Here is a 56,590-nt window from a genome sequence, read left to right on the forward strand (position 1 = left end):
AGTAGACCGACCCACCCTCGAAGTGCTGGAAACACCCACCATCACGCAACCCGCACGTGGTGTCCCCCACCGGATAACCCAACGCACCCCGCTCCCACCCCGCCGCAGCCCACCGGTCACGGATCGGCCCGCGGATCACGTGCGCCGCGGTGCGGTACGAGGCGTAGATCGAGCCGCGGTCGTAGTGCGCGTAGGCCCCTACCCCGTCCGGTGTCCGCGTGGGCGTGGTCGTCATCGGCCCGAGGAGGTCGCGGGCCCCGGAATCGAACTGGTAGCGCTGCTGGATCAGCGGGACGACGGTCCCGAGCGTCGTGCTCACCTTGTCGCGGATCTCGCCCATCCGGGCGTAGCCGTACCGGCCGGGGCAGGCGGTGCTGCCGACGTCCCGGTGACCGAAGATCGTCGGCAGCGTGACCGAGGTGCCCTTGGCGTACCGTGACGTGCCCCCACCTCCGGAGACCAGCGTGGTGCTGGCCCGCGGATCCACCCCGTAGAGGGCGAACTTCCAGGCGATGATCGCGGAGACCGAGTCCACCATCGGCTGGGTGGTCTCGGCGGTGTCGTAGTTCCCGAGCATGGAGACACCGAAAGTGCCGGTGTTGAAACCACCGGCGTGCGCACCGACGACGGTGCTCGCCAGGCCGCCGGACCGGCCCTCCCAGAGGCGGCCGAACTTGTCGACGACGACGTTGTAACCGATGTCGCCCCATCCCAGGCTCACCGCGTGGTAGCGATAGATCGACCGCATGATCGCCGGCACCTGGTCGATGGTGTAGCTGTTCGAGTCGGCGGTGTGGTGCACCGTGGCCGCCTTGATGGTGGAGGCGTACTCGGGCCCCCACGTGCGGATGCCCTCGTCTGCACCCCACTGCGCCCGCGAGTAGACGTGCGGCATGGCGGTGGCCGCATCCGCGGTGTCCTGGATGTCCGCCGGTCCCAGCGCCGCGTCCGCCGGGCTCGTCCCAGGGTCGACGAGATCCAGCCGGACGTCGGTGGGAGCCGCCCCGCTGCGGGTCACCAGCTCCGCCTGGATCCCGGTACTCGGGCCGGTCCACAGCGGCGCCGTCCCACCGCGGGGCATGTCCGCCCCGTCGGCCGGGGTGCGCTGGTCGACGCTCTCCGTCTCGATCACCGTCCAGGCGCCCCACTCACCGCGGTCATCACGAGCACGGATCTGGACGACGGTGTCGGTGACGGCCGGGTCATGGGACCAGGTGACCCCGACCAGCGAGAAGTTGCGGGTATCGCTGCCGCTCAGGGTCAGCACCGGGCTGCCCTCCGGCACGCCGGCCACCGGCACGGTGGTCGCATCGCGCAGCTCGACCCCGGGCGCAGGGGTCGAGAGCGATCCCATGGCGAGCTCGTGGGTGAAGGTCTCGACCGGCACCGGTTCCGGGCCGGAGGAACCGAAGACGGGCAGGACGATGATCACTCCGGTCAGTCCTGCGGAGACGGCCAGGGCTGCGAGGAGTCGGCGCACGGGAAGAGGTTCCTTTCACGGTCGGCGGCACTCACCCGCCCGCCGGGGAGCACGTCTCCCGTCTGCATCGTCAGGAACCGTCGACCTCTTGAGTCGGCCGAAAGATTCCACGCGGCCGGACCGGTGCGGCCGGTGACACGCCCGCTGGGAAGCATGGGGTCGTTGCGGTTGCTGGCCATGTTTGTGACGGAATGGCCCTCGGAGCGCTCGGCAGATGGCACTTCCTCCGTGTCGAACGCCTTCCGGAGCCCCGCCGCGTAGCTACCCTTGCCAAGGTCGATGCACAGAGCGTCACAACCGTCCGACCGGGCAGGCCGCCGCTGGCGCCCCGCCGTCGGGCCGGCGCACAACACCGATATGAGGACGACGTGAGCCGAGACGGGAACGAGCAGGACCGCCCGGCCGGACGTCCGCTGCCCCCACGCCTCGACCCCCGGGCCGGCCGCCCGGCCCGCGCGCACTCCACCGCACCTGGACGGCGTGCGCAGGCGCCGGAGGACCGGTCACCCGGTGGCCGGTCCCGTCGCGCGGCGGGCGCGGTCCGGATCGTCGCCGGCGTCCTCTCGGCGGCGCTCCTCGCCGGCTCGGGCTGGGGCTGGTACCTCGGCCGGGTCGCCGAGGCGACCGTCAACCGCACGGACGCCATCCCGACCGCGGGGAACGAGGGCACCGGGAACGGCCCCGAGGCCATGAACCTGCTCCTGGTCGGCAACGACAGCCGCAGCGCGCTCACCGAGGCCCAGCTGGCCGAGCTCAACGCCGGCACCGACTCCGGCGTGAACACCGACACGATGATCCTCGTGCACGTCCCGGCCGACGGGTCGCGGGCGTCGTTCGTCTCCTTCCCCCGCGACTCCTACGTGGAGATCCCCGGCTACGGGAAGGACAAGCTCAACGCCGCCTACGCCTACGGCTACCAGGAGGCCGGCGCGACGGCGTCGGAGCCGGAGCGCCAGGCTGCGGGGGCGCAGCTGCTGGTCCAGACCATCAGCCGGCTGACCGGGTTGCAGATCGACCACTACGCCGAGGTCGACCTGCTGGGCTTCTTCAACCTCAGCTCCGTCGTGGGCGGTGTCGAGGTGAACCTGTGCGAGGCCGTCGACGACTCCCGGTGGTCCGGCGCGGTGTTCTCCGCCGGTCCGCAGACGATCAGCGGCGCCGACGCGCTCAGGTTCGTCCGCCAGCGCCACGGGCTCCCCCGCGGCGACTTCGACCGCATCGTCCGCCAGCAGGTGTTCATCGCCGGCGTGCTGCGCAAGATGCTCTCCGAGGAGGTCCTGCTCGACCTCGGCAAGCAGCGCGAACTGGTCCAGGCCGCCTCGGAGTCGCTCACCATCGACAAGGATCTGGTGCTCCTGGACCTGGCCCAGCAGATGCAGTCGGTCACCGCCGGGTCCATCGAGTTCCAGACCATCCCCTACACCGGAACCGACCGCGACGCCCAGAACCGGTCGATCATCCGGCTCGCGGAGGAGGAGGCGCTGCACGCCTTCTTCGCCGACCTGTCTGCGGAGCCGGCCGAGGAGGCCCCGGCCGACGCTGAGGCCCCGGGGACCGTCGACCCGGCCACGGTGCCGGTGGACGTCTACAACGGCTCGGGCACCTCGGGCCTGGCGGCGAAGGCCGCCAGCGCGCTGGCGGCCGCCGGCTTCCCCGTCGGCGCGACGGGCAACGCCGCGTCGATGGACCACGAACGGACCGAGATCCGCTACGCGAGCGGGGACGAGGCGCTCGCCAACACCGTCGCCGCAGCCATTCCCGGAGCGGTGCTGAAGGAGAGCGACGACCCCACCAGCGGCACCGTGCAACTGGTGCTCGGCAGCGACTTCAACGGCGTCGGGCAGGCCGTCACCCCCGCTCCGCCGGCCGAGCCGGTCGAAGGCGCGGACGCCCGCACCGCGGCCGACACGACCTGCATCAACTGAGCCGCACCGCCCGGCCCACGGGGATCCCCCGCACCACGGTCCTGCGCCCGGGATGGCGACACGAGCGTGACCGAGCGGACGTCCGCGGTGGCGTGGCGCCTCCCCTCGCGCGTGGTCGCCGCGCACGTCGCCCCCTCTCCGGGACGACGGCGTAGCAGTCCTTCAGCGTCGACATCCTTCCGGCACATCGCACTGACCGCCGAGGAGCTCGACCGACCACCGGCGGTGTACCCCTGGATTCCGGACGTCCCCATCGGGTTCTCCTGGCTGTCTTCGGGAGCCTGACCCTCCTCGGCAACCTCACCGGGCCGCCGGCGCAGCCGACGCCCTGGACCGTCGGGCCGGCCGTGGCCGTGGCCGCGGTGGCCGCGCTCCTCACGCGCCAGGGCGGCGCCTGGACCACCGGCGCCGGCGGGTGCCCGCCGCGATCGTCGCGCTGCACCCCTGAGCGCTACCTGAGATCGTCCACGGCGCGGTCGTCGCCGACCCCGCGGAGAGCACCGCGACCAGAAGCGACGGGTAGCTGCGCCTGCTTCCCCCGCCGGCGGCGGCGCGGGACACCTGCCGGTATGGCAGGCCGCCCCGCCCTGACCGGGCGGCTGGTGGGCGCGAGACCGGGATGAGGCGGCGCGGACGAACCCCCGGGTCGGCCGGCCAGGCAACACGTGGGCAGCCGCGCACCTGCCGCGCGGGGTCCGGCTGCCCGGTCCGTCAGGCCCGGGCGTTCCGGTGGCGCGGCCGGCCCACGACGACCGCCACCAGGAGCAGGACCGCACCGACGGCCACGGTGACCGGCAGCAGCCGGGCCCCGATCGGCTCGAAGAACACCTCGAGCTCACCCGAGGACACGCCTGCCGGCAGCTCGATCCGGAGGACCGAGTCCGCGAACGCCGACACCGGCACCGGACGCCCGTCCAGCGTGGCGCGGAAGCCGTTCCAGTAGGGGGTGCGGAAGACGAGCTCGCCGCCCTCGTCCCCGGTCGAGACGGTATAGCTCTCCAGGGGGTCACCGAGGCGGGCCACGCCGTCGTTCGCCGCGGCATCGGTGACGACGACGTCGTTCCCCGAGATCGCGCTGATCCGGCCGGGCAGCGGTTCGTGACGCACGTACTCGCGCCAGCCGTCGCGTCCGCCGACGAAGTCCCAGTTCTGCCGGAAGTAGAGCGCGATCTCCTGCGGCACCTCGCCGGTCCGCCCGAGCAGCACGCGGTTGCCGGACAGCACGTCGACCCACGGCACAGTGGCCCCCTCGGGGACGGCCATCAACCCCGGCTGGTCGAAGCGCAGCCCGCTCTGGTAGTCGAGCTTCGCGTGCTCCTGCACACCGCGCTGCCAGACGGCGAGCGACCCGTACCCGACCCGGAGGTCGGCGGGCAGGTTGGCGTTGCCGCCGAGAACACCGCTGGCCCAGCCCCGGTCGTCCTGGCCCCCCAGGACGCCGAAGGAGTAGACGGTCACCGAGGTGTCCGTGGCCCACGCGTTGTCGCGGAAGTCGCCGACCGTCGTGCCGACGTCGTACCCGGTGGTGTTCGGGCGGTAGACCGGCGCGCCGGTCGCGGCCCCGGTGAAGGCCTCGTGGCGCTCCTGGATGGCAGCCCCCATGCCGAGCTGGACCAGCAGCGGAGCGGCGCAGGCCAGTACCGTCGCCACCGCCGCCACCGGCCGGATCCGGCGCTGGAGCGCCGGCCGGACCGCCCACCCACGCCGCGCGGCCGCGGTGGTCGCCGCCTTCGGTCGCACGAGCAGGACCACGGCGACCAGCGCGCCCGCGGCCAGCACGGCGGCCAGCGCGTGCCACTTCCAGAGCAGCGGTGCGCGCATCATGGCCACCAGGAACTGCAGCAGCAGCAGGCCCCCCGCCAGGGCGACCCGACGCCGCTCCACCCGCATCGCGGCGGTGAAGGCCAGCACCGCGAGGAGCGCGAAGGCGACCTGCACCACGGCGAGCAGCCGCCAGGGCATGCGGAAGCCGAGCATGAAGGTCGGCAGCTGCACCATGAGCAGGGAGAGGATCCAGAGTGCGCCTGCCGTCGGCACCCCGCGGCCCCGTACGGCGCGTCGCCAGTCGACCATGGCCAGCAGCGGCAGCGCGATGACCGCCGTGCTGAGAGTCGGCACGCTGCCACCGCTCAGAGTGGTGGTGCCGCCCACGACGGCGTCGAGCATGTTGACGCCGCCACCGGCGGAGCCGATGACGTCGCCGCCGCTGGGTCGCCACATCCACTGGGCGACGTCGAGGGCGTTGACGAGAGTCGGCAGGCTCAGCGCCGCGCCGGCCGCGAGCGCGGCGACCGTCGCCGCCGTCCACCGGTCCCGGAGCACGGCGCGCCCGGCGGCCCGCCACCGCTCGCATCCTTGGCACGCCACCAGGAGCGGGACGAGGGGCAGGATGTAGGGGTTCCCCGAGCAGACCACGGCCGCCGTGGCCAGCCCGACTCCGACCAGCCCGTACCAGCGCCGGGACGACAACGCCGCCCACAACCACACCAGGGCCGCGACGCTCCACATCAGGGGCGACCAGGCGCTCCCCCACCACAGGAAGAAGCCGCTCGTCGCCGCCCCCAGCGCGGTGGCCACCGCGAGGGCCGGCCGCACCCGGTGCGCCAGCAGCACGGCCGCGGTGGAGCAACCGAGTGCGAGCACCGCCAACCAGGCGTGGACGGTGGCGACGTGCTGCAGGTCCTCCTGGGTGCCGGCCCACAGCAGGAAGGGCCACCGGATGACGTCGAGCACGCCGTACTGCATGTCGGCGGTCAGGTTGCCGGCCATCCCCTGGTCGGGGTCGAGCAGGGGCAGCGACCCCTCGGCCATCCGCCGCCCCAGCCACCAGGACATGGGCGTGAACTGGATCTGCGCGTCGTCGATCCAGAAGAAGCGGGGCACGGCGGCTCGCAGGACGGCCAGGAGCACCAGCTGGACGCCGAGGTAGGCACCGAACGCCCACAGCGCGGGCCGGCGCTGCCACGCCCGCCGCCGCGCCGGGCGGATCGACTCGATCCGGCGCGGGGACGCCGTGCGCCCGTCCCGGCCCCGGGGATGCGGGACGACCGGCGTGGGGGGCGTCGACGTCGGCGGGGCGTCGCCGGTGTCCGTGACGGTATCGGTGGTCAGGCTCATCAGCACTCCGCATCGGCGCGACGGGGCCCCGTGCCCCCGGAAGCGCAGCCCCCCTGTGGCCGCGCACCTGCGGACGCGCGCGAAACAGCCTCCGCACGTCCGGGCACGACGGTAACGGCGGAAAGCCACGCTCCGCTATCGAGACATCACGCGAGGTGCGGATGTGGCCACGGAGGCCCAGCGGTCGCGGATGTCACACCGCCGGCTCCGGTACCGCGCGCGTCCCGCGCCGTCCCTGCGTCGACCTGAGCGGTCCGCGGACGGAGGTCGCCGAGCCGCCGCCGGCCTGGAGCGGCAACCACCGGTGTCAGACGGGTGCGCCGGTCGCCTCGAAGGCGGCGAGCTCCTCCGGAGTCCCGAAGCAGTAGAAGTCCCCTCGCACCAGGCCTACCCGGCGGCCGGCGTCGATGAGCTCGTTGAACACCAGGGAGACGTAGTACTCCGGCATGGCGGCGCCGATCTGCCGCTCCATCAGCCGGTCGGCGGCCTCCAGGAAGATCCTCGCGGCGGTGAAGGAGTAGACACCCATGAGGGCGTCGGAGGAGATGGCCTGCTTCTCCGCCGTGCGCACCACGGTCCCGTCCTCACCCACCTCGGCAAAGCTGTAGCGCGGCTCGGTCGAGTGGAACGACAGCAGCAGCCCGTCAAAGTTCCGGCTGTCCACCGCGGCCTGCAGCACCCGGAAGTACTCCGGGCTGTCGAACGCGATGTCGCAGTCCATGATCACCAGGGGCTCGTCCGGGTCGAGACGGTCCCGGGCCTCCAGGCAGGTCTCCACCGCGCCACGGGTGTCGTGGTCCAGGAGCACGATGCGGGCGGACGGCTCGGCCTCGACCACCCGACCGGCCAGCCCGTGCTCCCGGTCGTTGTCCTCGCGGACGACGACGGTGACGGTCTTGTCCCCCTGCCAGGGATCGAACGACCCCAGCGCCCGCTGGAACATCGGGATGCCCCCGACCTCGATGAGCGGCTTGGGCGTGCTGATGCCGACCTTCCGGAACCGGGTTCCCAGCCCACCCATCGGCATGAGCACCTGCAGGGTCGCCATCACTGCACCTCGTCCCACTCGTAGTCGCGGTCGGCGGCCGGCGCGGAGGTCTGCCGGCCCAGCCGCCACAGCGCCAGGTTCCGCAGCGCCGTCCGGAAGATGTTCCAGTTCCGGGCGTTGGACACCTGGTCCTCCTCGCGCCAGGTGATCGGCACGAACGCGAACCGCACCTTGCGCCGCACCAGGTCGAGGATCAGCTCGTAGTTGAACGTCAGCTGGTTGGCGAACCGCAGGTAGGTGGCCGGGTCCAGGTCGCGCAGCGCGAACAGGTTGAGACCCGAGCCGAGGTCCTGCAGCGGCCGCAGCGCGACCGCGCTGTAGATGGCGTTGAGGACGCGGTTACCCCACACCCGCTTGGCGTCGTACCCGTGCAGCCGCGAACGCCGGCTGAAGCGCGAGCCCAGCACCGTCTGCGTCTCCGGATGCGCCTGCGCGTGGTCGAGCAGCAGCCCGACCTCGTCGCTCCTGGCCTGGTTGTCGCCGTGCAGGATGACCACGTGGGTGTGGCCGGCGGCCCGTGCGTGCTCGAACGCCACCTTGTGAGTGCCGCCCAGACTGTTGTTCTGACGGTTGCGGAAGACCCGCAGGTTGGGCAGCCGACCCGAGCGCTTGTAGGCCACGGCGCGCTCGAGGGTGTCGTCGGTGCTGCGGTTGTCGATCACCCAGATCTCGGTGACCCGCGCAGCCACCTCGTCGGTGATCTCGTCCAGCACCCGGCCGATCTGGGGTGCGCAGTTGTAGGCCGGGATGGCGATGACCGCGTTCACCGGATGAGAACCTCCTCGTTGCTCGGCTGGGCGCCGAGCGCGTCGTCGTCCTGTGCGTGCACCGGGAGGTCGTACTGCTCCAGGAAGCGGTTGAGCGCCTGGATGCACACCCCGTAGTACTTCAGCACCGTGCCGGGGTTGATGGCCACCCGGTGGGTCAGCATCCGGCCGTAGAAGAGCCCGACGTGGAACAGCACGGCGCGCTGCTCGGCCGGCGCCAGCCGACGCGGCATGACCTCCGTCACGACGAAGTCGGCGAGCTCCGCGTACCGGGCCGACCGCGCGTCGCGGTAGGTGATCTCCGGAACACCTTCGGCGGAGGCTCCCAGCAGGACCGGGTCGTCGTCGTCGTTGAGGAACTCGTAGCCGTACAGCAACGACTGCAGGTGCCGGGCGAAGTCGATGATCGGCCCGCGGATCTGGTTGTCGTCGGAGGGGTCGATGACCAGCACCCGGTCGGTGGGCAGGTCCACCAGGATGTTGTCGACCGTGAGGTCACCGTGGATGTGCGACGACGAGCGGAACGTCGCCAGGTCCTCCCACGCGGCGGGGGTGGTCTGGATGCGGGCGAGGATCCGGTCGAAGTTGTCGAGCTCGGTCCCGTTGATCAGGATCCGGTCGCCCTTGAGCGCCTGGGCCAGCGCCGGATGCGACTCGGCGGCGGCGCGCACGCGCAGGACGAACCGCTCGGTCACGTAGTCGTCGCGCAGGTCCGGCCGCTGCTCCAGCGCGCCGAGCCGGTAGACGCGCGAGTACATGTACTCCCAGACCTCGGCCAGCTTGGCCCGGCCCTCCGCCAGCGGGCTCTCGTGCACGTACTCGAACAAGGGCACGCTGCTGGGGCGGTACTCCAGGTCGATGGAGTAGTGGTCCTCGGCGTGCTCCTCGCGCAGCACGGTGACCAGCTGGGCGTGGTCGGCGCGCTCGGCCAGCCAGTCGTGCTGGTTCTTCAGCCGGTGCGCGTACTCCGTCGGCACCATCTTCTTCACGAACAGCTCCCCCGAGCCGTTCGTCGCCAGCAGCGTCACCGCGTTCGAGCCGCCCTTGAAGAACCGGACCAGGCTGACGTTGCCGTTGACCTCGAGCCGGTGCATGACCGTGCTCAGGTGCTGGCGCTGGAAGTAGGCGTCGAGGAAGTGCGTCATCGAGCTCGAGATGTCCTGGTCGCGGCCCAGCTTGTTCACGTACCGGTCGCCGGGGGCCGGCGCCGCGCCCGCCCCCGGGTCGCTGGTGCGCCGCGCCCAGTTCACGAACAGCGCGACGACGGCGACGGCGATCACCGGCACGTTCACGACCACCCATGCCGCAGCGGCGAACAGCAGCACCGTCGGGCCGGACAGGCCGGTGCTGCCCTCGATGAAGCCGCGGACGCCGTCGGCGAACGCACCGGGGGCACCGTTGCCGATGCTCGGGCTGACGACGCCGGCCGGCGCAGCGGTCGCCATCACGGCGTCGCGACCGGACAGCACCGGGAAGACCAGCGCCACGGCCAGCGCCGCGGCGGCCACGTAGCAGGCCCACGAGGCCAGCGTCAGCACTCCGTAGCGGACCAGCTGGCGGCGCTGGCGGAGGAAGCGCTGGAAGCCGAAGATGACCGACCAGAGCTTGAACCGGGCTCGGTTCTCCAGGTCGGTGTTGAGCCACGCCGTCATCCGCCAGGCCAGGCGCATGAGGGTGGCGTTCTCCCGGACCAGCGCCGCGAACGAGGCGATGAGCACCAGGGAGACGAGGAGGGCGATCACCGCGGCGGCGGGCACGATGCCGGTGACGGGGCCGCCGACGACCGCGATGAGGACCAGGAAGGCCACCGACACCAGCACGACGTCGATCAGCCGCTCCAGGACCACGGCCAGCAGCGTGTACAGGAAGCTGATCCGCAGCGTCTTGGCGATCAACCAGGCTCGGACGATCTCGCCGACCCGCAGCGGCCAGACCAGGTTGAACAGGTAGCCGATGGACAGGTGCCGGAACTGGCCGGCCAGGCTGCCCCGGCGCACGTTGTCGATGGGCACCTTGGTCCGCGCCGCGCGCAGCACGTGCCCGCCCAGCTGGATCAGGCCGGCGACGCCCAGGAGCGCCCAGGCGGTGCCCGACAGCCCCGCCGACAGCTGGGACCACAGGTCGGTGAGGGTCGGCCAGGTGGCGACGACGAAGCCGGCCAGGGAGAGCAGCGCGACGGCGATGAGCGCCAGCCGGCCGCGCGAGTAGCGACGAGGAGTCATCAGAAGTGCGGCACCTCGAGCACCATGAGGCCGGCCGCGAGCGCGGCCTGTCGCCCGGTCTCGGAGTCCTCGAACGCCAGGCTCGCGCCGGCGTCGGCACCCAGCAGCTCCAGCGCACGCAGGTAGCCCTCCGGGTCGGGCTTGCTGCGGACGACCTCGTCGCCCCAGACGACGACGTCGAACAGCTCCGTCAGCCCGTGGGTCGCCAGGATCTGCCGGCCGTTGCCGGACTTGGCGGTGCTGACCAGCGCGGTCCGGTGCGTGGGCGCCACCAACCGCAGGAAGGCGATGAGCGCCTCGTTGGCCGCTGTCCGGTGCAGCTGTTCGGCGTACAGCCGGCTCTTGGCCGTCCGGATGACGTCGATGCCCGACGGGTCGATGCCCGGCAGCAGGTCGGGGATGAAGTCGCGGGAGTCGCGGCCCCAGGTGGTGGCGAACTGCTCCGTGGTGAGCTCGTGCCCGGACTCGGCGAACGCGTCGCGGTAGGCCAGGTAGTTGGCCTCACGGGTATCGACCAGGGTGCCGTCGAGGTCGAAGAGCAGGGCCTGCACCGACCCGCCTGGTGCTGCCATCGAGAACTGCTCCCCTACTGCGTCGGTGGTCCCGCGCCACTCGGCCGGAACGCTGCGCTGCTGCTCCATTCAGGCCCCTGCGCCGTCCCGTGCGGGAGCCGCCTGCCCGGCCGGGACCGCACCGGCCCCGGCCGCGCGACCGAACAGCAGCTTGCTGGCTGCGAAGTTGGCCGCGAAGGACGGTGGCAGCGACATCAACTTACAGACGAACGGCGCCCAGCCGGTCTGCGCGTGGAGGACGTCGATGAGCACGGAGAAGGTCACGATCGACGTGACGTACCACCCGACGAACAGCAGGAAGGACGAGCGCGACCGGCCACCGGCGAATGCGTACTTGGTCACGAACAGGTACACGACGACGACGGCGCAGCCGGCGCTGATCACGTTGGCCAGCCACGGTGGCGCGCCGAGGCGCACACCGAGGTAGAAGAGGCCGAGGTCCACCGCCAACCCCAGCCCCGACCCCAGGAGGAAGTGACCGAGTTGGCGCAGGAGCTGGCTCGGGCGCGGGGTCACCGCTCCTCCGTCCCGGCGCCCGCGGGCGTCCCCGTGCGTCGGCGACCGGCGACTGCCGCCCACACCCAGCCCGTCAGGACGAGCAGCGCCCCGGCGCCGGTCGCCGGGAGCAGCAGCCGCTCGCCGATGGGCGCGTAGGAGATCTCCAGCGTCCCCGCCGTCACGCCGGGGGGCAGCTCGATCCGCAGCGCGGCGTCCTCCACGGCACCCACGGCCACCGGCTCGCCGTCCAACGTCGCCTGCAGCCCTGGCCAGTACGGGATCCGGAAGGCCAGCCATCCGCCGTCGTCCCCGGTCGAGACCGTGTAGGTTCCCATGCTCTCGCCGCCGTAGGCCAACTCGGACTCGCTGGCCTGCGCCACGTCGACAGCGGAGGCGGCTGTGACGCGACCGGGCAGGTCGTCCTCGCGGCGGTACTCGATGTACTCGTCGCCCTCCTCGACCAGGGTCCACTCGCGGTCGAGGTAGTCGGCCAGGGCGTCGGGGGCGTCCCGGTCCAGCAGGACGGTGTCCTCGCTCATGAGCTCCAACCAGGACGTACCCGTGTCGCCGGCCGGGCTCAGGAGCTCGCCCGGGGCCTCGCACGTGGCGCCCTCGTAGGTCCGGCACCAGCGCTCGTTGAGGGAGGCGTGCCAGACCGCGTAGGAACCGGTGCCGGTCAGGAAGTCGGCCACCAGGTTGCCGTTGCTGCGCAGCACCCCGGCCGACCAGCCCATGTCACCCTCGAACCCGTAGGTGATCACGGTCGCCGAGGTGTCGGTCGCGAGGGAGCGTTCCCGGTAGTCCGCCACGGTCGTGCCCAGCTCCCGCCCGGCCGGCAACGACCGGAAGGGGACGTCCGCGTCGGCGGCGGCCCCGTCCAGCGCGTTCCTCCGCTCCTGGAGGGAGACCATCATCTGCTCCCCGAGGAAGACCGCGCCCCAGCTGATCGCGATCACAACGGCGGCGGCGGCCCACGTGCGCCGGCGGTCGCCGGCCGCCGGCCGCCGCAGGGCCACCACCAGTCCGGCCACGGCGACGGCGGTGAGCACCCCCGCGAGCACGTGCCAGCTGAGGAACACCGGGGCCCGGAAGACGGCCAGCAGCGTCTGCGCGAGGACCAGCGCCCCCGCCACCGCGATCCGGCCTCTGCTGAACCGCGGCGCCGCGCGCAGGCCGAGCAGGACCAGCAGCGGCAGCATGACCTGCACGACGACCAGGTAGCGGAACGGGTAGCGGAACATCGCCACCACGGTCGGCAGCTGGGTGAAGACCACTGCGAGCAGGTACACCACGCCCGCCGTCACGACGCCCGGCGCCCTGAGGGCCTGGCGCCACTCCACGAAAGCGACCGCCGCCACGGCGACGACCAGCGTGTACATCGCCGGCACCAGCGGCACCGTCCCGCCGAAGGAGTTGGTCTGCCCCAGCAGGGTCGGTCCGCCCAGCAGCACGTCGGCCAGGTTCGTCACGCCGAATGCCGCGTTCCCCACGACGGGGTCGGGGCTCAGCCGGGACATGTAGCCGGACATCTCGACCGTCGTCAGGAGCGTGGGCAGCGCGATCAGCAGCCCGCCCACGGCCGCGACGATCCGGCCGACCCCCAGGGGCTGGAGGAGCACCCGCCAGCCGCCGCCGTCGCGGATCTGCTCGAACGCCTGACCACCGACGAGAGCCAGCGCGAAGAAGAGGACGTAGGGGTTGCCGGACGCGAGCAGTGCCCAGGTCGCCACACCGAGCACCAGGGGCGCGACCCGGCGCCGGGCCGTGAGACCCCACCAGAACCAGAGCAGCCAGGCCACGCTCCACATGAGCGGCCACCACGAACCGCCGTACCAGAGGAAGAAGCCGCTGGAGGCCACACCCAGCGCTCCGGCCACGGCGAGCCAGTCGGTCACTCCGTAATGGCGGAGCACGGTGAGGACGCCGGTGCCCAGCAGGACCACGCAGAGCGCGGCGAACCCCCACGACATCACGAGGAGGTCGTCGGTGAGCCGGGTGAGCGCCTGCAGCCCCCAGTGCAGCGGGTCGAGGACGCCGTACTGCATGTCCGCCGCGAGGTTGCCCGCCATCCCCAGCTCGGGGGCCATCAGCGGGGGCCGGCCCCCCTCCAAGTGCTGCCCCATCCACCACAGCATCGGGCCGAACTGGCCCTGGGAGTCGTCGAGCCAGAAGAAGCGGGGGGCCAGCCGGCTCAGCACGAACAGCTGGAGGAGTTGCAGCAGGAGGTAGGCCGCGTACGTGACGAGGGCGGGTCGCGTCCGGGAGCGCCGTCGGGCGGCGACCACTCCGGATGGGTGGGCACCCGGGGCCGGTGCGGGGGCCGGACGGCCCAGCTGCTGGGTGTGTGCGGTCACGTCCCGACCTTCTTCTCCGACGCGGAGCGCCGGATGCGACGACTCCGGCAGCGCGTCCGCGGGCCTGTCCGCCCGCACCACTGCCTGTACCGAGACCCGACTGTAACTGCGCGCCGGTGCTGACCTGCGAGCCGAGCAGCCCAGGTGCCACCCTCTTCCCGTGCACCACACGACTCCCTCGGTCCCCGCCGACCTGCTCGCCGCCGCACTGCGCACGGCGCCCGCCGCCCCGCTGGTGACGTACTACGACGACGCCACCGGCGAACGGATCGAACTGTCCGCCACCACGCTGGCCAACTGGGTGGCCAAGACGGCCAACCTGCTCCAGGACGAGTTCGACGTCGGGCCGGGCAGCACGGTGGCCCTGGCCCTGCCGGTGCACTGGCAGACCGCTGCGGTGCTGCTGGCGGTCTGGAGCTGCGGGGCGGCGGTCGTGGACACCGCCGCGGAGGACGACGGCCGGCTGGACGACGCCGACGTCGTGCTCGCCGCCCAGGACCGGCTGGCCGCGCTCGAGGAGCAGGGGATCGCCGAGCTCCTCGGGCTGTCGCTCCACCCGCTGGGGATGGGCATGACCGGCTACGTGGGCTCGGCCCGCGACTTCGCCCTGGAGGTGCGGGCGCACGGGGACGTCTTCACCCCCTGGTCGCCGCCCCGGCCGGATGCGCCGGGCATGGTGCTCGGCGGGCTGGAGCTGTCCCTGGGCGGCCTGGTCGCGACCGCGCAGGAGCTGGCCGGGCGGCTGGGCATCGTCGCGGGCGACCGGGTCCTCGTCGATGCGCGCATCGCCGCGGAGGCCGGCCCGGCGGCCTGGCTGCTGGCCCCGCTCGCGGCCGGGGCCAGCATCGTGCTGGTCAGCTCGGTCGACGTCTCGGGCCTGGCGCGCCGGGCCGCGTCCGAGCGCGTGACGGCTACGTTCGGACAACGCGTCGACGGCATCCGGGAGCTGGGGCGTGGCGCCTGAGCCGTCCGGTCGCCGCCCGTCGTCGCGGTGACCTTCCCGATCCTCGTCACAGCGTGTCGGGCCGCAGCCTCCTCAGCACGTCCGGGTCGATCGCCCGATCGTGCAGCGGCAGGACCAGCTCGGTGACGAGGTCTGCGATCTCCGCCACGCGCAGGTGCAGACGGCGTTCCTGCAGCAAGGCGCGGTTCAGCTCGGCGACCTCCGCGGCCAGGCCCCCCGGGGCGCCCTCCGCTCCCCGTACGTGCTCCTCGACGGCCGCGAGCCTCCGCTGCGCGTCCGCCAGCCCAGCCTGCAGCTCCTCGTTCTGGCGTCGCAGGTGGTCGGCTTCCGCGCGGACGCGCTCGAGCTCCCCCCGCTGGGCGCGCAGTTCGTGCAGCTCACCCTCCAGTTCCAGGGCCGCCGGCGCCAGCACCCGCCGCACCATGCGGACCGGTCCGGCGATGGGCGAGCGGCGGCCGGGATGGTGTGCGTCGGTCATGGTGTCCTCCGTCGGAACGTCATCCGCCACATCTGGGTGCTCCGCTCCTCGGGTGCGCCGAACCACGCGACCCGTTCCACAGCTCCGAGGGCCTCGTCGAGCACCAGGCCGTACCGGGCGGCTTCGTCGACGACCTGGTCGAGGGAGAGGTGGCGGTGCAGGGCGATACCGGGGTGCGCGGTGTCGGCGACGAGATCGAAGTACGCGGCCCCGCCCCGGCGCAGCAGCATGCCGCAGAGCCGGAAGACGTTGTCCCGCCCCCGGTCCTCCAGCGCGTTGAGCAACCGGCGGCCGAACACCGTCCACGGCCCGGGGGTGGCGGCCACCTGGGCGCCCAGCCGGACCACCGCGCGGATGTCGAGCAGGTTGAGGACCTCGACGGTGGCGTCGACCTGCCGGTCGGCGAGGGCGGCTCGCGCGATGTCGACGGCGTACCGGGAGAAGTCCACGGCGCGGACGGTGCGTCCGGCCGCGCCCAGCGCCAGGGCGTCGGCGCCCAGGCCGCAGCCCAGCTCCAGCAGCGGCTCTCCCGCCGGGGTGCGGGCGTCCACCCAGCGACCGAACGCACTGGCGGCCGCGCCCGGGCGGGGCTCCACCGGGGCGAGGAGAACCTCGTCCTCCCACTGCTCCCGCTCGACGTTGTAGTCGGCGAACCAACCGTAGAAGCGGTCGGCGGTCGCCGGCGGGATCTCGAAGGTGAACGACGGGTCAGGGCTCCGCCAGCCGGGGCCGTAGAGCGCGGCCAGCACCATCTCGGGGTTCTTCGGCGCCGGCTCGGTCCGGTCCTCGATGTGCACCGGCACGGGCGGGAGCAGGTCTTCCGCGCCGACGGCCGGCACCCGGAGGGGGATGTGCTGGTACCAGTGGTCATCGAGGAGGAAGCCGGTGAAGACGTCCACGTAGTGGTCGGGCACCCCCTCGTGGCTCACCACCACCTGCAGGTGGGCCACGGACAGCCGGAGCACCTCGTACCCGGCGCTCCTCAGCAGCCGCCCCAGCTCGAAGCTCTCCAGCGTGACGTCGGCGGGGTGCGAGAGGCGGCTGAGATAGGCCAGATCCGCGTCGTCGTCGTGCGGCAGGACGTGCCCGTCCTCCCGCACCGGCCCCAACAGCGAACCGCCGGTCACGTACACCCGGTCCCCGAGCCTGGTCTGCAGCAGTTCCCGCACAGCCGTCAGCGAGTCGAGCAGCCGGCCGACCATGCCGTTGTCGGCATCGGCGAGCGCACGTCCCAGCCGGCCCCACTTGTTGACCACGAGCGGCCGGCCGTGCCGGTCTGCGAGGGTGAGCGGGGCGGCATCACCGTCGAAGCTGAACTCGACCTCCGGACTGAGCCGACCGCTGGCCACGTCCCGCAGGGCCACCGCGAACGTCCCGCTCAGGTGCGGGGCCAGCGCGGTCGGCCAGGGCTCGAAGCCCTGCCAGCCCTCCACCCCCGCCGCGGGATCGGGCCCCGCGGCCCGGAACGACCAGACCCGCCGTCCGTCGAGCAGGACGTCGACCACCCGCTCACCGACGGCCTGCACCTCGTAGGTGAGGCCGTCTGCGGACGGACGGACCGAGCGGATGGGGGTCATGGCTCCGTAGGTGGTGACGAGGTCGGACGGGACGCGCGCGCGGGTCACCGTCACGAGGACGTGGGAGCCGGCCGCGCCGAAGGTTCCCAGGACCGTAGCGCCGCCGCGGTGGGGTGCGCGACGCGCGTCCGGGCCGTCAGCGCAGCAGACTCCGGGCGATCACCATGCGCTGGATCTGGTTGGTGCCCTCGTAGATCTGGGTGATCTTGGCGTCGCGCATCATGCGCTCGACCGGGAAGTCCTGGGTGTAGCCGGCGCCGCCGAACAGCTGGACGGCGTCGGTGGTCACCTGCATGGCGACGTCGGAGGCGAACGCCTTCGCGGAGGCCGAGACGCGGGTGACGTCGGGGCGCCCCTGCTCCCCCGCCGCCGCGGCGACGTAGACCAGGTGGCGGGCCGCCTCGATCCGCATCTCCATGTCGGCGAGCACGAACTGCACCCCCTGGAACGAGCCGACGCTCGTTCCGAACTGCTTCCGCTCCTTGACGTAGGCGACCGCGGCGTCGAGCGCGCCCTGGGCGACGCCGACGGCCTGGGCGCCGATGGTCGGGCGGGTGAAGTCCAGCGTCCGCAGCGCGGTCTTGAAGCCCGTGCCGGGTGCGCCGATGATCCGGTCGGCCGGGACGGTGCAGTCGGTGAAGTACAGCTCGCAGGTGGGCGAGCCCTTGATGCCCATCTTGCGTTCCTTCGGCCCCACGGCGAAGCCGGGGTCGTCCCGGTGCACGGCGAACGCCGAGATGCCGTTGGCACCGGCCTCCGGGTCGGTGACGGCCATGACCGTGTACCACTCGGAGACGCCGGCGTTGGTGATCCAGGCCTTGGTGCCGTTGAGCACCCAGTTCTCGCCGTCGAGCCGGGCACGAGTCTTCATCGCGGCGGCGTCGGAGCCGGCTTCGCGCTCGGAGAGCCCGTAGCTGATCATCGCGTCGCCCGACGCGATCGACGGCAGGACCTCCTGCTTCACGTCCTCGGACGCCGACAGGATGATCGGCATCGACCCGAGCTTGTTGACCGCCGGGATGAGCGAGGCGCTCATGTCGACCCGGGCGACCTCCTCGATGACGATGCAGGTGGCGATCGCGTCGGCGCCCTCGCCGCCGTACTGCTCGGGGATGTGGGTGGCGTGGAAGCCGGCCGCGGTGAGCGCCTTCTGCGCCTCGATCGGGTAGCGCGACTCGGCGTCGACCTCGGCGGCGTAGGGGGCGATCTCCCGCTCGGCGATGTCGCGCACCGCCGCCCGGATGGCTTCGTGCTCCTCGGTCAAGGCGTACAGCCCGCTGTTCGTACCCACGCCGTCGATCCTAGGAGGTCCGACTACCCGTCGGTAGCGAGGCGCTCCTGGAGGGTGAGATCACGGGCGACGACGCTCTCGGCGAGCTCGGCCTGGAACCGCTCGACCCGCGCCCGCAGCTGCGGATCGGCGGCGGCGAGGATGCGGACGGCGAGCAGGCCGGCGTTCCGCCCACCGCCGATGCCGACGGTCGCCACCGGTACCCCGGCCGGCATCTGCACGATCGACAGCAGGCTGTCGATCCCGTCGAGCCGGTCCAGCGGGCGCGGCACGCCGATGACCGGCAGCGGCGTGGCCGCGGCGACCATGCCGGGCAGGTGCGCCGCTCCCCCGGCGCCGGCGACGATCACCCGCAGACCCCGGGCGGCCGCACCCTCGGCGTAGTCGAGCATCCGGCGCGGGGTGCGGTGGGCGGAGATGACGTGCGCCTCCCAGCCGACGCCGAACTCCACCAGCGCCTCGGCGGCCGGCGCCATCATCGGCCAGTCCGAGTCGCTGCCCATGACGATCCCGACGACCGGGTCGTCGGCAGGGACCAGCCGGCTCACGGGGGCCTCCTCGGCGCTCAGTGGTCGTGCTCGAAGGCGAAAGCGGGGTCGACGACCCCGTCGGCCAGGTAGCGCGCGGCGGCGACCGCGCGGGCCCGCACCTCCGCGACGTCGTCGCCCAGGGCGGTCACGTGCCCCAGCTTGCGGCCCCGGCGCTGGGTCTTGCCGTACCAGTGCAGCTTCACGTCGGGCCAGTGCGCCATGAAGTGGTGGATGCGCTCGTCGAGCGCGGGCCCCGACCAGTCCTCGGCGGCCGCGGCGCCACCGAGGACGTTGGCCATCACCGCGACCGGCGCGGTCATCGCCGTCGACCCCAGCGGGTAGTCGAGGACGGCGCGCAGGTGCTGCTCGAACTGGCTGGTCCGCGCGCCCTCGATCGTCCAGTGGCCCGAGTTGTGCGGGCGCATGGCGAGCTCGTTGACCAGGATGCCGTCGGGGGTCTCGAACAGCTCGACGGCGAGCATGCCGACGACGCCGAGCCGGTCGGCGATCCGCACGGCGAGCTCCTGCGCCGCGGCCGCCCGCTCCTCGGACAGACCGGGTGCCGGGGCGATCACCTCCGCGCAGACGCCGTCGCGCTGGACCGTCTCGACGACCGGCCACACGGCCACCTGCCCGAAGGGCGACCGGGCCACCTGCGCCGACAGTTCCCGGACCATCGCCACCCGCTGCTCGGCCAGTAGGGTGCCGTGCCGCTCCAGCAGCGACGCCGCCTCCACGACGTCGCGGACGACGAAGACGCCCTTCCCGTCGTAGCCGCCGCGCGGGGTCTTGAGCACCACCGGCCAGCGGTGGGCGGCGGCGAACACCTCGACGTCGGCCGCCGAGGACACCTCCGCCCACGCCGGCTGCGGCTCCCCCGCCTCGCCGAGCGCGCGCCGGAGGACGAGCTTGTCCTGGGCGTGCACGAGCGCCCCCGGGCTCGGGGCGACCCGAGTACCGGCCGCCTCGAGCGCTTCGAGGTGCTCGGTCGGCACGTGCTCGTGATCGAAGGTGACGACGGTGGCGCCGCCGGCCACCGCGCGCAGGGCATCGAGGTCCCGGTGGTCGCCGAAGCGCACGTCGGCGGCGACGAGCGCGGCCGACTCATCGGGGCCGGCGGCCAGGACCCGGAGCGACTGGCCGAGCGCGACGGCCGCCTGGTGGGTCATCCGGGCGAGCTGGCCGCCGCCGATCATGGCCACCACGGGGAGTCCGGTGTGCGGGTGCAGAGGCGCAGGCATGGTGCCCGAAGGCTAGCGGCGTCCCCGGGCCGCGCGGCGAGCGCCCGGGACCGGCGCCTCCGTACAGTGCTGGCGTGGGCCTCGTCGTGCGGTTGCGTCAGCTCCTGCGCGCCGGTGAGCGACGGCTGGTGCGCGAGCTCGGGGCGTTCGGCGTCGTGGGCGCGGTGTGCTTCGCCATCGACGTCGGGCTGTTCCAGCTCCTGTACGCCCACGTCGGTGCCGGAGCGGTGACGTCGAAACTGCTGGCCACCCTCGTGTCGATGTCGGTCGCCTTCGTCGGGCACCGGTTCTGGTCCTTCGCCCACCGGGCGCGCACCGGCCTCCGGCGCGAGTACTGGCGCTTCGCCGCGGTCAACGGGGCCGCGCTCGTGGTGGGTCTCGGAATCGTCGCGTTCGTCCGCTACCCGCTCGACCAGCAGAGCGCTCTGGTGCTCCAGGGCGCGAACCTGGTCTCGATCGCGTTGGGGACAGTGCTGCGCTTCCTCGGGTACCGCCGCTGGGTCTTCCCGCAGCGGACGTCCGCGGCGCCGCCAGATCCGGTCCCCGCCGCCGCCCCGGGCGGGCCGGTCGGCCGAGCCTGACCCCGCGAGCCGGCGCTCAGCCGGCCAGCCGCGAACCGTTCCGCCCCGCGATGACCTCCAGCCGCGTCGGGATCCGGGTGCGCAGCTCCTCCAGGTGACTGATCACACCGACCGTGCGCCCGCCCCGCCGGAGCTCGTCCAGGACGGTCATCACCGCGTCCAGCGCCTGCGCGTCGAGGGTGCCGAAGCCCTCGTCGACGAAGAGGGTGTCGATGCGCACGCCACCGGTCTCGGCGGTGACGACGTCGGCGAGGCCGAGCGCCAGCGCCAGCGACGCCATGAAGCTCTCGCCGCCGGAGAGGGTCTTCGTGGGCCGCCGGGCGCCGGTGTACTCGTCGAAGACGTCCAGCCCCAGCCCGCCCCGGGCACCGTGCCGTCCCTGCGCGTCGCTGTGCAGGAAGGTGTACCGACCGCCGGACATGTCCAGCAGCCGCCGGCTGGCCACCTCGGCCACCTGCTCGAGGCGCGCCGCGAGCACGAAGGACTGCAGCCGCATCCTGCGGGCGTTCGCCCCCCGGCCGTGGGCCAGGTCGGCCAGCGCGGTCACCTGGTCGGCCCAGTCGCGCAGCTCGGCCAGCTCCAGCTCCGCGGCCGTCACCCGGCCGACGAGGTCGGCCAGCGACGTCGCGCAGCGCCGCGCCTGATCCAGCGCGGCCACCGCCTCCTCCCGCCGCCGGGTCACACCCGCGCAGCGGTCCTCCAGCGCGTCCAGGTCGGGCCGCGGGGGGAGATCGGCCAGCTCGGCGTCGGCCGGCCGCCCCCGCAGCAACGCCACCCGCTGGTCGTGCCCGTCCAGCTCCCGGTCCAGCCCGGCGAGGCGGCCGGGCTCCAGCAGCGCCGCCGCCGCGTCGAGCAGGTCGTCGAAGCCCGCGGCCCCGGCGCGCTCCTCGGCGGCCCGCCGGGCGGCTTCCGCCTGGGCCTGCGCCCGCGTCGACTCGGCTCCGGCGGCGACGACCGCCTCGCACCGGTCGGCCGCCCCCGACAGCCGCGCCACGCGGGCCGGGAGGTCGGCGTCGCCGCCGCGCGCGGCGGTCAGCCGCTCGGACAGCTCGGCCAGCCCGAGGGCGCGGGCCTCCCGCTCGGCGATCCGCGCGCGCCGCTCCTCGCGGTCGGCGGCCAGCCGGGCGGTCGCGGCCTCCCGCTCGCCGGCCAGCCGCTGCAGCTCCGCCTCGGCTGCGGCGAGCCCTCCGGCCAGCTCCGCGGTGGCCCGGACGGCGGCGGTGAGGCCGGCCACCCGATCGGCCTGCTCCCGCGCCGGCAGCTCCCCGGCGCGGGCGCGGACCACGGCCAGTTCCCGCTCGGCGGCGTCGAGCCGGGCGGTGGCCGCGGCGAGTGCGGTCTCCCCGGCGTCGGCGACCACTCGGGCGGCGTCCTCGTCGGCCGCCGTGACCCGCACCCCGTCGTGCACCGCCGGCCGCGGGTGCTCGGTCGCACCGCAGACCGGGCAGCCCGCCCCGTCGGTGAGCGCCGCGGCCAGCTCCGCCGCCATCCCGTCGAGCCGCCGGCCGCGCAGGTCCAGCCACTGCTCGCGGGCGTCGGCCCACTCCTCCCGGCGCACCCGGACGTCCGCGCGCAGCTCCTCCAGCCGGCCGGCCAGCGACTCGGCGGCCCGGGCCGCCTCCAGCGCGTCCTGCGCGGCGTCGAGCGCGCTGCGCTGCGCCGGCAGCTCGGCGGCCGCCGTCCGGGCCCGGGCGAGCCGCTCCTCGTGCTCGGCGAGCCGGGCGGGGAACCCGGCCACCGCCCGCTCCCCCGCGGCGCAGCGCGCGGCCAGCTCGTCGACGGCCCGGTCCAGCGCCGCGACGGTGCGCTCGATCGCCGCCGCCCGCTCCACCTCCGGCAGCAGCGCCCGCGCCCCGGCTGCCTGGTCCCGCAGCTCGCGGGCCACGGCCGGGGTCGCCTCGCGGCCGTCGGCCACCGGCGCCCACGCGACCTCCGCCGCGGTCAGCGCCTCGGCCGCCCGTTCCGCGGCCAGGGCTGCCGCACCGGCCGACTGCAGCACGTCGCGCAGCGGCTCGGCGCGGCGGCCGGCGTCGCGCTCGGCACGGAGGGGCGCGAGCGCGGGCTCCCGCTGCTCCAGCCGCGCCAGCTCCGTCGCCGCCTGGACGCGCCGGGCGTGCCGCTCGTCGAGCGCCCGGGCGGCGGCCAGCTCGCCGTCGATCGCGGCCACCTCCACGGCGGCGGCGTCGGCCCCGGCCGTCACCTCCGCCAGGCGGCCGGTGGCCGCCGCGCGGACCTTCTCCACCCACGGCACGACCCGGGTGGCCGGGCCCGCGCCCACCAGCTCGGGGGCGAGGTCCTCGGGCACGTCGACCTCGGCGATCTGGGCCACCCGCGCGACGAGGTTGCCCAGCTGGGCGCGCTGCACCGTGCTGCGCTCGCGGGCTGCCGCGCGCTCCTCGGCCAGCCAGTCCTCGGCCCGGGCGAACCGGTCGACGTCGAACAGCGTGCGGAGCAGCTCGGCACGGTGCTCGGGCTCGGCGCGCAGGAACCGCGCGAAGTCCCCCTGCGGGAGCAGCACGACCTGGCAGAACTGGTGGACGTCGAGCCCCAGCCGGGTGCGCAGGTGCTCGGAGCCCTCGTCGATCCTCGTGCTGACCGGCTCCCACCCACCGTCGGTGAGCCGGGAGACCAGCAGCTTGGCCTGCTCGGTCGCCCACCCCTCGCCGCGCTTCTTCGGTCGCTGCTGCTCCGGCCGCCGGACCACCCGCAGCCGCTCCGGGCCCAGGGTCAGCTCGCAGGTGACCTCCGTGCGCGTGGCGGCGTCGGCGTGGTCGCTGCGCAGCCGCTTCTCCTCGCCGCGCGCGCCGGGCACCCGCCCGAAGAGGGCGAACACCACGGCGTCGAGCAGGGTGGTCTTGCCCGCGCCGGTGGGCCCCCACAGCAGGAAGAGGCCGTCCCGGCCCACGTCGTCGAGGTCGACCTCGACGGTGCCGGCGAACGGGCCGAATGCGGTGACCTGCAGCCGGTGCAGCCTCATCGGGCCACCTCCGCGCGGTCGCCGGCGCCCAGCGCCCGGGCCAGCAGCTCCCGCTCGGCCGCGGTGGCCGGGACGCCGCGGACGTGGCTGACGAACTCACCGGCGACGTCGAGGGCGCTGCGCCCCTTCATCCGCTCCTGGTAGCTCCCGCCCTCGGTCGCCGCCCCCGCGCCGGCCCAGTCCAGGTGCACGCAGAACGGGAACCGCTCCTGCAGCCGGCGCATCGGGTCGGTCGGCCGGACCGGGTCGGTGAGGCGGGCGGAGACGAAGTGCTGCTCGGCGGCGGCGAGCGCCGGCTCGGCGAGCAGCTCCTCCAGGGTGCCGGTGAGCACCGACAGCGCCCGGGGCGTGGGCAGGGGCACCGCCCGCACCTCGGCGAGGCCGTCGGCGTCGAGGTCGACCAGCCACGCCTGCTTCTGCTGCCCCGCCTCGCCGAAGGAGTAGGCCAGCGGGGACCCGCTGTACCGCATCCGCGCCGACAGCGTCTGCGGCCGGTGCAGGTGACCGAGGGCGACGTAGTCGACGCCGTCGAACACCCGGGCCGGTACGAGGTCGACCCCGCCGACGCAGATGTCCCGCTCGCTCTCGCTGGCCAGCCCACCGCCGACGAAGGCGTGCGCGAGCACGACCGACCGGGCACCCGGGCGCAGGAACAGGTCGGCGCGCACCCGGTCCATGGCCTCGCGCAGCACCGCCTCGTGACCCCGCGCCGCGGGTACGCCCAGCTCGTGCCGGGCCACCTCCGGCTCGAGGTACGGGATGCCGTACACCGCCACCTCGCCGTGCTCGTCGGCGAGCAGCACCGGCTCGTCCAGGCGCGGGGTGACCGCCCGGACGTGCAGGCCGGCGGCGCTGAGCAGACCGGAGAACGTGCCGAGCCGACGGGCCGAGTCGTGGTTGCCCGGCGTCAGCACCACCCGGGCGCCGGTGGCCAGCAGCCGGCCGACGACGCGGTCGAGGACGCCGGTGGCGTCGGCCGAGGGCACCGCGCGGTCGTACACGTCACCGGCCACGACGACCACGTCGACCCGCTCGGCGGTGACGACGGCGGCCAGGCCGCTCAGCACCGCCTCCTGCTCGGCCAGCAGGTCGGTGCCGTGCAGGGTGCGGCCGATGTGCCAGTCCGACGTGTGCAGCAGCCGCATAGGCGCACAAGGTAGGGAGGGGGTACGACAGAACCGCCCAGGCGCGCCGTGACGGGCCCGTCACACCGGGTTCGGCGGTCAGCGGACGCCGGTGGAGCGCCAGCCCTCCGCGGGCGGCAGGCCGTCGCCGCGGATGTACCAGGCGTTCTCCTGGGCCCGCCGGTCGGCGTCCTCCTCGATCATGAAGGCGAGCAGCTGCTGGACGCCGTCGGTGTCGGGGATCCGGCGCAGCACGGTGGCCCCGGCGTCCCCAGCCGTCTCGATGGTCAGCGTGCCCGAGTGGATGATCCGTTCCCACAGCGTCTGGGCGTAGGAGACGTCGGTTATCCGGGAGAGCCCGAGGTCGCGGCCGCGGCGGGCGAGGACGCCCTCGCGGAACAGCAGCCGGTGGGTGGTCACCACGTAGTGCGTCGTCCGCCAGCGCAGCAGCGGGACGACGACGAGGAACAGCAGCAGCAGGGCCGCCACGACCACGATGGCCAGCCGGATCATGCCCTGCTGCGGCCCCGAGGGGACCAGCGCGGCCCCGAACGAGACGCCGCCGACGACGAACAGGAAGGACACGACCGGCCGGAAGACCGTGAGCCAGTGCGGGTGCAGGTGGCGCACGACCTCTTCGTCGTCGGCGAGGAGCTTGTCGGGGTACGGCACACCCCCAGGATGCCGCCAGCGGCCGCGGATCAGGCGTTCGACGGCACCGGCGCGTCCGTCTTGATCGAGGGCGAACGCGCCGGCGCGACCACCGGACGCGCCGGACCGAGGGCGCGCATCCGCCCGCGAGCGGGCTCCTCGACGAACCGCCAGAGCAGCCACGCGGCGGGCAGGGGCAGAACCGGCGCCACCAACTGCAGGGTGGGGCCCGCCCCGGGGACGACGTCGGCCAGCGTCCAGGCGGTCTCGAGGACGGCCATGTGCACGAGGTACAGCGCGAAGGAGATCCGGCCACCGAGGACCACGGGCGCCGTCGACAGCGGCCGCACCGGGCCGCGGTCGGCCAGGGCGAGCGCGCCGACCAGCACCGGGAAGGCGAGGACGGCCACGCCACCGCGCTCCGCGCCGGCCACCCAGATCGCGAGCGGGACGAACGCCACCGCCCCGGTGGCGACCGCGCCCGCCGCACGCACCGCACGGTCGCAGGCGCCGATCCGTCGCGTGAAGAGCGCGACCAGCGCCCCGGCGACGAAGCAGCCGGCCAGCCGCAGCAGCCAGCTCCAGCGCCAGTCGTGCGTGCCGGACGCCACGCAGGCCCATGCGAACGGGGTCACCGCCCCCACCGCCAGGCCGCCCAGGACCACCGGACGGCACCGGCGCAACCGGAACAGGAGCAGGGCCCCGAGGGGGAAGACCAGGTAGGCGAGCCACTCGGCGCTCAGTGACCACCCCGGCCCGACGGGTCCGGTGGCGGCGTGGTCAGGCCGGTCCCACACCTGCACGAGCAGGACCTGCCGCAGCACGGCCGTGGCATCGGGCCCCGAAACCGCAGCGGCCCGGGAGGGTTGCCCGGTGAGCGCCTCCCGGACGACCAGGCCGACGCTGACCGCGGTCAGGACCACCATCCACGTCGGCCAGATGCGGCTGAGCCGGGCCCAGTAGAAGTCGGCCGTCGTCCGCAGGCCGGGCCGGCTGCCGAGGACGGTCACGTAGTTGTGCGCCAGCACGAACCCGCTGAGCACGAAGAAGAGGTCGACGCCGAGCCAGCCGCTCTCCAGCACGGGGCGCACCGGCTCGAGGTGCGCCGCCCAGGACCGGTCGGGCGCGAACAGCCAGAGGTGGTGCGCCACCACCCACAGGGCAGCGACCAGGCGGAGCCCGGTGAGCGCGCGGATCTCGCCCCCCGCCGACGGCGGAGCGATTGCAGAGGGTGCCGGCATTCGGCCACGGCGCGTCATCGAGAGGGCACGCTAGGGCGCCGGCGACCGGCCGGCCGGGACCGCCGGCACCTCCGCCGCGGATGTCGGTCCCGCCCGTCACACCGACCCCGCTGGTGCCGCGGGGTCAGGCCGGGCGGACGTGCCGGACGTCCCCGCTGGCCAGCTCGACGGTGCCCTCGGCGCCGTCGACGACCAGCCGCCCGTCCCAGTCGATCGCCCGCGCGGTGCCGACCAGCGCCGAACCGTCCGGCATCGTCACCTCGACGGTGCTGCCGATCGTCGAGGACCACGCCAGGTAGTCCTGCGCGAGCCCGGAGACCACCGGGTCGCCCAGTGCCCGGACCCAGCCGCGGTACCGCCGCTCGACGGCCCGCAGGAAGCCCAGCAGCACCGGGGCACGGTCGACGGTCCCGCCGGTCACCACCGACAGGGACGTCCCGGTCTCCGGCAGCTCGGCGGCCGTGGTGGAGACGTTGAGGCCGACACCGACGACGACGCCGGCCGGAAGGCTGTCGGCGGCGACCGACTCGGCCAGGATCCCGGCGAGCTTGCGCCCGTCCGCGGCGAGCAGGTCGTTGGGCCACTTCACCGACGCGAGCACCCCGCTGACCTCCCGCACCGACTCGGCCAGCGCCACCCCGGTGAGCAGGGGCAGCCAGCCGCGGCGCGCGGCCGGGACGTCGGGACGCAGCAGGAACGAGACGGTCAGGCCGGCGCGCGGAGGCGAGGTCCACACCCGGTCGAGGCGGCCCCGCCCGGTGACCTGGTGCTCGGCCACGAGGACGGTCCCCTCGGGCGCGTCCCCCGCGGCGGCAGCGGCCAGGGCGGCGTTCGTGGAGCTGATCTCGTCGACGACCTCGACCGACCGCCACAGGGCGCTGTCCCGGCACAGCGCGGTCTCCAGAGCCCGCGCGTCGAGCGCGGGGCGCTCCAGGTCCGACCAGCGGGAGGGAGAGGCATCGGGCACCCGGCCACGCTAGCCACCGGCGCCCGGCCGCGCCCTCCGGCCCGTCCGCCGGGGCACCCGTACGGCGGACCGCCGGACGCCAGCAGGAGAGCGTTCCGGAGGCTCCCCTACGCTACGGAACCCGGAGCCCCGGCACGCCGGGGCCGGCACACGGGCACGGCACGAACGCGGAGGCCTCCGGGCGGCCGCGGACGAGACGCGCGTGACCGGGCGGGTGAGTCACGGACGAGCGGACCAGCGGCGCGCGCACGCGGCCGAGGGGCCCCAGCGAGGAGGACACGTGAGCACGGCTGAACTGGAGAGCGCCGGGGAGCACGTCCCCGACGACGTCGACATCCACACGACGGCCGGGAAGCTCGCCGACTTCGAGCGCCGCGTGCAGGAGGCCCAGCACGCCGGCTCCGAGCGGGCCGTGGAGAAGCAGCACGCCGCGGGCAAGATGACCGCCCGCGAGCGGATCGAGGCCCTGCTCGACCCGGGCTCGTTCACCGAGTTCGACGAGTTCGCCCGGCACCGGTCGACGAACTTCGGCATGGCCGACAAGCGCCCGTTCGGCGACGGCGTCGTCACCGGGTACGGCACGGTCGACGGCCGGCCGGTGGCGATCTTCTCCCAGGACGTGACCGTGTTCGGCGGCAGCCTCGGCGAGGTGTACGGCGAGAAGATCGTCAAGGTCCAGGACTTCGCGGTCAAGAACGGCTGCCCCGTCATCGGCATCAACGAGGGTGGCGGCGCCCGCATCCAGGAGGGTGTGGTCTCCCTCGGTCTCTACGGCGAGATCTTCCGGCGCAACGTGCACGCCTCCGGCGTCATCCCGCAGATCTCGCTGGTCATGGGGCCCGCCGCCGGGGGGCACGTCTACTCGCCCGCCCTCACCGACTTCATCGTCATGGTGGACGAGACCAGCCAGATGTTCATCACCGGCCCCGACGTCGTGAAGACCGTGACCGGCGAGGACGTCTCCCTCGAGGAGCTGGGCGGGGCGCGCACGCACAACACCAAGTCCGGTGTCGCGCACTACCTGGCCGAGGACGAGGCCGACGCCCTGGACTACGTCAAGGCGCTGCTGTCCTACCTGCCGAGCAACAACCTCGACCCGCTGCCGGCTCTCGACATCGCCCCCGTGGACACCGTCCTCCCCGACGCCCTGACCGACGAGGACCTGGAGCTCGACACCTTCATCCCCGACTCGGCCAACACGCCCTACGACATGCACACCGTTGTCGAGCACGTGCTCGACGACGGCGAGTTCCTCGAGGTGCAGCCGCTGTTCGCGCCCAACATCCTCATCGGCTTCGGCCGGATCGAGGGCCGGCCGGTCGGGATCGTGGCCAACCAGCCCACCCAGTTCGCGGGCACGCTGGACATCGACGCCAGCGAGAAGGCGGCGCGGTTCGTGCGCACCTGCGACGCCTTCAACATCCCGGTGCTCACCTTCGTCGACGTCCCGGGCTTCCTGCCCGGCACGTCGCAGGAGTGGGAGGGCATCATCCGCCGCGGCGCCAAGCTGATCTACGCCTACGCCGAGGCCACCGTGCCGAAGGTGACCGTCATCACCCGCAAGGCCTACGGCGGCGCCTACGACGTCATGGGGTCCAAGCACCTGGGTGCGGACGTGAACCTCGCCTGGCCGACGGCGCAGATCGCCGTCGTCGGGGCGCAGGGCGCGGTCGGCATCCTCTACCGCAAGGAGCTGGCCGCGGCGGAGGACCCGGACACCCGCCGCGCGGAGCTGATCGCCGAGTACGAGGACACCCTCGCCAACCCCTACATCGCCGCGGACCGCGGTTACGTGGACGCGGTCATCCCGCCGTCGCACACGCGGGTGCAGGTGACCAAGGCGCTGCGGGTGCTGGCCAACAAGCGCCAGACCCTGCCGGCCAAGAAGCACGGGAACATCCCGCTGTGACCGAGGACCAGCGCCCGCTCCTGCGGGTCGTGAAGGGCGAGCCGACCGCCGAGGAGCTCGCCGCGCTGACCGTCGTCGTGGCGGCCCTGTCCCAGCGCCGGGGGCGCCGTCGCCCGACGCCGGTCGGCGCGTGGGCCTCCTACGCCGACCGCCACCGCGGTGCCCTGCAGCACGGCCACGGCGGCTGGCGGGCCGCGGGGAGGTACGCATGAGCGTCGACCGGCGGCTGGTGCTGGCGTCGGCGTCCCCGGCCCGGCTGTCGCTCCTGCGGCAGGCGGGGCTCGCGCCCGAGGTCGTGGTGAGCGACGTGGACGAGTCCGCGTACTCCGCTCCGCGCGTGGCCGACCAGGTCGCCCTGCTGGCCGCCGCGAAGGCCGCGGACGTCGCCAAGCGGGAGAGCGACGCCCTGGTCATCGGCGCCGACTCGTTGCTCGAGTTCGCCGGGAAGCCGCAGGGCAAGCCGGCGGACGCCGCGGAGGCGCGCGACCGCTGGCGGCGCATGGCCGGCCGCTCCGGGATCCTGCACACCGGCCAGGCGCTGTTCGACGTCCGCGACGGTGCGGTCGTCAGCCGCGACATCGCGGTGGCCTCGACCGTCGTCTACTTCGCCGAGCCCACTTCGCTGGAGGTGGAGGCCTACCTCGCCACCGGGGAGCCGCTGGCCGTGGCGGGCGCGTTCACCCTCGACGGGCTCGGCGCGCCGTTCGTGCGCCGGGTCGAGGGCGATCCGGCCGCCGTCGTGGGGCTGTCGCTCACGGTCCTGCGGACCCAGCTGGCGAAGCGCGGCCTGGCGATCACCGACCTCTGGCGCCGCTGATCCGCGGTGCCGGTGTGACGGGAGTGATGGCATAGCCGTTCCCGCTGGCGACGACGCCGAGACGCAGGTACCCATGGTGGCCATGAGCGCACACAGGGTAATCCTCCACGTCGGTACGCCCAAGTCCGGGACGACGTACCTGCAGGACCTGCTCTGGAACTCCCGCGAGGCCCTGGCCGACGCAGGTGTGCACTTCCCGGGAGACGTGCCCGAGGCGCACTTCCACGCCACGCTGGACCTCAAGCAGGAGGACTTCAACGGCTGGGTGGACCCGGTGACGCAGGGGGCGTGGGACCGGCTGGTCGAGGCCGCCCGGGCGCACGAGGGCACCACGGTCATCTCCCACGAGCTGTTCGGCGACCTGCCCGCCGAAGCCATCGCCCGGGTGCACGCGGACCTCGCCTTCGCCGAGCTGCACGTCGTCGTGACCGCCCGCGACCTGGCCAGGCAACTGCCCGCCGTCTGGCAGGAGGACGTGAAGAACCGGCACTACATGCCGTTCGAGGAGTTCCTGGCCGTCGCGCAGTCCGACTCCTGGAGTGACGCCTGGTACGGCCGCGCCCTGTGGCTGCGCCAGGACCTGCCGGCGCTCGTGGCGCGGTGGCGCGCGGCGCTCCCGGCCACCCGGGTCCACCTCGTCACCGTCCCGCCGCGGGGGGCCGACCCCGCCGCGCTGTGGCAGCGCTTCGCCCAGGTGATCGGGGTCGATCCCGATCTCGCCACCCCACCGGACGGCCGGCGCAACAAGTCACTGGGCCGGGCGGAGGCGGAGCTCCTCCGCCGACTCAACGAACGCCTGGACTACGGCATCGACTGGCCGACCTATGCCGCGCGCATCACCCACCACGTGGCCGCCGACGTCCTGGCCGAGCGCCCGTCGTCCGGCTCGCTGACCGTGCCCCCGGGCGACCGGGCGTGGGTGGCCTGGCGCGCAGCCGCCATGGTCGAGGAACTGCGCACCGCCGGCTGCCAGGTGGTGGGGCACCTCGACGAGCTCACGGTGTCACCCACCGGATCCGCCCCGACCACCGCGGCGGTGAGCGCCGAGGAGCTCCTGGACGCCGCTTTGGACGCGCTGGTCGCACTCATCCCGACGGGTTCCGACCCGGCCCCTGCGGATGCGTTCGGCACGACCGAGGTCACCGGAGCCCCGACCGGCGCCGCGGGTGACCCGGGTACTCCCGTGACGACCGACGAGACGCCGTCGCCCGCCGTGCCGGCACCCCGGGCCGGGGACGTCCCGTCGGCGTCGGCGGCACTGGCCCCGTCCGTCGTCGCGTTCGACGACACCGCCACCCCCGGACCCACCCGGTCGCGGCTGCCGATGCAGCGGGTGGAGCGGTGGTTGCGTCGACTTCCGGGGTCACGCCGGACGGACTCGCTCGCCTCCACCTGAGCCGCGCCTTGATCCGGCGGCGTCCGGACCTGCTGCGGACGGGATGCGGCCTGCTGGCTACAGTCCGAGCCGTCCGATCGAGAGGGAGTGCACCGGTGCAGAAGGTCCTGATCGCCAACCGTGGCGAGATCGCGGTCCGGGTGGCCCGCGCGTGCAAGGACGCGGGTCTGACCAGCGTGGCGGTCTACGCCGAGCCCGACCGGGACGCGCTGCACGTGCGCGTCGCGGACGAGGCGTTCGCCCTGGGCGGCACGACACCAGGCGACTCCTACCTGGTGATCGACAAGATCCTCCACGCGGCGAAGCAGTCGGGCGCCGACGCCGTCCACCCCGGCTACGGCTTCCTGTCGGAGAACGCCGACTTCGCGCAGGCGGTTCTCGACGCCGGCCTCACCTGGATCGGGCCCTCGCCCCAGGCGATCGTCGACCTGGGCGACAAGGTCGCTGCCCGGCACATCGCCACCAAGGCCGGCGCACCCCTCGTGCCCGGCACCAAGGACCCGGTCGGCGGCGCCGACGAGGTGATCGCCTTCGCGGAAGCGCACGGGCTCCCCGTCGCCATCAAGGCGGCCTTCGGCGGTGGCGGCCGCGGCCTGAAGGTCGCCCGCACGATGGAGGAGATCCCGGAGCTGTTCGACTCCGCCGTCCGCGAGGCCGTCTCCGCCTTCGGGCGCGGTGAGTGCTTCGTCGAGCGGTTCCTGGACAAGCCGCGGCACGTCGAGGCCCAGGTGCTGGCCGACACCCACGGCAACGTGATCGTCGTCGGCACCCGCGACTGCTCGCTGCAGCGGCGCAACCAGAAGCTGGTCGAGGAGGCGCCTGCGCCGTTCCTCACCGACGAGCAGCGGGAGCGCATCCACTCCTCCGCCAAGGCCATCTGCAAGGAGGCCGGCTACCACGGTGCCGGCACCGTCGAGTACCTGGTCGGTACGGACGGCTCGATCTCCTTCCTCGAGGTCAACACCCGGCTCCAGGTGGAACACCCGGTGTCGGAGGAGACCTCGGGCATCGACCTGGTGCGCCAGCAGTTCCGCATCGCCGACGGGCTCCCGCTGGAGATCACCGAGGACCCGGCGCCGCGCGGCCACAGCATCGAGTTCCGGATCAACGCCGAGGACGCCGGCCGCAACTTCATGCCGGCCCCCGGACCGGTGGAGCGGCTGGAGATCCCACAGGGGCCCGGCGTGCGCTGGGACTCCGGCGTCGAGACCGGTGGCGAGGTCGCCGGCGCGTTCGACTCCATGCTGGCCAAGCTGATCGTCACCGGCGCCACTCGCGAGGAGGCGCTGCAGCGGGCCCGGCGCGCGCTCGACGAGCTGGTCGTCGAGGGCATGCCCACGGTCATCCCGTTCCACCGTGCCGTCGTCCGCGACGAGGCCTTCACCACCGAGCCGTTCACGGTGCACACGCGCTGGATCGAGACCGAGTGGGACAACCAGGTCCCGCCCCACGACGCCGCCCCGAGTGGTCAGGACGAGGACGCGCCCCGGCAGACGGTGGTCGTGGAGGTCGGTGGCCGCCGGCTCGAGGTGTCGCTGCCGGCCGGGCTGACCGCCGGCGGCGGCGCGGCGCCCGGCGCGGTCGCCAAGCCGCGCAAGCGCGGAGGCGGCGGTGGCGGCGCGGCCGCATCGGGGAACTCCCTCACCTCCCCCATGCAGGGCACGATCGTCAAGGTCGCCGTCGAGGACGGCGCCACCGTGGCCGCCGGTGACCTCGTCGTCGTCCTCGAGGCGATGAAGATGGAACAGCCGATCACCGCGCACAAGGCCGGCACGATCTCCGGTCTGTCGGCCGAGGTCGGCGCCTCGGTCACCAGCGGCGCGGTCATCTGCACCATCGCCGACGCGGCGGAGTAGCCGCAGCCGTACGGACCGGGGCTGCACCGGCGGACGCGCCGGCGGGGCCCCGGTCCGCTCAGACCACCCGCACCCGGCCGGTCCGGTAGTCCCACTGCAGCGTCCCACCTTGGAACCGCTGGGATTCGCCGTCACGGAAGTGACGCCGTCCCTCGACCGGGTACCCCAGCGAGCCGCGCTCCCACCCGGTCGCCGCCCAGGCGTCCCGCGTCCACCCCGCGACGGCGTGACTCCCGCTTCCCGGCGACGTGTACACCGACCCGCCCTGGAAGTGGACCAGGCACCCGCCGGACACCAGACCGCAGACCTGGTCGGTCACCGGGTAACCGAGCGCCCCGCCCTCCCAGCCGGACGACGCCCACACCCCCCGCGTGGCGAGGTCGACCAGCCGCGCCCCGGTCGCCGCGGACCAGTACACCGACCCGCGCTGGAAGTGCTGGAAGCAGCCACCGTCGCGGAGCCCGCAGACCGTGCTGGTGGCCGGGTAACCGAGCGGCCCGCGCTCCCAGCCCGACGCGGCCCAGCGGTCACGCACGGCCCCCACGAGGTCATGCGCACCGGTGGCGGCGGAGACGTACACGGACCCGCGCTCGAAGTGGACGAAGCACCCGCCGTCGGGCAGACCGCAGGCCTGGTCGGTCACCGGATAACCGAGCCGGCCGTTCTCCCAGCCCGTGCCTGCCCAGCGCTGCCGCACCGCGGCACCGATCAAGCGCGTGCCCGTGCCGGCGGACGAGTACACCGACCCGGACTGGAAGTGCTGATAGCACCCGCCGTTGCGCAGCCCGCAGACGGTGTCGCTCGTCGGGAAGCCCAGCAGGCCGTTCTCCCACCCCGCAGCCGCCCACCGGTCTCGTGTGCGGCCCTGTGTCACGTACGCCCTCGCCTGGCTGCCGGTCGCGTACATCGACCCACCCTGGAAGTGCTGGAAGCAGCCGCCGTTCCGCAGGGTGCACCGTGTATCCGTCAGCGGATAACCGAGAGCGCCGGTCTCCCAGCCCAGGGAGGCCCACCGGTCCCTCGTCGAGTGCATGACGCCGCGCGCCCCCGTGGCCTTCGACCAGTAGATCGATCCCCGCTCGTAGTGGCGGAAGCAGCCACCGTCCCGCAGGCCGCAGGTCCGGGAGACGACCGGTGCACCGAGGACGCTGGCACCGCCGAGCCGCTCGTAGGCGATGTTGATCGGGTGGTCGCCCTCCACCTCGACGGTGGCGGCGGACCCGGTCGCCTCCAGGACCGTCACCCTGAACGGTGCAGTGCCGAACGAGATCGATCTGCCCTGCGGAACCGCGACGGCGAGGTCCGAGGGCCAGTAGGCCTGCGGCTTCGGGGTGCCGTCGAGCAGGAACGACGTGTTCTCGCCGTCGGTTCCGCCAGTCCGCCGGAGAAGTACGCCCGTCTCGAGCCCGGGCCAGTTCGCCGCCGTCCCGAGATAGCTGTCTCGACCGGTCGCCGTTCGGTACTCCAGCCAGTAGACGTCGCCGTCGCTGTCGGCGAGCCGGATCGCGCGCGTACCGGTTCGCACACCCACCGGCGAGAGCGAGAACCGGGTCGAGGCAGCGCCGGCGGCCAGGGTAGGGGCTGCCTCCGGCGGCAGCACTCCGAGCTGGGCGGCGTGCGGAGCGCCGAGAGAGCCGACCTCCTCCCAGGAGACCCCCATGACGTCGTACATGTCGTAGTAGGAGCGGATGTGGCAGGGAGCCCCGTCCACGACGGCAGCGCACTGCAGGTGCGACGCGTGGCCCAGCCCGAGGTTGTGACCGAACTCGTGGGCGATGAGCGAGGTCCTCGTCGCCCGCACGTACGCCAGGCCGCCGGACCCGGTGCTCCCGGTGCCGATCGTCCCCAGGCCGTACGAGCACCCCGACGAGCCCTCGGGCACGTACATCAGCAGGTGCTTGTCCGGCCCGGCCGTCCACCCGGCCCGAGTTGCGGCTTCCTGCCAGAGAGCAAGGGGGTCGGCGCAGTCCAGCGTGGAGGGCTCCGTCGGCCAGTCGAAGCCGGCGACCGTGCCGAAGCGGACGGCTCCGTCGGTCTGCTCCTCCCAGAACTCGGCGACGGGCCCGTTCACGGCTTCCATGACCTGCGCCAGCGTCGTGCCGTCCCGCGCGGCGCCGGCCGGCTGCAGCATCACCACGGTGACCGGGTGGTTCACCGGTGCGGCGGTCGGCGCGATCACCGGCTCCTCGGGCGCGGCGAGGACCTGGGCCCCGAGCACCTCGAGTGCCGGCGCCAGGCCCTGCTCGGCCGCCTCGTCGACGACCGCGTCCCCCACGGTGACCCGGACCGTCGACCCGATCTCGACCGCGGGGAGCTCCTCGGTGTCGACCCGCACCGCGTCGCCGGCATCGGTACGGATCCAGCTGAGCAGCTCCGCCTCGGGGCCGTGGGTTTCGTGCTCCTCGCCCTCCTGGACCGGAGCGGGGTCCGCGTACCCCTGGACCAGCTCGCCGACGATCGTCTCACCGGCGGACGCCGGATCGTCCTGCGCCCGCGTCGCCGGGGCCCCGAGCACCGTGAGCACGGTGAGGCCGGTGGCCCCCAAGGCGACCAGGACGGACGACCGCTGGGGCCGGGAACGATGGGCGTCTCGCACGCAGAGCTCCTGAGCTGAGGGGACTACCCCCTGCATCGGCAGTTCTGCCGTGGACCTGAACCGTACGAGGCGCCTCAACGCCCCATCAGGCGACTGCGGCGCAGCGCGTGGAACAGCAGCAGGGCGGCTGCACTGAGCACGGCGGCCGTCACCGGCAGGAGGGGACCGCCGAGGAACCCCGAGCTGTCAGCGACCGGCTCGAGCACGACCTCGCCACGGGGCACGCTGAGCCCGCCCCCCGGCGCCAGGCGCAGCGAGGCCTGCGGTGCGGGCCCGGCGGCCTCCGGCGCCTGGCCCGCCGGAGTTCCGGCGAGGGTGCCCCGGCGCTCCTGGTCCGCGGAGTCCGCGCGGTCCGCGGGGTCCGCCGCGGGGGCGGCCTGGGCAACGGCGGCTCCCGGGGCGGGGACCACGTCCACGACCGCGGCGCCGCCGTCGAGGCTGCGCACGGTGACCGTGAAGTCGCCACCGGAGAGCGCGACGACCGCGCCCACCGGGAGGGCCGCCTGCCGGTCGGCATCCCAGCCGGCCGCCGGTCCGGGCGTGCCGTCGAGGAGCAGGGAGGTGTCCGGGAACCGGCCGGCCCGGTGGACCAGCACACCGGCGTCCAGCCCGTAGACGTTGTCACGGGTGGCCAGCCAGCCGTCGCGTCCGGCCGCCGCCCGCAGCTCCAGCCAGTAGGCGACGCCGTCGGCGTCGACCAGCCGGAGGGCCCGCACGCCGGTGCCACCGGCCAGCGGGGCCAGCGTCACGCTGGTGGCGGCCTCCCCCACGGACACCGTCCGCTGCGCATCGCCGGGCAGCACCCCGAGGGCGGAGGCCTGGACGGCGGTCAGCGCGCCGAAGCGCGCCCAGGAGGCGCCCATCACGTCGTAGAAGTCGCGGTAGGCGGCGGTCCGGCAGGCGCCGTCCTCGACGAGTCCGTCGCACTGGACCGCCGAGGAGTGGCCCAGGCCGAAGTTGTGCCCGAGCTCGTGCGCGATCAATGAGGTGGAGGTGTCCCGCACGTACAGCCGACCACCGGATGCGGGGCCGACGCCCACTTCGGCCAGCGCGTAGGCACAAGCCGGCTGCGTGGCGGTCTGGCTGCTCAGCCGGAGCAGCAGGTGCCTGCCGGGACCGGGGACGAAGCCGACCTTCGTCGCCACCTCGTTCCACAGCGCCCCCGGCGTCGCGCAGCCGGCCGTCGTGCTGATCCAGTCACGGCGTTCGGTGACGCCGACGGTGACCGCGCCGCCGGTCTGCTCGGACCAGAAGTCGGACACGCCGCCGTCCACGGCCGCGACGACGTCCCGCAGCCGCGTGCCGTCGGGGGTCGTGCCGGCCGGTGCGACCAGGACCACGGTGACCTCGTTGGTGAGCCCGCCCCTCGGGGCGGGCACCGGCACCGGGTCGGTGACCGGTGGCGGGGAGAGGACGTCGCTGCCCAGCACCGTGACGGCGGGCTCGTAGCCGTCCTCGTCGTCGACCTGCTCGCCGACGGCCAGCTCGACCGTGGAACCGCCCGGCACGGCGGCGACCTGCTCCGCAGGCACCCGGACGGCGCCGTCGGCGGTGTCCACCCAGCTGAGCAGCGTCTCCCCGCCGTGGTCGTCCCCGGCCGCGTGCGGACCGCCCGCCGGCTGCCCCTCCGCCCAGGCGTGCACCAGCTCGCCGACGACGGTGGTCCCCGTCTCCGCGGCGGCGACCCCCGGGACCACCACGGCGCCCAGAGCACCCGACAGCACGGCGCCGGCGAGCGCCAGGGCGCGGATCGGACGGCGGGAGCCGCGAGGACGACGGGGCTCGTGGTCAGGAGACATCGACTCCTGCATCGGCGGTCCCGTACCGGGTCGGCACGGGCCCGGCGATGTCGAGCCGAACTCCCGTCACACGTGCCGCACGCGCCCCGAACTCCTCAGGCGAGGTCGTCGGCGCCCATCAGGCGGCGCCCCGCCTCGGTGATCGAGCCCGACAGCGACGGGTAGATCGCGAAGGTCTGCGCGAGGTCGTCGACCGTGAGCCCCTTGGTCACCGCCAGGGCGATCGGCAGCACGAGCTCCGAGGCCCCCGGCGAGACGACGACCCCGCCCACGATGACCCCGGTGGAGCGCCGGGCGAACAGCTTGACGAAGCCGTCGTGCAGGTCGCTCATCTTCGCCCGCGCGTTGGTCGCCAGCGGCAGGCGCACCGCCTCGACGTCGACGCTCTCGGCGAGCGACTTCTCCTGCACGCCGACGGTGGCGATCTCCGGGTGGGTGAAGACGTTGGCCGCCACCGTCTTGAGCTTGATCGGCGCGACGGCCTCGCCCAGGGCGTGCCACATCGCGATCCGCCCCTGCATGGCGGCCACGGAGGCCAGCTGGAAGACGCCGGTCACGTCGCCGGCGGCGTAGATGCCCGGCACCGAGGTGCGCGAGACCCGGTCGACGACGACGTGACCGGCCTCGGTGACCTCGACGCCGTGCTGCTCCAGGTTGAGCCCCGCGGTGTTGGGCACGGTGCCGACGGTCATCAGCGCGTGCGAGGCCTCGACGCAGCGCCCGTCGGTGAGCTCGACGGCGATGCCCTTCTCGGTTCGCCGCACGCCGGCCGCGCGGCCGCGCTCGAGGCGACCGCCGCGGGACTGGAAGACCTGCTCGAGGACCTCGGCGGCGTCGGAGTCCTCGCCGGGCAGGACCCGGTCGCGGGAGGAGACGAGGGTGACCGGGACGCCGGCCTCCAGGTAACCGGAGGCGAACTCGGCGCCGGTGACGCCGGAGCCCACGACGACCAGGTGCGCGGGCGGTTCCTGGAGGTCGTACACGTCGCGCCAGTCGAGGATGCGCTCGCCGTCGGGCTCCGCCCCGGGCAGCACCCGTGGGTCGGCGCCGGTGGCGATGAGGACGACGTCGCCCTCGATCTCCTCGACGACCTTGCCGTCGGCGTCGAGGATCTCGACCTCGTGCGCGGCCAGACCAGGCTCGTCATCGGCCAGCCGGCCCTGACCGGAGAGGATCCGGACACCCTCCGCCTCGAGGCGGGCGTGGATGTCCGCCGACTGCGCCATCGCCAGGTTCTTCACCCGCTGGTTGGCCGCGGGCAGGTCGAGGCTCACCGTGGCGACCTCCGCGCCGTGCACGCCCAGGACGGCGGAGTGGCGCACCGACGTCATCGCTCCGGCAGCGGCGATCAGCGTCTTGGAGGGCACGCAGTCGGTGAGCACACTGGCCCCGCCGATGCCGTCGCGCTCGATCACGGTGACCTCGGCCCCGAGCTGCGCGGCGACCAGCGCAGCCTCGTAGCCGGCCGGGCCACCACCGATGATGACGATGCGGGTCATGGGGTCCATCTTCCGTTGCCGAGCGGTCCGTCGGCACCCATTGTCCCCGTTCCTGGCCCGCTCCCCAGCCACCGCCCGCTCCCGGCCCGCCGACTCCCGTGGCTAGTCTCGCCCGGATGGGCCTCTACGCCGCCTACGGGTCGAACATGGATCCCGCGCAGATGCTGCGCCGCTGCCCGTCGTCGCCGCACACCGGCACCGGCTGGATCCGCGACTGGCGGCTCACCTTCGGCGGCGCGGAGCTGGGCTGGGAGGGCGCGCTCGCGACTCTGGTCCCCACCGACGACGACGGCTCGGGCGGGGAGACCGCCGGCGTGTTCGTCGCGCTCTACGACCTCACCGAGGCCGACGAGCGGGCCCTGGACGCGTGGGAGGGCGCCGACTCCGGCCTCTACCGGCGGGTGCACCTGCGCGTGCACACCCTCGGCGGCGACGTCGTCGCCTACGTCTACGTGCTGGACGCCTTCGAGGGCGGGCTGCCCTCGGCGCGCCACCTCGGCGGGATCGCGGACGCCGCCGAGGCGGCCGGCGCCCCCGCCGACTATCTCGCCGAGCTGCGCTCCCGGGAGTGCCGCTCGTCCTTCTGACCCCCCTTCGGCAGTCCCCGCCGTCTCGGCCAGAGTGCGACCACCGCTGTTAGCCTCGGCGCGACGCTCGGTTCACCTGGTCGCCACCGGCTGGACGGGCCTCGATCACGACGGGGGGACGGATCCTGCTCAGCGCTCTCGCGGCGGACGACCAAGGGCTCATCTTCTCCGCCTCGGCCCGCGACGGGTCCCGCGCCGTGGACGTCCTGCTGGACGGCCGACGCGTCTGGTCGTTCCGGGTGGGTGACGCGCTGCCGGTCGACGGCGCGGCGGACCGGTGGACGATGCCGTGGCCGGACCCGCTCCGCCCCTACCTGCGCGGCACCGGCGAGTTCGCCCTGCGCCCCGTGGACGGCGGTACCGATACCCCGTCGACCCGCGCCCGGTTCGGGGACGACGACGGGCCCATCCGTTACGTCGACAGCCACGGCCTGCTCCTCGTGGTCAACAAGTGGGGCAACCTCGGTCACGCGCTCGCCGACTACGACGCCGGCATGGTCGATCGGCTGCTGGACAACCTGGACCACGTCCGCGCGGTCCTGGCCGAGCACACCGACCTCGACGTCTTCGTGAACGGCGGGACGCTGCTGGGCCCGTACCGGGACGGCGAGGTGATGCCGCACGACGACGACGCGGATCTCGCCTACCTGAGCCGGCACACCCATCCCGTGGACGTGGCGCGCGAGAACTTCCGGCTCGGGCGGATCCTCGTCGAGGCCGGCATCAGCGTCGTGCGTTGCTCCGCCGGGCACTTGCAGCTGCACTTCGAGCACGAGGGCCGACCCGACGGCTACCTGGACATCTTCACCGGCTGGATCGACGACGGCTGGTGGTACCAGGTCTTCCCCGTGCGCAGCCGCGTGCGCCGCGACCAGCTGCTGCCGCTGGGGACCATCGACGTCAACGGTCGGCCCGAGCCGGTCGTCCGGGAGCCCGAGACCATGCTCGAGGCCATCTACGGCCCGGACTGGGCCACCCCCGACCCGGCGTTCCGCTTCGAGGTGCCGCCGGCCACCGGGCAGCGGATGTACGGCTGGCTCTCCGACCAGCACATGCACCGGACGGCCTGGCGCGACTACTACCGCTACGAGGTTCCGGCCGTCCCCGCTCCCGGTAGCCCGCCCTCGTCGTACGCCCGCTGGGTGGCCGAGAGGCTTCCGTCCGGGGAGGCGGTTCTCGAGGTAGGAGCCGGTCCCGGCAACGACGCCATGTGGCTCGCCGGGCAGGGACACCGGGTCGACGCCATCGACTACATCGACTCGGTGGTCGTCCACGCCACCCGGGTGGCCGGGGAGCGTGGCCTGCCCGCAGGCTTCCGGGCCGTGAACCTCTACGACCCGCGCCCGGTCATCACGTTGGGCGGGCGGATCGCCGCCCGCCGGGAGCCGGTGCACGTCTACGGGCGCGGACTGCTCGGCTCGCTCCTCGACCTCGGCCGCCCCCAACTGTGGCGGCTGCTGAGCATGGTGCTGCGGACCGGCGGCCGGGCCCACCTCGACGTGCCCCGCGAGAGCCTGCAGACCTGGTACGAGCCCCGCCGTCCGCTGCACCTGGCCCTCGGGCTGGACGAGCTGGCCGCCGACATGGCGCCCTACGGGCTGCGGATCGACGAGGCGCACGACGCCGAGGAGCCCCACGACCACACCCCCTGGAGCGTGGGGCCCACGACGCTCCCGACGACGAGGATGGTGATCTCTTGGCAGCGCAGAGCACGCTGAAGCGGCTGGTCCGCACCCCGGCCAAGCGGCTCCGCCGGGCATTCGTCCCGGAGTACGAGGCGCTGCTGGCCGAGGTGGGGCAGCTGCGTGCCCGGGTCGCGGAGCTCGAGGGCCGTACGGCACAGCTCCCGGAGCTGGACGGGCGGACGCGCCTGGTCGAGGAAGGCCTGCACGAGGCCAGGCGGCTGAACTTGCGCGTCGCCCAGCTGACCGACGTCGTCACCGAACTCGTCCTGCCGCTGCACGACCGTGACATCGACCCGGCCGTGTTCGACTCCCTCAGCGAGGACACCCAGTGACCGGCCAGGGGGGGACCGGGTACTCACTCGTCCTGCTCAACGGCGGCAGCGGCCGGCGGATGGGCGCCGACCGGCCCAAGCAGTTCCTGACGGTGAACGGCCTGCCGATCCTCGTGTACTCGCTCGTCGCCGTGGACGCCGTGCCCGAGATCGACCAGATCGTCCTGAACTACCCGGAGGGCTGGCGCGAGGAGGTGGAGGGCATCGTCCGCGACTACGCCATCCAGACGCCGGTCGACTACGTGACGGCCGGAGTCACCAGGCAGGAGTCGGTCGCCGCCGCACTGCATCTGTGCACGAACGACGCAGTCGTCCTGCACGAGGCGGCACGGCCCCTCGTGCGCTCGGCCGACTTCAGCCGGCTGATCGACGCGCCCGAGCGCAACGTGAGCTACATGATCCCGATCCCGTTCACCGTCGCCCCGGTGGATCCGCGGACGCGCGCGGTCACCGGCTACCTGGAGCGGGACGGGCTGCGCAACGTCCAGCTGCCGCAGAAGTTCGACCTGGCCGACCTCAAGCGGGCGCACGCCTTCGCCGCCGGGCAGGACGTGGTCTACACCGAGGACGCCACCCTCATGGCGGCGGCCGGGCTGTCGGTGCACTACATCGACGGCAAGGACACCAACATCAAGGTGACCACGCCGACCGACATCCACCTCGCGGTGTCCCTGCTGCACGGGGAGACCGAGGATGAGTGACCGGCGCACCGTCCTGGTCACCGGGGCGTCCAAGGGCATCGGCCTGAAGACCGCCGTGCGCTTCGCGGCGCGGGGCGACGTGGACCAGCTGGTGCTGGTCGCCCGCAGCTCGGCGGCGTTCGACGACGCCGTCTCCGCCGTCTCCGCCGTCAGCCCGGACGTGCAGGTCACCGCGCACGCGTTCGACCTGGCCGACCGGGCGGGCATCCCCGAGCTCATGCGTGAGGTGCGCTCGTCCCACGGCAACGTCGACGTCCTGGTCAACAACGCCGGCTACACCAACCCGCAGCCGATCCACCAGATCCCCTTCGAGGAGTTCGAGCGGACGATGGCGGTGAACCTGTACGCCCCGTTCACCATCGTCCAGGAGCTGCTGCACCTCGGGAACAAGTTCGACGTCATCGTCAACGTCGCGTCGACGGCGGGCATCCAGGGCCGCTCGGGCTGGCTGACCTACTCGGCGTCGAAGGCCGCGGTGATCAACATGAGTGAGGTCATGCGCGAGGAACTGGCCATCTACGGCACCCGCGTCGTCTGCATCTCCCCCGGCCGGACCGCCACCGACCTGCGCCGGATTCTGGCACCCGACGAGGACCCGACCACGATCATGCAGCCGGAGCACGTGGCGCAGGTGATCGAGATGCTGAGCACCGACGTCGGCCGGTTCGTCGACAGCACCAACCTGGTCGTCCGTCAGTAGCCCCACCGCCGCGCCGAGGGGCCGCTCGACGTAGCGGTGCACATCGGCTCGGAGGACGGCGCGTGAGATCAGCCGGGGGCGTCGTCCGGCCGGCTTATGAAGGCCCCGAGGATCTGCTGCGCGGCCAGCGCGGGGGTGAGCTCCCCGGCCAGCACCGCCTTCTCCAGCTCGGGGACGGCGGCGCGCACGCCGGGGTGCGCCCGCAGCGAGTGCTCGAGCCCGTCGCGCACCAGCTGCCAGGTCCAGCGCACCTGCTGGGTGCGGCGGCGCTCGTCGAAGGCCCCGGACGCCTTCGCCCGGTCCTGGTGCTCGACGAGCTTGGCCCACACCTCGTCCATGCCCTCGCCGGTCAGGCCGGCGCAGGTGAGCACCGGCACGTCCCACGGCTCGCCCCGGCCGCGCAGCATCCGGATCGCCGAGGAGAGCTCCCGCGCCGCCTTGCGGGCGTCGGCGGCCGCGGGCCCGTCGGCCTTGTTCACGGCGATGACGTCGGCGATCTCGAGGATGCCGCGCTTGATGCCCTGCAGCTGGTCACCGGTGCGCGCGATGGTCAGGAAGAGGAACGAGTCCACCATCTCCGCGACGGTGATCTCCGACTGGCCGACGCCGACGGTCTCCACCAGGACGACGTCGTAGCCGGCCGCCTCGACGACGACCATCGACTCGCGGGTGGCCTGCGCGACCCCGCCGAGCGTGCCCGAGGTCGGGGACGGCCGGATGAAGGCGTGCGGGTCGACGGCCAGCCGGGCCATGCGCGTCTTGTCGCCGAGGATGGAGCCGCCGGAGCGGGCCGACGACGGGTCGACGGCGAGCACCGCGACCTTCGACCCGCCGGCCGTGAGGTCCACCCCGAGCTGGTCGATGAAGGTGGACTTCCCGACCCCGGGCACCCCGCTGATGCCGACCCGGCGCGCCCCCCCGGCGTGCGGCAGCAGCTCCACCAGCAGCTCCTGCGCCTTCTCCCGGTGGTCGGCCCGCCGGGACTCCACGAGGGTGATGGTGCGCTCCATCACCCTCCGGTCCCCGGCGAGCACCCCCTCGACGAGCGCGGGGACATCGACCTCACGACCCATCAGCGACGGCCCTCAGTGACCCAGGCGCTCGGACAGCGTCCGCAGCAGCTCCTGGGCCGCCTCGGCGATGACCGTGCCGGGCGGGAAGACCGCGGCCGCGCCCATCTCCTTGAGGGTCGGCACGTCGTCGGGCGGGATCACCCCGCCGACCACGATCAGCACGTCGTCGGCGCCGAGCCCGGCCAGCGCGTCGCGCAGCGCGGGCACCAGCGTGAGGTGGCCCGCGGCCAGCGAGGAGACCCCGACGACGTGCACGTCGGCCTCCACCGCCTGCCGCGCGACCTCGTCCGGCGTCTGGAACAACGGGCCCACGTCGACGTCGAAGCCGAGGTCGGCGAACGCAGTGGCGATGACCTTCTGCCCCCGGTCGTGCCCGTCCTGGCCCATCTTGGCCACCAGGATCCGCGGCCGGCGGCCCTCGGCCTCGGCGAACTGCTCGGCCAGCCGGCGCGTCTCCTCCATCGGCCCGGATGCTCCTGCCTCGTCGCGGTACACGCCGGAGATGGTGCGCACCTGACCGGCGTGCCGGCCGTAGACGGCCTCGAGCGCGTCGGAGATCTCCCCGACGGTGGCCTTCGCCCGCGCGGCGTCGACGGCCAGCTTCAGCAGGTTGGTGTCGAGGTCGTTGCCGCGACGCCCCTCCGCGGCGGCGCGGGCGGCGTCGGTCAGCCGGCCCAGCGCCTCGGTGACGGCGCGGCCGTCGCGGTCGGCCCGTAGCTGCTCGAGCTTCGCCTTCTGCTGGGCGAGCACGTCGGCGTTGTCGACCTTGAGCACCTCGATCGCCTCGTCGGCGTCGACCCGGTACTTGTTGACGCCGATCACCGGCTGGCGACCGGAGTCGATCCGCGCCTGCGTGCGGGCGGCCGCCTCCTCGATCCGAAGCTTCGGGATGCCGTCGTCGATGGCCTGCGCCATGCCGCCGTGCTCGGCGACCTCCTGGATGTGCGCCCAGGCGCGGCGGGCCAGGTCGTAGGTGAGCTTCTCCACGTAGGCCGAGCCGCCCCACGGGTCGACGACGCGGGTGGTGCCCGACTCCTGCTGCAGCATCAACTGGGTGTTGCGGGCGATCCGCGCGGAGAAGTCGGTGGGCAGCGCGAGCGCCTCGTCGAGGGCGTTGGTGTGCAGCGACTGCGTGTGGCCCTGGGTGGCGGCCATCGCCTCCAGGCAGGTGCGGACGACGTTGTTGTAGACGTCCTGCGCGGTCAGCGACCAGCCCGAGGTCTGCGAGTGGGTGCGCAGCGAGAGCGACTTCGGGTTCTTCGCCCCCGCCTCCTTCACCAGCTTCGCCCACAGCAGGCGCCCGGCCCGCAGCTTCGCGACCTCCATGAAGAAGTTCATGCCGATGGCCCAGAAGAAGCTCAGCCGCGGGGCGAACGCATCGACGTCCATCCCGGCGGCCTGGCCGGCCTTCACGTACTCGACGCCGTCGGCCAGCGTGTACGCCAGCTCCAGGTCGGCCGTCGCCCCGGCCTCCTGGATGTGGTAGCCGGAGATCGAGATGGAGTTGAACTTCGGCATCTCCCGCGAGGTGAACGCGAAGATGTCGCTGATGATCTGCATCGAGGGCTTGGGCGGGTAGATGTAGGTGTTCCGCACCATGAACTCTTTGAGGATGTCGTTCTGGATGGTCCCGGTCAGCTGGGCCGGGGCCACCCCCTGCTCCTCGGCCGCGACGATGTAGAGCGCCAGCACGGGCAGCACCGCGCCGTTCATGGTCATGGAGACGCTCATCCTGTCCAGCGGGATGCCGTCGAACAGCTGCCGCATGTCCAGGATCGAGTCGATCGCGACGCCGGCCATGCCGACGTCCCCGGGGACCCGGGGGTGGTCGGAGTCGTAGCCGCGGTGGGTGGGCAGGTCGAAGGCGATCGACAGCCCCTTCTGCCCGGCGGCGAGGTTGCGCCGGTAGAAGGCGTTGGACGCAGCTGCCGTGGAGAAGCCCGCGTACTGGCGGACCGTCCACGGCTGCGTCGTGTACATCGTCGGGTAGGGCCCGCGCAGGAACGGCGGCAGCCCGGGCAGGGTCTCCAGGAAGTCGAGGTCGGCCAGGTCGGCCGGGGTGTACAGCGGCGGGACGGCGATGCCCTCGGGGGTCTCCCAGGCCGCCTCGGCCACGCCGCGGCCGGTCGCCTCCTCGAACGCCTTGGCCCAGTCGTCGGGCCCTGCGATCGAGGAGCCGCTGCCGCCCGACGGCCGGCCGAGCTCGACGGAACCGAAGTCGGGGATGTTGCTCATGCCTGAACTCCTTCGAGACCCAGCTCGGCGTGCACCGTCCGCAGCGCCGCGAGTGCGTCGCACCCGGCGAAGACGTAGCCGTCGACCCCGTCCACGGCGAGGTCGGGCTTGCCGGCCAGCCACACCTGCGTGGCGCCGGCCGCCCTGAGCTCCCGGGCGAGGCCCGCGGCGTTCCCGGCGTAGTCCTTGTCGGTGCCGCAGATGCAGGCCACCGTCGTGCCCGCGTCGGCGAACCCGCCCGCGCCGTCCCCGGCCGGCGTCGCCAGCCCACCGGCCTGGAACAGGTTGCCGGCGAACGTCGCGCGGGCGGTGTGCCGCGCGATCGGGCCTATCGTGGCGAGGTAGACCGCGGGCCGCTCCCCGCTCCGCGACGACATGGCCGCGTCGGCGGCGTCGCGCAGCGCCTCGAACTCCTGCGCCGCGCGGACCCGCGGCAGACCACCGGTGGCGGGCAGGATCTCCGCCGCCGGCTGCCGCTCGGGCAGCTTCTCGGTCAGGTTGGGGAACTCACTCACGCCGGTGATCGCGTCCGTGCGGGTGGCCAGCCGCTTCGCGCGGGCGTCCCACGCCCGGGCGATACGGTTCCGCACCAGGCCGGAGGCCAGTGCCGCGGAGAGCCCGCCGGCCCGCTCGATCTCGGTGAACCAGTCCCACGCCGCGCGGGCCAGGTCGTCGGTGAGCGACTCCACGTACCAGGAGCCGCCGGCCGGGTCGAGGACGCGGGCGAGGTGACCCTCCTCCACCAGCAGGCTCTGGGTGTTGCGCGCGATCCGGCGGGAGAAGGCGTCGGGCAGCCCTAGCGCGGCGTCGAACGGCTGCACCGTGACCGCATCCGCGCCGCCCACGCCCGCGGCGAAGCAGGCGACGGTCGTGCGCAGCAAGTTCACCCACGGGTCGCGCCTCGTCGTCATCACCGACGAGGTGACGGCGTGCTGGCGCTGGGCGCGCACCTCCGCCGACGCGCCGCTGACCTCGCCGACCCGGTCCCACAGCCGGCGGGCCGCGCGCAGCGCCGCGATGGTCGTGAACTGGTCGGCGCTGGCCGAGTAGCGGAACTCCAGCGCGGCGGCCGCCTCGTCGACCGACAGACCGGCCTCGGTCAGCGCCCGCAGGTACGCCACCCCGGCGGCCAGCGAGCAGCCGAGCTCCTCGACCACCGACGCCCCGGCGTCGTGGAACACGGTGCCGTCGACGACGACGGTGCGCAGGCCGACGTGCGGCGCCGCACGGCGAGCGACCCCGGCCAGCCCGGAGAGGTCCTGCTCCTGACCGGAGGTGGCCTGGACGCCGAGTGGGTCCAGGCCCAGCGAGCCGCCGGGGGCGAGGTCGGTGCGCCCCTCGACCAGGTCGAGGAACGCCTCGGCCGCCGCGAGCCCGCCCTGGACGCTGACCGGTGCCAGGTCGAGGTAGACGTCGGCGAGGACGTCCCCCAGCGACGCCACGGGGATCGCGCCGTCCCCGACCACCAGCCACAGGGAGGTGACGCCGTTCTCCAGGTCGGCGGCGATCGCCTCCCGGGTCACGGCGACGTCGGGGTGCGCGTGCCGCTGCCGGACGTCCCAGCCGCCGGGCGCGCCGCCTTCGGCCCCGCCGGCGGCGGTGACCTCGGCCGATCCGGCCGGGCCTCCGGACGGGCGGGCGCCGCGGACGAACGGCGGCAGGCCGGGGACGCCGACGGCGGTCGGGAGGTCGCCGGCGTCCTCGGCGGTGTACAGCGGGGCGACCGTGACGCCGGGGGCGACCGGGCGGCGCAGCGCGTCCTCGACCGGGTCGGGGAGGTCCTCGCGGCCGGCCTTGCGGAGCACGCCGGCGACGAGGTCGCGCCACTGGTCGCGGGTCACCGCGTCGAACTCGCCCGCGAGCGCCAGGGCCTCGGGCACCTCGTGCTCGGCCGGCACCTCGGCGTCGGCCGGTGCGCGTCCCTGACCGCTGCTGGTCTGCTGGTCGGTGGAACTCATCCTCGGTGGGTCTCCTCGACAGTCGGCCTGGCTGCAGTGTCTCCGGGCGCCGGTCGGCGCGTGCGAGGGGGTGGTGTCGGACCCGTCGGGGACGGTTCCGCGTCGGCCTCGAGGGCGAGCAGTGCGGTCCGGGCCAGCAGCCGCACGCCGACGCCGATCGCCCGCTCGTCGACGTCGAAGGTGCCCCGGTGCAGGTCGAGGGGGGCACCGCCCCCGTGCGTGCCCAGCCGGGCCAGCGCGATCGGCATGACGTCGGCGAACCAGCCGAAGTCCTCTCCGCCCATGCTCTGCGGCGAGAGGACCAGGTTCTCGGCGCCCACGCTGCCCAGCGCGGCCGACCGCAGGAGCGCCACCGAGCGGGGGTCGTTGACCACCGGCGGCACACCACGGATGTAGTCGACGCCGACGTCGGCGCCCGTCGTCGCGGCCACCCGCGCCACCAGCGAGCGCAGCAGGTCCTCGGCTCCCTTCCACGCGTCGCGGTCGAGCACCCGCACCGTGCCGCGCAGCGTGCCGCGCTGGGGGATGGCGTTGGCGGCGACACCCGCGTTCACCGCGCCCCAGACCAGCGACATCCCGACACGGGGGTCGACCTGCCGGGAGAGCAGCGAGGGCAGGTCGGTGATCAGCCGGCCGAGTGCGTCGACCAGGTCGACGGTGAGCTGCGGGCGGGCGGTGTGCCCCCCGGGGCCGGTGAGCGTGACGTCCATGCGGTCGCACGCGGCGGTGATGGGGCCGGTGCGCAGGCCGACCTTTCCGGCCGGCACCGACGGGTCGCAGTGCAGGGCGAAGGCGCGCGAGGCGCCGTCGAGGACGCCGGAGGCGACCACCTCGGTGGCGCCGCCGGGCACCGTCTCCTCCGCGGGCTGGAAGACGCACCGCACCCGGCCCGGGAGGCCGTCGAGGCCGGCGAGCGCCAGCGCGACGCCCAGGACGACGGTGGTGTGCACGTCGTGGCCGCAGGCGTGGCAGAGCCCGTCGCGGGTGGAGGCGTAGGGAACGTCCTTCAGGTCGGCCAGCGGCAGGGCGTCGATGTCGGCGCGCAGCACGACGACCGGCCCCTCGGCGTCGCCGACCTCGCAGACCAGGCCCGTGCCGGTGGGCAGCCGGCGCGGGCGGAGACCGGCCGCGCGCAGCCGCTGCTCGATGAACGACGTCGTCTCGAACTCGGCGAACGCCAGCTCCGGATGGGCGTGCAGGTGCCGCCGCACCGATACGAGTTCGGGGTGGTGCACCCCGACCCAGTCGTCGACGGCCGCGGTCAGCTTCTCGACGACCGGGGTCATGCGGCGTGCCCGCCCGCGCACTCCGCCGGTCCGGGCACCGGGCCGTCGGGGCTGCCCGCGGGACCGCTGGCCGGGAGGCCGTCGCGCAGCTCGGCGAGCAGGCTGTCGACGACGGGCCCGAGTTCGCCGTCGTGCTCCAGCGCCACCGCGCGCTGCCGCTGGTAGGAGGCGCCGACCTCCAGGATGCGCAGCACGTCGGCCAGCTCGCCCTCGCACTCCAGCCGCTTCGCGGTGGGCATCAGCTCCTCCACCAGCTCGGCGATGGCCTCGCGCACCGGGCGGACGGCGTAGTGCTCGTCGACCACGATCTCGGCGTCGAGGCCGTACCGGGACGCCCGCCACTTGTTCTCGCGGACCACCCACTCCTCGGGGCGGGGCAGGGTGTAACCGCGATCGAGCTGGGTGTCGAACTGCTCGACCAGGCACTGCGCGAGCGCGGCGACCGCGCCGACCTCGTCGAGGGTGGGCAGCCCGTCGCAGATGCGGAGCTCGACGGTGCCGAAGTCGGGGTGCGGCCGGATGTCCCACCACACCTCGCGGACGCTCTCGATGCTCCCGGTGGAGATCAGCGTCTCCATGTACTCCTCGAACTCGTTCCAGTCGGCGAGCTGGAAGGGCAGCCCGGCCGTGGGCATGCCCTCGAAGACCTTGGTGCGGGCCGAGGCCAGGCCGGTGTCGCAGCCGACCCAGAAGGGCGAGGACGACGACAGCGCCAGGAAGTGCGGCACGTACTGGCACAGCGCGTTGACGATCGGGATGACCTTCTCCGGCGCCCGGACGCCGACGTGCACGTGCACGCCGAAGATCTGCATCCGCCGGGCCAGCCACTGCATGCGCTCGACGAGCTGGTGGTAGCGCTCCTTGGGGGAGATCTCCTGGGTCTGCCAATCGGTGAACGGGTGGGTGCCGGCGCAGAGCAGCCCGAGCCCGCGCTCGTCGGCGGCGGCCACGACCTCGGCGAGGGTGCCGGCGAGGTCGGCCTTCGCCTCGCTCACGGTGGTGCAGACGCCGGTGATGATCTCGACGGTCGACTGCAGCAGCTCGTGCTTGGCCTTGGGGTGCTCCTCGGCGCCCTCGGGGCGGAGCGCCTCCAGGATCTCGACGGCGCCGGGCGACAGCTCGCGCGTCCGCCGGTCGACGAGCTGCAGCTCCCACTCCACACCGAGGCTGGCGCGCTCCGAGCTACGGAAGGGGATCTCCACCTCCGGGAGTCTAGGGACGATGCCCCCGGCCCACCCCCCGAGGCGGCGGCCGGCGGGCACGATCACCCGGGCGGTCGACCCCGCCGAGCCGCCGGGGATCCGCCGCCGGGCTCCTGCGTTAGCGTCCCTGCGTGAGCGAGCTCCCCGGAACCGACCCCACCGCCCTGGCCACCCAGGCGGCCGAGGCCCTGACCACCGCGCTCGGCGGCGAGCACGACGCCGCCGTCGTCATGGGCTCGGGCTGGGCCCCCGCGGCCGACGCGTTCGGCGAGGCCGCGGGCTCCGTGTCGATCGGCGACCTCCCCGGCTTCACGGCCCCGACCGTGGTCGGGCACGGTGGCGAGATCCGCTCGGTGCGGGTCGGGGACCGCAAGGTGCTGATCTTCCTGGGCCGCACCCACTACTACGAGGGCCGCGGCGTCGAGCCGGTCGTCCACGGCGTGCGCACGGCGGCGGCGGCGGGCGTGCGGACGGTGCTGCTGACCAACGCGGCCGGCGGGCTGGCGCCCGACCACCGGGTGGGCCAGGCGGTCGTGATCTCCGACCACCTCAACCTCACCGCCCGCTCGCCCCTGGTGGGCGCGGACTTCGTCGACCTCACCGACCTCTACTCCGCCCGCCTGCGGGAGCTGGCCCGGCAGCTGGACCCCTCGCTGGTCGAGGGCGTGTACGCCCAGCTCCCCGGCCCGCACTTCGAGACCCCGGCCGAGATCCGCATGCTGCGCACGCTCGGCGCGGACCTGGTCGGCATGTCCACCGCGCTGGAGGCCATCGCGGCCCGCGCGGCCGGCGTGGAGGTGTTCGGCCTCTCGATGGTCACCAACGCCGCGGCCGGCATCACCGGCGAGGCGCTGGACCACCAGGAGGTCCTCGCGGCGGGCAAGGCTGCGGCGGGTCGACTGGGGACGTTCCTGGTCGAGCTGATCGGGCGGCTCCCGTGAGCGGCGCGGCCTCGGGTCCCGTGCTGGTCACCGGCGCCGCCGGCCGGATCGGCACCGTGCTGCGCGCCGGGCTGCCCGAGCGCGGCTGGGCCCTGCGCTCGCTCGACGTCGTGGCCGTGCCGGAGCCGCGACCGGGTGAGGAGCACCTGGTCGCCGACGTCACCGACCTCGCGGCGATGACCGAGGCGGCCCGGGGCGCCTCGGCGGTCGTCCACCTGGCCGGCATCGCCGGCGAGTCGACGTGGGCGGCGATCTCGCACGCCAACATCGGCGGCACGTACGTCGCGCTGGAGGCAGCCCGGCAGGCCGGCGTCCCCCGCGTGGTCCTGGCCAGCAGCAACCACGCCACCGGCTACACCGAGCGACCGTCGGACGGGTTGCTGCGCGAGGTGGACGCGCCGCCGCGACCGGACACCTACTACGGCGTCTCTAAGGTGGCGATGGAGGCGCTTGGCTCGCTCTACGCCGACCGCTACGGCCTCGACGTCGTCTGCCTGCGCATCGGCAGCGCCTTCGCCGAGCCGACGACGACGCGGCAGCTGTCCACCTGGCTCTCCCCCGGCGACACGGTCTCCCTGGTCGACGCCGCGCTCTCCGCACCGTCGCCGGGCTTCTCGGTGGTGTGGGGCGTCTCCGACAACACCCGCCGCTGGTGGGACCTCTCCGCCGCCGAGGCGCTCGGATACCGGTCGGCCGACGACGCCGAGCGCTACGCCGCGGCGCTGGTCGAGTCGCACGGCGAGCCCGACCCCTCCGACCCGGTGCACCACCGCGTGGGCGGCGAGTACACGACGCCGGCGTTCGACGCGGAGAACTTCCCGGCATGACCGACGACCTGCTCGCCACCGCCCGGGCCTGGGCCGACGCCGATCCGCACGAGGGCGACCGCGCGGAGATCCTCGCCCTGGTCGACGCCGGCGACACCGCCGAGCTGGCCCGCCGCTTCGCCGGTCCGCTGACCTTCGGAACGGCGGGGCTGCGCGGACCGCTCCGGGCCGGACCGGCCGGGATGAACGCGGCCGTGGTGCTCCGTGCCGCGGCCGGGGTGGGCCGGCACCTGCTGGACACCGGGCACTGCGGCGGAACCGTCGTCATCGGCTTCGACGCCCGGCGGAGGTCCGACGAGTTCGCCCGCCTCTCGGCGCAGGTGTTCTCGGGCTTGGGCTTCGAGGTGCAGGTGCTGCCGCGACCGCTGCCCACCCCGGTGCTGGCGTTCGCCGTCCGGCACCTCGGCGCGGTGGCCGGGGTGATGGTCACCGCCAGCCACAACCCGCCGGACGACAACGGCTACAAGCTCTACCTGGAGCAGGGCGCCCAGCTCGTGCCACCGGTCGACCGCGCGATCGAGGAGGCCATCGCCGCCGTCGGCCCGGCGCGGGGGATCGCGCTCACCGGCGGCCACGCGATCCTCGGCGACGACATCCTGACCGAGTACGTGACCGCGGTGGTGCGGGCGCTGGACCCCGAGCGGGTGCCGGCCGCCGACCGGGCCGCGCTGACCGTCGCCTACACCGCCATGCACGGGGTGGGCGCGTCGACGACCCGGCTGGCCTTCGCCGCCGCCGGCTTCGCGGAGCCGGCCGGCGTGCCCGAGCAGGACGCGCCCGATCCGGCGTTCCCGACCACCTCCTTCCCGAACCCGGAGGAGCCCGGCGCGGTCGACCTGCTGCTGGCCCTGGCCGAGCGGGTGGGCGCCGACGTCGCGATCGCGCAGGACCCCGACGCCGACCGCTGCTCGGTGGTGTGCGGCGGCCGGCAGCTCACCGGCGACGAGGTCGGGGCGCTGCTGGCCGACTGGCTGCTGCGCCGCGGCGTGCGGGGGACGTACGCGTCGTCCCTGGTCAGCGGCTCGCTGATGCACGCGATCGCCGAGGCGCACGGCGCGCCGTCGGAGGAGACCCCGACCGGGTTCAAGTGGATCATGCGAGCCGGCTCCGCTGCGGCCCCGCTGGTGTACGGCTACGAGGAGGCGCTGGGCTACTCGGTGGCGCCCTCGGTCGTCCGCGACAAGGACGGCATCTCCGCCGCCCTGGCCGTGGCCCTGCTGGCGGCGGAGCTCAAGGCCGCCGGACGCACCCTGCTGGACCGGCTGGACGAGCTCGCCGACGAGCACGGGTTGTTCGTCACCGGGCAGCTGTCGGTGCGGGTCGAGGACCTCTCGGTCATCTCCGACGCGATGGCCCGGCTGCGCTCGGCGCCGCCCGCCGCGCTGCTGGGGCGGCCGGTGGAGTTCGCCGACCTCGCCGAGGGCTCGCCGCCGGTGGACGCCGTCCGGCTGCTCGGTGAGGGCGTGCGGGTGATCGTCCGGCCCAGCGGCACCGAGCCGAAGCTCAAGGCCTACCTGGAGACGGTCGTCCCGGTGCACGACGACGCCGGCCTGATCGCGGCCCGCGGGCGCGGGGCCGACGAGCTGGACCAGCTGCGCACGGAGATGTCGGCGGCCCTGGGGCTGTAGGGCGCTCGCGGCGCCTCCGCAGGCCTGTCCCGCCGTCGCATCCGGCCGGCCGGGAGGTACCGGTCCACCGGCCCGGTCCGCCGCCGCGTCGCCGGGACGGTCGTCACCCCACGGGCTCGCGGCAGCCCGAGTCCAGTGCACGGGCCGCCGTCGCCAGGACGGCGACGACGTCCCGGCCGAAACCGACGTCGCAGGGGTGGGTGCCACCGGCGACCGCCGCCGCGCCCAGTTCGTCCACCGCCACCTGGAAGGCGTCCACCGGGGCGTCGACGTCCGGGAGGACCACCAGCCGGCCGGCGTCGCCGTGCACGTAGAACTCGATGCCGGTCGACATGGGTGCGACGGTGTGCGACAGCGTCACCGTCGAGGCCGCCCCCGAGTCGTGGGTGAGCACCAGGTGCACGGTGTCCCGCAGGCCGGCACCGGCCTGGACGGCGACGACCGGCCCGAGCGCGGGCACGAGCAGCGACAGCGCGTGCGGGCCGATGTCCCACAGCGCCCCGTGCTCCTGCCGCCAGGGCGAGGTCGCGAAGGGGCTGCCGGCCAGCGAGGAGAGCCAGGAGCCGGAGCCACCGGCCAGGCGGGTCCGGGCGGCCTGGGTCAACCAGGTGGACGTGGCCGCCTGGAAGCGGAAGGTGAAGAACACGACCGAGGCGACGCCGGAACCGCGCACGGCGTCGACCACGCGGTCGGCGCCGGCCACGTCCAGCGCGATCGGCTTCTCGAGCAGCAGGTGCTTGCCTGCCTCGGCGGCGCGCACCGCGAGCGGCGCCTGGACGTCCGGCGGGAGGGCGATCGCCGCGGCGTCGACGCCGGCCAGCAGCGCGTCCACGTCGTGGTAGCCGGGGACCTCGAACTCCGCGCCCAGCGCCTTGGCCTTGGCGAGGTCGCGGCCCCACACGCCCACCAGCTCGGCGGACGGGTGCTCGGCGAGCGCGGTCGCGTGGACGGCGCGGGCCCAGTGGCCGGTGCCCAGCACCCCGAACCGCATAGTCAGACCGAGCCGAACTGGCGGTCGCCGGCATCGCCGAGCCCCGGGACGATGTAGGCCTTCTCGTCGAGCCCCTCGTCGATGCTGGCGGTGAAGACCCGCAGCGGCAGGCCGCTCCCCTCCAGGCGGCGGATGCCGTCCGGCGCCGCGAGCGCGCACAGCACGGTGATCGACGTCGTCCCGCGGGCGACGAGCAGCTCGCAGCAGTGCACCAGCGACCCGCCGGTGGCCAGCATCGGGTCGAGGACGAAGACGTCCCGCCCGACCAGCGTCTCCGGCAGCGAGGCCATGTATGCCTCGGGCTGGAACGTCTCCTCGTTGCGGGCCAGGCCGACGAAGCCCATCTGCGACTCGGGCAGCATCCCGTGCGCGGTGTCGGCCATGCCCAGCCCCGCCCGCAGCACGGGCACGATCAGCGGCGGCGCGGCCAGCCGGTAGCCCGTCGTCGTCGTGACCGGCGTGGTGATCTCCTGCTCGGCCACCTCGAGGTCACGGGTGGCCTCGTAGACGAGCATCTGCGTGAGCTCGCGCAGGGCGGCCCGGAACATGGCGTTGTCCGTGCGCTCGTCCCGCATGCGGGTCAGGCGGGCACGGGCCAACGGGTGGTCGACGACGGTCAGCTGCACGGGCGACACCGTATCGGCCGGAGTGGCGTTGCAACCCGGACGGCCGCCGGGAGGGCACCGACGGTCAACCGGCACGGGAGCGGAGGGTGTCTCCGCCGAGGCGGGGGAGGATGAGGATCTCGGTGCGGTCGGGGCGCCAGGTGCGCCATCGTCCGTCGGGTTGTCGTTCGATCCGGTATCCGTGGTGGACCTTGGTGTGGTGTCGTTCGCACACCAGCCCTGAGTTGTCCAGTGAGGTGTCGCCGCCCTCGGCCCAGTGGATCAGGTGGTGGACGTCGCACCAGTGGGACGGGGCGTCGCAGCCGGCGAACACGCAGCCGCCGTCGCGGGCCTCCACCGCC

General features: G+C 73.9%; 45 protein-coding genes. 16 read left to right on the plus strand and 29 right to left on the minus strand.

Going from position 1 to position 56,590, the window contains the following annotated elements; genetic code table 11:
- Nucleotides 1-1,480, minus strand: a 1,480-nt coding sequence (locus ACI791_RS16745; RefSeq protein WP_456587068.1) for an N-acetylmuramoyl-L-alanine amidase, incomplete at its 3' end; no start/stop codon positions are given.
- 368 nt (nucleotides 1,481-1,848) lie between these two features.
- Here ACI791_RS16745 and ACI791_RS16750 point away from each other — a divergent pair.
- Nucleotides 1,849-3,405, plus strand: a complete 1,557-nt coding sequence (locus ACI791_RS16750) for an LCP family protein (RefSeq protein ID WP_456587069.1) — start codon at nucleotides 1,849-1,851, stop codon at nucleotides 3,403-3,405.
- A gap of 711 nt (nucleotides 3,406-4,116) precedes the next feature.
- Here ACI791_RS16750 and ACI791_RS16755 read toward each other — a convergent pair.
- From ACI791_RS16755 to ACI791_RS16785, 7 genes are all read right to left on the minus strand, one after another.
- Nucleotides 4,117-6,522 (minus strand): hypothetical protein, encoded by a 2,406-nt coding sequence (locus ACI791_RS16755; protein WP_456587070.1) that lies wholly within the window; start codon nucleotides 6,520-6,522, stop codon nucleotides 4,117-4,119.
- Between the two features lie 307 nt (nucleotides 6,523-6,829).
- Nucleotides 6,830-7,570, minus strand: coding sequence for a glycosyltransferase family 2 protein (locus tag ACI791_RS16760; RefSeq protein ID WP_456587071.1), 741 nt, complete (start codon nucleotides 7,568-7,570; stop codon nucleotides 6,830-6,832).
- Nucleotides 7,570-8,337 carry a glycosyltransferase family 2 protein gene (locus tag ACI791_RS16765; protein WP_456587072.1) on the minus strand — a complete coding sequence of 256 codons (768 nt, stop codon included), beginning with the start codon at nucleotides 8,335-8,337 and terminating at the stop codon, nucleotides 7,570-7,572. Before ACI791_RS16765 ends, ACI791_RS16760 begins: the two co-directional genes overlap by 1 nt.
- On the minus strand, nucleotides 8,334-10,559 hold the full coding sequence (locus tag ACI791_RS16770; RefSeq protein WP_456587073.1) for a lysylphosphatidylglycerol synthase domain-containing protein: 2,226 nt from the start codon (nucleotides 10,557-10,559) through the stop codon (nucleotides 8,334-8,336). Before ACI791_RS16770 ends, ACI791_RS16765 begins: the two co-directional genes overlap by 4 nt.
- Nucleotides 10,559-11,131: an HAD family hydrolase gene (locus tag ACI791_RS16775; protein ID WP_456587074.1), complete on the minus strand. Its 573-nt coding sequence runs from the start codon at nucleotides 11,129-11,131 to the stop codon at nucleotides 10,559-10,561. The genes ACI791_RS16770 and ACI791_RS16775 overlap by 1 nt, the downstream gene beginning before the upstream one ends.
- A gap of 69 nt (nucleotides 11,132-11,200) precedes the next feature.
- A complete protein-coding gene (locus tag ACI791_RS16780) occupies nucleotides 11,201-11,647 on the minus strand; it encodes a GtrA family protein (protein ID WP_456587075.1) in 447 nt (148 codons plus the stop codon).
- Entirely contained in the window at nucleotides 11,644-13,983 is a 2,340-nt protein-coding gene (locus ACI791_RS16785) for a hypothetical protein (protein ID WP_456587076.1), read from the minus strand. Before ACI791_RS16785 ends, ACI791_RS16780 begins: the two co-directional genes overlap by 4 nt.
- Before the next feature lie 160 nt (nucleotides 13,984-14,143).
- Here ACI791_RS16785 and ACI791_RS16790 point away from each other — a divergent pair, with 160 nt between their 5' ends.
- Nucleotides 14,144-14,947: a TIGR03089 family protein gene (locus ACI791_RS16790; protein ID WP_456587077.1), complete on the plus strand. Its 804-nt coding sequence runs from the start codon at nucleotides 14,144-14,146 to the stop codon at nucleotides 14,945-14,947.
- Between the two features lie 46 nt (nucleotides 14,948-14,993).
- Here ACI791_RS16790 and ACI791_RS16795 read toward each other — a convergent pair whose 3' ends face one another.
- The 5 genes from ACI791_RS16795 to ACI791_RS16815 form a co-directional block, all read right to left on the minus strand.
- The gene (locus tag ACI791_RS16795; protein WP_456587078.1) at nucleotides 14,994-15,425 is read right to left on the minus strand and encodes a DUF6752 domain-containing protein; all 432 of its coding nucleotides are present in this window, start codon (nucleotides 15,423-15,425) and stop codon (nucleotides 14,994-14,996) included.
- Complete coding sequence (locus ACI791_RS16800; RefSeq protein WP_456587079.1) at nucleotides 15,422-17,050, minus strand: methyltransferase domain-containing protein; 1,629 nt, start codon at nucleotides 17,048-17,050, stop codon at nucleotides 15,422-15,424. Before ACI791_RS16800 ends, ACI791_RS16795 begins: the two co-directional genes overlap by 4 nt.
- Before the next feature lie 88 nt (nucleotides 17,051-17,138).
- Nucleotides 17,139-18,293: an acyl-CoA dehydrogenase family protein gene (locus ACI791_RS16805; protein ID WP_456587080.1), complete on the minus strand. Its 1,155-nt coding sequence runs from the start codon at nucleotides 18,291-18,293 to the stop codon at nucleotides 17,139-17,141.
- 23 nt (nucleotides 18,294-18,316) lie between these two features.
- A complete protein-coding gene (gene purE / locus ACI791_RS16810; RefSeq protein ID WP_456587081.1) occupies nucleotides 18,317-18,841 on the minus strand; it encodes a 5-(carboxyamino)imidazole ribonucleotide mutase in 525 nt (174 codons plus the stop codon).
- Between the two features lie 17 nt (nucleotides 18,842-18,858).
- Nucleotides 18,859-20,064 (minus strand): 5-(carboxyamino)imidazole ribonucleotide synthase, encoded by a 1,206-nt coding sequence (locus ACI791_RS16815; protein ID WP_456587082.1) that lies wholly within the window; start codon nucleotides 20,062-20,064, stop codon nucleotides 18,859-18,861.
- Nucleotides 20,065-20,138: 74 nt separating this feature from the next.
- On the opposite strand from ACI791_RS16815, the gene ACI791_RS16820 reads away from it, so the two are divergent.
- Complete coding sequence (locus ACI791_RS16820) at nucleotides 20,139-20,645, plus strand: GtrA family protein (protein WP_456587083.1); 507 nt, start codon at nucleotides 20,139-20,141, stop codon at nucleotides 20,643-20,645.
- Between the two features lie 16 nt (nucleotides 20,646-20,661).
- On the opposite strand, the gene ACI791_RS16825 is transcribed toward ACI791_RS16820, so the two are convergent.
- The 5 genes from ACI791_RS16825 to ACI791_RS16845 form a co-directional block, all read right to left on the minus strand.
- The gene (locus tag ACI791_RS16825; protein WP_456587084.1) at nucleotides 20,662-23,622 is read right to left on the minus strand and encodes an AAA family ATPase; all 2,961 of its coding nucleotides are present in this window, start codon (nucleotides 23,620-23,622) and stop codon (nucleotides 20,662-20,664) included.
- On the minus strand, nucleotides 23,619-24,767 hold the full coding sequence (locus ACI791_RS16830; RefSeq protein WP_456587085.1) for a metallophosphoesterase family protein: 1,149 nt from the start codon (nucleotides 24,765-24,767) through the stop codon (nucleotides 23,619-23,621). The genes ACI791_RS16825 and ACI791_RS16830 overlap by 4 nt, the downstream gene beginning before the upstream one ends.
- A gap of 78 nt (nucleotides 24,768-24,845) precedes the next feature.
- Complete coding sequence (locus tag ACI791_RS16835; protein ID WP_456587086.1) at nucleotides 24,846-25,418, minus strand: PH domain-containing protein; 573 nt, start codon at nucleotides 25,416-25,418, stop codon at nucleotides 24,846-24,848.
- Between the two features lie 29 nt (nucleotides 25,419-25,447).
- Nucleotides 25,448-26,638 (minus strand): acyltransferase family protein, encoded by a 1,191-nt coding sequence (locus ACI791_RS16840; protein ID WP_456587087.1) that lies wholly within the window; start codon nucleotides 26,636-26,638, stop codon nucleotides 25,448-25,450.
- A 124-nt stretch (nucleotides 26,639-26,762) separates the two neighbouring features.
- Nucleotides 26,763-27,605, minus strand: coding sequence for a biotin--[acetyl-CoA-carboxylase] ligase (locus tag ACI791_RS16845; RefSeq protein WP_456587088.1), 843 nt, complete (start codon nucleotides 27,603-27,605; stop codon nucleotides 26,763-26,765).
- A gap of 280 nt (nucleotides 27,606-27,885) precedes the next feature.
- Between ACI791_RS16845 and ACI791_RS16850 the strand changes: the two genes are divergently transcribed.
- The 5 genes from ACI791_RS16850 to ACI791_RS16870 all read left to right on the plus strand — a co-directional run bounded on the left by ACI791_RS16850 (nucleotide 27,886) and on the right by ACI791_RS16870 (nucleotide 33,583).
- Nucleotides 27,886-29,514: an acyl-CoA carboxylase subunit beta gene (locus ACI791_RS16850; protein WP_456587089.1), complete on the plus strand. Its 1,629-nt coding sequence runs from the start codon at nucleotides 27,886-27,888 to the stop codon at nucleotides 29,512-29,514.
- Entirely contained in the window at nucleotides 29,511-29,726 is a 216-nt protein-coding gene (locus ACI791_RS16855) for an acyl-CoA carboxylase subunit epsilon (RefSeq protein WP_456587090.1), read from the plus strand. Before ACI791_RS16850 ends, ACI791_RS16855 begins: the two co-directional genes overlap by 4 nt.
- The gene (locus ACI791_RS16860; RefSeq protein ID WP_456587091.1) at nucleotides 29,723-30,331 is read left to right on the plus strand and encodes a Maf family protein; all 609 of its coding nucleotides are present in this window, start codon (nucleotides 29,723-29,725) and stop codon (nucleotides 30,329-30,331) included. The genes ACI791_RS16855 and ACI791_RS16860 overlap by 4 nt, the downstream gene beginning before the upstream one ends.
- A gap of 82 nt (nucleotides 30,332-30,413) precedes the next feature.
- On the plus strand, nucleotides 30,414-31,727 hold the full coding sequence (locus tag ACI791_RS16865; protein WP_456587092.1) for a hypothetical protein: 1,314 nt from the start codon (nucleotides 30,414-30,416) through the stop codon (nucleotides 31,725-31,727).
- 95 nt (nucleotides 31,728-31,822) lie between these two features.
- Nucleotides 31,823-33,583 (plus strand): acetyl/propionyl/methylcrotonyl-CoA carboxylase subunit alpha, encoded by a 1,761-nt coding sequence (locus ACI791_RS16870; RefSeq protein ID WP_456587093.1) that lies wholly within the window; start codon nucleotides 31,823-31,825, stop codon nucleotides 33,581-33,583.
- A 58-nt stretch (nucleotides 33,584-33,641) separates the two neighbouring features.
- On the opposite strand, the gene ACI791_RS16875 is transcribed toward ACI791_RS16870, so the two are convergent.
- The 3 genes from ACI791_RS16875 to ACI791_RS16885 all read right to left on the minus strand — a co-directional run bounded on the left by ACI791_RS16875 (nucleotide 33,642) and on the right by ACI791_RS16885 (nucleotide 39,477).
- Nucleotides 33,642-36,179, minus strand: a complete 2,538-nt coding sequence (locus tag ACI791_RS16875) for a hypothetical protein (protein ID WP_456587094.1) — start codon at nucleotides 36,177-36,179, stop codon at nucleotides 33,642-33,644.
- A 74-nt stretch (nucleotides 36,180-36,253) separates the two neighbouring features.
- Nucleotides 36,254-37,978, minus strand: a complete 1,725-nt coding sequence (locus ACI791_RS16880; RefSeq protein WP_456587095.1) for a reprolysin-like metallopeptidase — start codon at nucleotides 37,976-37,978, stop codon at nucleotides 36,254-36,256.
- Between the two features lie 95 nt (nucleotides 37,979-38,073).
- Nucleotides 38,074-39,477, minus strand: coding sequence for an NAD(P)H-quinone dehydrogenase (locus tag ACI791_RS16885; protein ID WP_456587096.1), 1,404 nt, complete (start codon nucleotides 39,475-39,477; stop codon nucleotides 38,074-38,076).
- 116 nt (nucleotides 39,478-39,593) lie between these two features.
- Here ACI791_RS16885 and ACI791_RS16890 point away from each other — a divergent pair, with 116 nt between their 5' ends.
- The 5 genes from ACI791_RS16890 to ACI791_RS16910 all read left to right on the plus strand — a co-directional run bounded on the left by ACI791_RS16890 (nucleotide 39,594) and on the right by ACI791_RS16910 (nucleotide 43,482).
- Complete coding sequence (locus ACI791_RS16890) at nucleotides 39,594-40,064, plus strand: gamma-glutamylcyclotransferase family protein (protein WP_456587097.1); 471 nt, start codon at nucleotides 39,594-39,596, stop codon at nucleotides 40,062-40,064.
- A gap of 197 nt (nucleotides 40,065-40,261) precedes the next feature.
- Nucleotides 40,262-41,782, plus strand: coding sequence for a class I SAM-dependent methyltransferase (locus tag ACI791_RS16895; RefSeq protein WP_456587098.1), 1,521 nt, complete (start codon nucleotides 40,262-40,264; stop codon nucleotides 41,780-41,782).
- A complete protein-coding gene (locus tag ACI791_RS16900) occupies nucleotides 41,761-42,081 on the plus strand; it encodes a DUF6752 domain-containing protein (RefSeq protein ID WP_456587099.1) in 321 nt (106 codons plus the stop codon). The genes ACI791_RS16895 and ACI791_RS16900 overlap by 22 nt, the downstream gene beginning before the upstream one ends.
- Nucleotides 42,078-42,782 carry an IspD/TarI family cytidylyltransferase gene (locus tag ACI791_RS16905; RefSeq protein WP_456587100.1) on the plus strand — a complete coding sequence of 235 codons (705 nt, stop codon included), beginning with the start codon at nucleotides 42,078-42,080 and terminating at the stop codon, nucleotides 42,780-42,782. The genes ACI791_RS16900 and ACI791_RS16905 overlap by 4 nt, the downstream gene beginning before the upstream one ends.
- A complete protein-coding gene (locus tag ACI791_RS16910) occupies nucleotides 42,775-43,482 on the plus strand; it encodes an SDR family NAD(P)-dependent oxidoreductase (protein WP_456587101.1) in 708 nt (235 codons plus the stop codon). Before ACI791_RS16905 ends, ACI791_RS16910 begins: the two co-directional genes overlap by 8 nt.
- 68 nt (nucleotides 43,483-43,550) lie before the next feature.
- Here the strand turns inward: ACI791_RS16910 and meaB are convergent, their stop codons facing one another.
- From meaB to ACI791_RS16935, 5 genes are read right to left on the minus strand one after another with little or no spacing between them, the layout of a single operon-like run.
- Nucleotides 43,551-44,555, minus strand: a complete 1,005-nt coding sequence (gene meaB / locus ACI791_RS16915; RefSeq protein WP_456587102.1) for a methylmalonyl Co-A mutase-associated GTPase MeaB — start codon at nucleotides 44,553-44,555, stop codon at nucleotides 43,551-43,553.
- A 12-nt stretch (nucleotides 44,556-44,567) separates the two neighbouring features.
- The gene (gene scpA / locus ACI791_RS16920) at nucleotides 44,568-46,790 is read right to left on the minus strand and encodes a methylmalonyl-CoA mutase (RefSeq protein ID WP_456587103.1); all 2,223 of its coding nucleotides are present in this window, start codon (nucleotides 46,788-46,790) and stop codon (nucleotides 44,568-44,570) included.
- Complete coding sequence (locus ACI791_RS16925; RefSeq protein WP_456587104.1) at nucleotides 46,787-48,748, minus strand: methylmalonyl-CoA mutase family protein; 1,962 nt, start codon at nucleotides 48,746-48,748, stop codon at nucleotides 46,787-46,789. Before ACI791_RS16925 ends, scpA begins: the two co-directional genes overlap by 4 nt.
- Entirely contained in the window at nucleotides 48,745-50,034 is a 1,290-nt protein-coding gene (locus ACI791_RS16930) for an amidohydrolase (RefSeq protein ID WP_456587105.1), read from the minus strand. Before ACI791_RS16930 ends, ACI791_RS16925 begins: the two co-directional genes overlap by 4 nt.
- Nucleotides 50,031-51,236 carry a glutamate--cysteine ligase gene (locus tag ACI791_RS16935; RefSeq protein ID WP_456587106.1) on the minus strand — a complete coding sequence of 402 codons (1,206 nt, stop codon included), beginning with the start codon at nucleotides 51,234-51,236 and terminating at the stop codon, nucleotides 50,031-50,033. The genes ACI791_RS16930 and ACI791_RS16935 overlap by 4 nt, the downstream gene beginning before the upstream one ends.
- Before the next feature lie 131 nt (nucleotides 51,237-51,367).
- Here ACI791_RS16935 and ACI791_RS16940 point away from each other — a divergent pair, with 131 nt between their 5' ends.
- From ACI791_RS16940 to ACI791_RS16950, 3 genes are read left to right on the plus strand one after another with little or no spacing between them, the layout of a single operon-like run.
- A complete protein-coding gene (locus ACI791_RS16940) occupies nucleotides 51,368-52,177 on the plus strand; it encodes a purine-nucleoside phosphorylase (RefSeq protein ID WP_456587107.1) in 810 nt (269 codons plus the stop codon).
- Nucleotides 52,174-53,004 (plus strand): NAD-dependent epimerase/dehydratase family protein, encoded by an 831-nt coding sequence (locus ACI791_RS16945; RefSeq protein ID WP_456587108.1) that lies wholly within the window; start codon nucleotides 52,174-52,176, stop codon nucleotides 53,002-53,004. The genes ACI791_RS16940 and ACI791_RS16945 overlap by 4 nt, the downstream gene beginning before the upstream one ends.
- Nucleotides 53,001-54,632, plus strand: coding sequence for a phospho-sugar mutase (locus tag ACI791_RS16950; protein ID WP_456587109.1), 1,632 nt, complete (start codon nucleotides 53,001-53,003; stop codon nucleotides 54,630-54,632). Before ACI791_RS16945 ends, ACI791_RS16950 begins: the two co-directional genes overlap by 4 nt.
- Nucleotides 54,633-54,735: 103 nt before the next feature.
- Here ACI791_RS16950 and ACI791_RS16955 read toward each other — a convergent pair whose 3' ends face one another.
- From ACI791_RS16955 to ACI791_RS16965, 3 genes are all read right to left on the minus strand, one after another.
- Entirely contained in the window at nucleotides 54,736-55,623 is an 888-nt protein-coding gene (locus ACI791_RS16955; protein WP_456587110.1) for a Gfo/Idh/MocA family protein, read from the minus strand.
- 2 nt (nucleotides 55,624-55,625) lie between these two features.
- Nucleotides 55,626-56,249, minus strand: a complete 624-nt coding sequence (gene upp / locus ACI791_RS16960) for a uracil phosphoribosyltransferase (RefSeq protein WP_347057918.1) — start codon at nucleotides 56,247-56,249, stop codon at nucleotides 55,626-55,628.
- Nucleotides 56,250-56,313: 64 nt separating this feature from the next.
- On the minus strand, nucleotides 56,314-56,590 hold a 277-nt coding region (locus ACI791_RS16965), incomplete at its 5' end, for an HNH endonuclease signature motif containing protein (RefSeq protein WP_456587111.1).

Source organism: Blastococcus sp. SYSU DS0973 (assembly GCF_054051055.1).

Coding starts and splice junctions, on each gene's coding strand:
- ACI791_RS16755 (WP_456587070.1), bottom strand. CDS start 6,522: ATGAGCCTGACCACCGATACCGTCACGGACACCGGCGACGCCCCGCCG.
- ACI791_RS16760 (WP_456587071.1), bottom strand. CDS start 7,570: ATGGCGACCCTGCAGGTGCTCATGCCGATGGGTGGGCTGGGAACCCGG.
- ACI791_RS16770 (WP_456587073.1), bottom strand. CDS start 10,559: ATGACTCCTCGTCGCTACTCGCGCGGCCGGCTGGCGCTCATCGCCGTC.
- ACI791_RS16775 (WP_456587074.1), bottom strand. CDS start 11,131: ATGGCAGCACCAGGCGGGTCGGTGCAGGCCCTGCTCTTCGACCTCGAC.
- ACI791_RS16795 (WP_456587078.1), bottom strand. CDS start 15,425: ATGACCGACGCACACCATCCCGGCCGCCGCTCGCCCATCGCCGGACCG.
- ACI791_RS16815 (WP_456587082.1), bottom strand. CDS start 20,064: ATGCCTGCGCCTCTGCACCCGCACACCGGACTCCCCGTGGTGGCCATG.
- ACI791_RS16825 (WP_456587084.1), bottom strand. CDS start 23,622: ATGAGGCTGCACCGGCTGCAGGTCACCGCATTCGGCCCGTTCGCCGGC.
- ACI791_RS16830 (WP_456587085.1), bottom strand. CDS start 24,767: ATGCGGCTGCTGCACACGTCGGACTGGCACATCGGCCGCACCCTGCAC.
- ACI791_RS16840 (WP_456587087.1), bottom strand. CDS start 26,638: ATGCCGGCACCCTCTGCAATCGCTCCGCCGTCGGCGGGGGGCGAGATC.
- ACI791_RS16860 (WP_456587091.1), top strand. CDS start 29,723: ATGAGCGTCGACCGGCGGCTGGTGCTGGCGTCGGCGTCCCCGGCCCGG.
- ACI791_RS16865 (WP_456587092.1), top strand. CDS start 30,414: ATGAGCGCACACAGGGTAATCCTCCACGTCGGTACGCCCAAGTCCGGG.
- ACI791_RS16880 (WP_456587095.1), bottom strand. CDS start 37,978: ATGTCTCCTGACCACGAGCCCCGTCGTCCTCGCGGCTCCCGCCGTCCG.
- ACI791_RS16885 (WP_456587096.1), bottom strand. CDS start 39,477: ATGACCCGCATCGTCATCATCGGTGGTGGCCCGGCCGGCTACGAGGCT.
- ACI791_RS16890 (WP_456587097.1), top strand. CDS start 39,594: ATGGGCCTCTACGCCGCCTACGGGTCGAACATGGATCCCGCGCAGATG.
- ACI791_RS16910 (WP_456587101.1), top strand. CDS start 42,775: ATGAGTGACCGGCGCACCGTCCTGGTCACCGGGGCGTCCAAGGGCATC.
- meaB (WP_456587102.1), bottom strand. CDS start 44,555: ATGGGTCGTGAGGTCGATGTCCCCGCGCTCGTCGAGGGGGTGCTCGCC.
- scpA (WP_456587103.1), bottom strand. CDS start 46,790: ATGAGCAACATCCCCGACTTCGGTTCCGTCGAGCTCGGCCGGCCGTCG.
- ACI791_RS16925 (WP_456587104.1), bottom strand. CDS start 48,748: ATGAGTTCCACCGACCAGCAGACCAGCAGCGGTCAGGGACGCGCACCG.
- ACI791_RS16930 (WP_456587105.1), bottom strand. CDS start 50,034: ATGACCCCGGTCGTCGAGAAGCTGACCGCGGCCGTCGACGACTGGGTC.
- ACI791_RS16950 (WP_456587109.1), top strand. CDS start 53,001: ATGACCGACGACCTGCTCGCCACCGCCCGGGCCTGGGCCGACGCCGAT.
- ACI791_RS16955 (WP_456587110.1), bottom strand. CDS start 55,623: ATGCGGTTCGGGGTGCTGGGCACCGGCCACTGGGCCCGCGCCGTCCAC.